Below are 57,671 nucleotides of genomic sequence, written 5' to 3'. Positions count from 1 at the left end.
ATTGGACGGCTCCCGGGTGCTGGCGGTACAGGACCCACGCGGCTATGGCAGCATGATCGACGTCCTGGGGGCTTCTGGCGTGGTGGAGAGCGTCATGGACTTCAGTGGCCGTTACAACATCCACCACGGTCTGTACGTGTATGGCGCCGGGGACCACGGCGGAGGAGCCACGGCACGGGACATCGAGGCTGCCCGGGTCATCGACGCCACGCCTTTTCTCCCTCGAGCGCAGTGCAGCTCTACCGTGTCGTTCTACCAGGAGGCCCTGGCGGAGTCCCCCAAGCTCCCGGTGGTCCGCGGCGAGCTGAACACTGTCTTCGAGGGATGCTACACCAGCCACAGCGACATCAAGCGCATGAACCGGGACGGCGAGAACGTCCTGCTGACGGCGGAGACGACAGCCGCCCTGGGCGCCCTCATGGCCGACGCCTCATATCCCCTGGACGACCTGGCCGAGGCCTGGCGCACGCTCTGTTTCCACCAATTCCACGACATCCTCTGCGGCTGCGCCATCGGCGTCACCTACCGGGAGGCCCGGGAGCGAATGGCGCCGATGATGGAGATGGCGCGACAGACGACGGCGAGCGCATTGGCAACGTTGGCCTCGGCTGTGGATACCGGAGCAGGGGATGGGCCGCGCATCGTCGTCTTCAACCCACTGGCCTGGGAACGAGACGACGTCGTGCGGGTGCCGCTCAGCGAGCTGGGCGACACCGCCCCAACCGCCGTCGAGGACGACCGGGGACAACACCTCCCCGTCCAGGTGTGCGGCGACGAGCTCGTCTTCATCGCCGAAGAGCTCCCCTCGCTGGGCGTGCGAGTCTACCGTCCTGTGAATGAGCCGGCGGGCGACGAGGGGACGATCGTACAGGTAGATCCGCAGGAGAACGTGCTGGATAACGGCGTCCTGCGGATCCGGGTTCACCCCGCATCCGGGGCATTGGACCAGCTGATCGACCATGAGACGGGTCGGGATCTGGCCGGGCCAAGAGCCGGCCAGGGACCGGAGGCCAAGGCGACCGCTGGGATGCTCAATCGATTGCAGATCCTGTGGGAGCAACCACATCCCATGTCAGCCTGGAACATTGGCGATATCACCCGGGTGGATCACCTCATCACGGGAGCCCAAGTGCAGGTCGTGGAGCAAGGCCCCGTATGCGGCGTGGTCGAGGTGCGCCGCCGGTTCCTGAACTCCTCGCTGCGGCAGCGTATTGTGCTGTACCGCAAGCTGCGTCGCATCGATTTCGAGACGGAGGTGGAGTGGCACGAGCGGGGGAGTGCCCACCAGGATGCGCCCATGTTGCGCACTACCTTTGCTCCCCTCCTGGGCTACACCCGAGCGACCTTCGAGATCCCCTTCGCCGGGCTGGAGCGCCCGGCCGACGGCCGTGAGGTGCCCGCGCTACGCTGGGCTGATCTCTCCGAGGACGCCTACGGGGTCTCGCTGTTGAACGACAGCAAGTACGGCCACCAGGCACACGGCAACACGCTGGGCCTGACGCTGGTGCGGGCTTCCTATGAGCCGGACAACAACCCGGACGAGGGGCTTCATCGCTTCACCTACTCGCTGTACCCACATCCTGGCGACTGGCGGGAGGCGGGGACCGATCAGCGAGCGGCCGAGTTGAACCAGCCGGTCCAGGTCGTGGTCACCGACGGCCACGTTGGCCCGCTGCAGCCCGGACGACCGTGGCTGCGCTGCGAGTCGGAGCACGCTCGGGTCTCGGCGGTGAAGCTGGCCGAGGATCAGCCGGAGGAAGGGCAGGCCGTCATCGTACGGGTGTATGAGGCTCACGGCCAGGAGACGGATGTGCGTCTGCAGCCCGGGTGGCCGATCGCCCGGGCGGAGGAGGTCGATCTGGTCGAGCGGCCTCTGGCAGACCTCGCCATCGAGGAAGGCAGCTTCTCGCTGCATCTGACGCCACACGAGATCAAGACCGTCAAACTGTACACGGTTTAACGCACGCTGAGCAGACGGCAACAACAGGGAACGATCAGCCGATCGCCTCCGCACGATAAGAAGTTGACACAGCCAAACGGAATCCCATGATAGGAGGAAGATCCATGCCACGAACAGTCAAGACGATGGGGCAGCAGTTCGGGCGTCGCTCCTGGGCGGAGCCATGGAAGATCAAGATGGTGGAGCCGATCCGGATGCTCAGCAGGGAGGAGCGGGAGCAAGCGCTGAAGGAGGCCGGCTACAATACGTTCCTGCTCCGCTCCGAGGATGTGTACATCGACCTGCTCACCGACAGCGGCACTGGTGCCATGAGCGACCGGCAGTGGGCGGGGATCATGTTGGGCGATGAGGCCTACGCCGGGAGCCGCAACTTCTACCACCTGGAGGAGGCCGTACAGACTTACTACGGCTATCGCTACGTGGTGCCCACCCACCAGGGGCGGGGAGCCGAGCATCTGCTCAGCCAGGCGGTGATCAAGCCCGGCCAGTACGTGCCCGGCAACATGTACTTCACCACCACCCGCTTGCACCAGGAGCTGGCAGGCGGCATCTTCGAGGACGTCATCATCGACGAGGCCCACGATCCTACGAATTTACATCCCTTCAAGGGGAACGTGGACCTGGACAAGCTGGAGGCGCTGATCAAGCGGGTGGGGGCGGAGAACATCGCCTATGTCAGTCTGGCGGGCACGGTGAACATGGCCGGAGGCCAGCCGGTGAGTATGGGCAATGTACGAGCGCTGCGAGAGCTATGCGATCGATATGGGATCCGCATCTATCTGGATGCCACTCGCATGGTGGAGAATGCCTTCTTCATCCAGGAGCGGGAGGAGGGATACGCGGATAAGTCCATTGCGGAGATCTTGAAGGAGTTCTGCAGCTACACCGACGGCGCCTGGATGAGCGCGAAAAAGGATAACTTGGTGAACATCGGCGGCTGGCTGGCCGTCAACGACCCGGAGCTTTTCGACACACTCCGCAACATGGTGGTGATCTACGAGGGATTGCACACCTACGGCGGGATGTCCGGGCGCGACATGGAGGCGCTGGCCATCGGCATCCAGGAGGCCGTGCAGGACGACTATGTGCGCGCCCGGGTGGGACAGGTACGCTACCTGGGAGATCTGTTGGATAACTGGGGCATCCCCTTCGTGAAGCCGGTGGGGGGACACGGCATCTTTCTGGACGCTAAGGGTTTCTACCCCCACATCCCCCAGGATCAATTCCCGGCACAGACCCTGGCAGCCGAGCTTTATCGCGAGTCCGGCGTGCGTGGTATGGAGCGGGGCATCGTCAGCGCCGGGCGGGATCCGGAGACGGGGGACCATCGATACCCGGCGCTGGAGCTAACCCGGCTGGCGATCCCCCGCCGGGTATACACCCAGGCGCACATGGATGTGGTCGCCGAGGCCGTCAAGGCCGTATACGACGCCCGGGAGCAGACGAAGGGGCTGCGGATGGTTTACGAGCCGAAGTACCTGCGCTTCTTCCAGGCACGCTTCGAGCCTATCGAGTGACGAACGGCGGGGGCACGAGGGCGGTTACACATCGTGCCCCCGCTCCTCTTCCGGGACCTCCGCATCGATGGCTTCCACCACATCCGGCTCGATCCCACGTTTCGAGCCGAACACGTGCCGATGCGCCCGACGGTAGTCCTCACGCTTGGTCTGAGCGTAGATACGGGTCGTGGCAGGGGAGGAGTGTCCCAGCGCATACTGGGTCAGCGCCAGATCGCCGGTCTCGCTCAGAAACTCCGTAGCAAAGAAGTGCCGAAGCGTGTGCGGCGTCAGATGAAACATCTCCACGATGCCCGAGCGAGAGGCCAGCTCGAAGAAGATGTTCTGCACGCTCCGGGTGGTGAGGGGGAGGATCCGGGAACCAGCCCGTCGATCGTGGCGAGCGAAGACGGGGAGGTCGGACAGCGGCCTGGCCTGAGCCGTATCCTGGCGGGCCCTCAGATACGTCTGGATGGCATGCCAGGCCCGGTCGGAGAACAGCACCTCGCGCTCCTTCTTGCCCTTCGCGTACTTGACCACCGCTCCCTGCACGTGATGCAGCAGGTGCCCTCGTTCCAGCCGCACCAGTTCGCCCACCCGCATACCAGAGCTCAACAGCGCCTCGATGATGGCGATATTCCGCAATCGGATCAGCTCCCGGCGACGACGCTCGCCCGGCGGCGTGTCTGGGGGAAGTTCCAACGGCCTGTACGCCTCCTTCAGCAAAGCCTCGACGATCTCTCGGGTGGGGAGCTTCTCTGGGGGGAGGATGTCCCGCTGCTGCCGCCTGACCGCCCGGGCGAGCACCTTCCGCAGCGTGTCATACTCGTTCATGCTCATCGGAAGGAGCTGGGCCTCAATGATCAAATACTCGAAGAAGCCAATGACAGCGGCGAAATAGGTGCCCTTCGTGGCCTCCGATATCTTCTGCGGCTCCCCGCCGGCCTCCTCCAGCAGGTAATCGTACAGCCAGGTGACGAACCCGGTGGCGATCGGCAGGGTAAGGTCCCGCACCGCCGTCTCCGCCGGCGGCATCGAGCGGGACTCCAGATAGCGACAGAAGTGCCGCAAGCCGGTGGCGTACGTGCGAGCCGTGCCAAAAGATCGAGCGGCCTTGAGATGCTCCAGATACTGCTCGATCGCCTCCTCAACTGTCATCACACCCTCCACGTAAGTTTACATAAACACAAAACGGAGCAGAGAGAGCGCCGCAAATAGGGGGCTCCCTGACGTCAATGGGACATATCCCTCGGTCCCCCAAGTCCAGCTCCTTCTTCCAGCCGGATAACAGGCAACCACACAGGGTAGGGGGATGTGAGCTCGTCGAGCGCCGGACGGTGCCCTGACCTGAAGCGCCCAGGCGGGTACCATTCATCACGCAGCGCCGCAGTGGGGCAGAAGTACTCATCCAGGCCTCTCGTCCTCCTCACAGATTTTACTTCGCATAAGTTTTCTTAGACGAAGTCTAATATACCACAGAGAGAAGACGAGGGCAAGGCATGGCGGGCCCTCAGGTTCCGATCCAGCTTCAGGCGCCGATGCCAGGCGCTGGCGTGCAGGTCCGGCGCCTGCGCCCGAACGCTACAATTCCACACAATCCCCCCCATTACACTGGCGCCCGGCCTGACATCCCTCGCCAGTACCTCTTAGCTCGAACACTACTCCCCTACCCCACTCCCCTACCGAACCCACAAAGATTAACAATATATTATGCAGCACATACCCATATAACAACACGACAATATGCACGCCCCACACCAAAAAACAAATACCATTTACTGGATGGCACGTTTGCTATTCTACCCTACTTCCGGAGATCCATCAAACGGGCAATCTTTCAGAACGTGCCTGGAAATCTACGGGGTGATCCCACCACAACGATTACAACTCGCCTTCAGAGCCGATAGAATGGAATGTGAGGGTCGTTCCCCCGCTGCCAAGGAAAGCTCAGGGGACGCCTCATCGAAATGAACGTGCAGTTCATAGCGCAGACGCGCCAGCTCATAGCGCATCCCCAGACGCTGAGCGGCCCGGGCACCCTGCCGCCAATAGCGCCGGGCCTGACGACGCCTGCCTAGTCGCCAGGCGTGCTTCCCCAAAAGCCAGCAGGCACGCGGGCGGCCAATCGGGAACACGTGAGCAAACCGCCGCATCGCCCGCAAGGCCTCTCGAGTCAGCGCCTCAAGAGGCCTTGCCAGCGCCACACCGTTCACCGCCGACTCCGAAGCGGACAGCATCAGGCACGCCTCACCGAAGTTGGCCAAGCCCTCCAACATCGAAAACGCGGAGGGAGCTCGATGCAACAGCGGGATCATCTGATCGACCACCTGGGGGATCCGATCCGAAAGCCCCAATCGACAGTAGGCCAGCGCCAACCCGCCGTAACAGCTCGCGTTGTTGATCTCATCCAGCGTGTCGACCAGCAGGGTCTGTGCGCGAAGCAGCCAGCGAAGAGCGCGCTCATCCTCCCCCAGCAACAGTCGACTCTCAGCATATCCGGTGCCGCACCACGCCTGCACCTGAGGATCTCGTCGATCCGCCGCCAGCCGATGGAGATCCAGCCACATGGATGACGCCCGCTCCAGATCGCCCCGATAGTGAGCGACCAGCGCCGGCGTGACCATGGCCTCCTCCATGCGCCGCTGATCCCCAATGGATTTGGCGATCTCAACGGCTGCGTTGGCCGCCTCCAACGCAGCCCCCCACTCCCCGACGCCACAGTGATAAAGGGAGAGCACCTCCAACGCCCAGGCGCGAGCTCGCTCCTCCGTCACACGCTCGATCATCTCCCGGGTCAGACGAGCGTACACTCGCGCCAAGCGGCGTTGAGGTGCAAAGGCCAGTCCCAGACACATGCTGGCGTAGAGGCGCGCTAAGTCCGGCGATACACCCGCTCGCTCGGCCAGGTTCAACCCACGAAGCGCCGTGTAGATCGCCGGGAGGGATTCAGAGCGGAAGAAGAAACACTGCCCCAGCCGCTCATATGCGCGCGCCGCGTCCAGCAGCCTCCAGGGATCGGCCGCCGGGCGCGGCATCCGCACGCGATGCCACGCCTGCCGTGCGGCCTCCACACCTATCCGAATCACCAAAGGAGCGGCCGCCTTCGGCATGGGCCGGTCGAGTGCACGCAACACGTCGTGCAGATAACGTTCCCCATCCACCATGCGGCCGCACTTGAAGTACGCCTCCCCCAGCTGACGCTGAAAGGAGATCCGCGTCCTGTCGTCCAGGCGGCCGCCTCCACCCCCCTCTAGCAAGCGCCGTAATAGGTCAGCCACCTCATGAAACCGACTGCGGCGCCGATAGTAGCCCGTCAACCCCTCCGTCAGGACGGGCAAAATCCGGGCATCCTCGAGCGCCAGCGCATGTTGCCAGGCCGCCCGAATATCCTCCAGTCCCGCCTCGAGGGCCGCCATCGCCTCCGGATCCCCCGCTTCAAGCCCCTCCAAATGCCGCTCGACCAGATCTGCATAATAGGCCAAATAGCGAGCGAGTACCTGCCGCAACCGCTCGGGGTGAGCCTCCAGTTTCTCATATACGTACTGCCGGAGCTGCTCGTGTAACCTGTAGTGCTGCGAGGCCACGATCATGACGAGGGATTTATCAACCAGGGAGGCCAGAACCTCCTCCGTGGCCCCTGCCACCTGACTCGCAGCGCCGACATCAAAAGCCCCCTGAAACACGGACACCCCCTGAAGGGCTTCCCGCTCCTTGGCGCTCAGCAATCGCCAGGAGTGGTCAAAGGTCGCCCTCAAGCTGCGATGGCGAGGCGGCACATCCGGCCAATTCACCTGGAGGAAATCCAGGTTCTCTCGGATCCGGGCGACGATCTCCCCACACGACAGCGTCCGGACCCAGGCAGCGGCCAGCAGGAGCGCCAGGGGCATCCCATCCACCAGACGGCAAAGGCGTACAACCTCCCGGGGCTCCTCCCGAAGCGGATCCACATCCGGGCTCAATCGCCTGGCTTGCTGGGCAAAAAGTTGCACCGCCGGATACTGCTCCCAATCCGCCGCCCCCTCCTCGGGATATGCCAGCCCTCCCAACGGGACCACCTGCTCAGCCTGCAGATGCAAGGGCGCGCGCGAGGTGATGAGAAGACAAACGTCTGGGGCAGTCTGCAGAAGCTCCTCCAGAAACCCGACCTTCGGCAGCAGATGTTCGAAATTATCCAGGACAAGCAGTAGGTCTCTCTCACGCAGATAAGCGAGCACCTGTTGCTCCGGCGACCGCTCCCCGAAGAACGGAATGCCCAACACATCTGCGATCGCGGAAGGGAGCGCCCCCGCCGAGCTCAAGGAGGCCAAAGAGACGAAGTAGACCCCATCGCGAAAGGCGCAGAGAAGACGCCGGGCGGCATGCACGGCCAGATAGGTCTTCCCGCATCCTCCAGGGCCTACGATGGTAACCAGCCTGTCTCCCCGGCGCTGAAACCGATCGACGATGGCCTGGACCTCCACCTCACGCCCCACGAAGGGCGTGAAAGGGGTCGGTAGTCGACACATGGTCGCGGGGAAGCCCAACGAGGAGGGATCGGTCTCTCCCGCCCGGATCCGACGCACAAGCTCCTGCGTCTCCGCTGTAGGCTCGGTCTCCAGTTCACGCGCCAGAACCTTGCAGCAGGTACGATACTGCTTCAGCGCCTGGCTGCGGTGTCCCTGGACGGCTAACAAGCGTATGAGGCGCGCATGCGCCTCTTCCAGCCAGGGCGCCAGATCCAATAACTTACGGGCCACCTCCTCGGCAGCCGCGTAATCCCCCTGCCGCTCGTAGATCTGAAGCAGCCTCATAAAGGCCGTTTGGGCCTTGATCTCCAGACGCTCACGCCGCATCACCAGCCACTCCTCGAACGGCAACGCATCTCGCACGCGGACGCCCTGTAAGAGCGGCCCTTTATACAGGCCCACAATCCGCTCCAGCCGATCCTGACAGGCCTGGCAACCCTCGATGCGCCGATGAGAATGCCGTTCGCAGGCATCCAACAGCGCCTCCAGGCGGGTCACATCCAGGACATAACGGCTCTGCGGGTTAAACTGAACACTGTGCGGCGTGATTCGAAGATACCCCCCTTCCCGACCGGATTCTCCCAGGACCTTCCGGAGATTGGATAACGCCTGACTGAGGTTGCGGCGCGCCCGCCAATCGGAGGCATCGGGCCAGAGCAAGGCCGCCAGCGCCTCGCGCGAATGCGGCCGATCCGCCTCCAGCACCAGATAAGCCAACAGGGCTCGAACGCGCTGGGACTCAAAACCCTGGAGCGACTCGCCATCCCGCAGAACCTGAAACGTCCCAAGCAGGAAGATCTCCAATCCCATTTCCCTTCCCCCAGAGCCCCTCCCTTACTTAGGCCTATTTTACCATATTCCATTCATCGAAAACCCACCCCTGAACCGGATCTAGGGCTCCCTCCTGACACTTTCCTGACACCATTGTGCTATTGAAGTCACTGTGCCATTGCCCGGACACTGTATCCTGGGGCATATAATGCCGCCGCGTCCATGCGAGGATCCAGTGCACCGCCCATGCGTTGGGAGGTTCCTCATGAGCCCGTTGGATCGATATCCATACTATTCCTTCCTTCTACGCCTGTGGGCCGAGTCAGGTGACGACTCCCCCATCTGGCGAGCCTCCCTGGAAGATACCCGAACTGGAAAACGCCAGGGGTTCCCTTCCGTGGAGGCACTGATCGCCTATCTACGAGAGCAGACCTCCTCGCCTCTCGATCCCCCCACCAGGAACGCTGAAGGACCCTAACGTCGAAGCAGAACATTTGCACTACACGAAAAGGAGGCGCCTGCATGCAGCTCAGGAAAGGTAGTCGCACGAAGATGCTTCTCACCCTCTTGATCCTGTCCTCACTCGTCTGGTCCTGGCCCGCACTGCCCTCCCCCATCGCACAGGCCGCGACCACGATCACCGTGAACACCACCGACGATGAGTTGAACAGCGATGGAGATTGCTCCTTACGGGAGGCCATTCGGGCCGCCAACACGGACACCGCCGTTGACGCCTGCCCCGCGGGGAGCGGCGCCGATATCATCACCCTGCCGGCGGGCATTTACAAATTGACCATCGCCGGGGTCGACGAGGATGCGGCCGCAATGGGCGACCTGGACATCACAGCCAGCCTGGCCATCAACGGCGCGGGGATCGGAAAGACCATCATCGACGGGAACAAAAGCGATCGCGTCTTCGACATCGTAGGGGTTTCATCCGGGGCCTTCCTCGTCACGATCTCCGGTATGACGATCCGCAACGGCCATGCCATCAACCCACCCCATGGCGGCGGCATTCAGGTCTCTGGCCGGGCTCAGATCCTCGTGAAGAACGTCCTGCTGACCGATAACCGGAGCGACGGCAATGGCGGCGGCATTCAGGTCACCGACAACGCCTCCGCCACACTGGAAAACGTCCAGCTTCTGAACAACTACGCTGGGATGAACGGGGGGGGGCTGGCGAACAACGGCAATGCGGTCATCGTGCGAAACAGCCTCTTCCGGGGGAACTCAGCCCTACGCGAGGGCGGCGCGCTCCTCAACAACGTATACTCAACCACCACCATCGCGACCAGCACGTTCAGTGAGAACTTCGCGGAGGCGGTAGCCTATGACGAAGGCGGAGGTGGAATTCGGAACAGCGGTGGGACGCTCACGCTGGCCAACAGCACCATCAGCGGAAACCGCACGAATGGGCGCGGTGGCGGGATCTATAACAGCAACGCGATCGGCGTCCAGGGCGCCGTATCCCTGGCCAACGTGACCATTGCGAACAACACGGCAGATCTCGACGGAGACGGGCTGGGGCGTGGCGGCGGGGTCTACAACGAGCTCTCCGCCTCTGAAGAGACTTCGCCGGTGGTGCGGCTGACCAACACCCTCATCGCCGGGAACCAGGACCCCAACGGGGATCGGGATTGTTGGGGCAAGCTCACCTCCCTGGGCCATAACCTGATCCAAACGGTGACCAGCCAGTGCACCATCGGCGGCACATCGACCGGGAATATCACCGGCAAAGACCCACGCCTGCTCCCGCTAGCGGATAACGGCGGTGCCACCCCCACGCACGCTCTCCCAAGTAACAGTCCCGCCGTAGATGCCGGTTTGAACACCACTTGCCTTGCCACCGACCAACGCGGCGTGGCTCGCCCCTTGGACGGCGATGGCAACGGCTCCGCGGTCTGCGATATCGGCGCCTACGAGTACGATCCGGCGGGCCAGCAGACGAAAATCCATCGCTACTTCCTGCCGGTGATGGTGAAGAAAGGATAGAGGGAGATAGTGCCCGTGGGCGGGACGAGGACCTTCGCCGAACTCCTGACGATCGCCGGCTGCGTGCTTCCCTTCTGCATCGGGGGGCTGGGGCTCATCGCGCTGGCGGTGTTCATGATGTACACCATCCATCGCCAATGGCGTCCCCCGGATGCCACTACCCTGGCCGAAGGGTGGGAGCAGCTGCAGGAGCAGTTAGACGAAATGGTCGCTCAGCTCCGCCCCTGGTCTTCGGAGGGTCTGACCGATCTCGCCGCCGGCTGGAGAGCTCGTTGGTGGAGGATCGGCAGGGATCTGAACGCGCGGGGCACCATCCCCAGCCGAAGCGATCCCGATGGGCCATCGTGGGTCGCCTTCGGTTTGAAAGTGCGCGGCGCCCGCCGACCCGATGGGCATCTTCTGGCTCGCACGACCGAACAGTCCTTCGCCTACCGCATCACGCCAGATAGCGTCATGATCCAGGTGGACGGAGAGCCATGGGGAAGCATCCGCCTTGACGGCATACTCCTCGACGCAGAGGAACAGCCCATCGGCAGCGCACCCCGGCCGAAGAGGTCCCCTATCCGCTTCAGCATCGGCCCCATCACCCGCTTGCGTGATACTCGAGAACGCTCCTACCCGGTCACGATCCGGGGGGAGACCATCGGTCATCTGGCCTGCCCTCCAGCCCGGCTGAAGGGCGTCATTCACTTGCGAAGGAGAGCTCTTACCCCCGCCATCACGTTGGAGGGGTCCCCCTCCAGAGAGGCGGAGATCTGGCTGCTATCCCTGGCGATCCTCCAGATCGCCGGGTACAACCTGATGGAAACCGCGTGGATAGACTGAGAAAGGCCGTCGTGGATTCGGAGGATACGAGATGAGAGGCGCTGATCGACGTCTGCCCGTATACCTTTCGCTGGCCGTGGTTCTGGCTGTGCTGGCCATCTTTACGCGCTCGGATCAGGGGATCCTCTCCGAGCCCATCGTGCCCTACATGGTCGACTCGCTCGCGCATGTCCCGGCCCCCGACGCGTGGCGCCCGGACGATGGCCCCAACTGCCTCGCCTGCCGCGCCCGCCCCACGCCCGCGGGTGGGCCTCCCTCCTGGCGGCTCGTCCCACCAGGGGGACCGCCTATACCGCCGGGGGTGGACGAGACGGGGAAGCCACGCCTGCGTCTGCACTTCTTCGTGGCCCAACGCGCCTATCCGCAGGATACCCTGCCCAAGGGGGCGTATCCCAAGGCCATCCGCCAGACGATCGAGATGTCGCGTATGCTGCGGAAAGCCGCAGCCCTGCCGCGCTGGGAGAACATCGGCCCCGCAAGCATGCGAGACTCTCAGATGGGCAGTCACAAGGTGAAGGTCAGCGGCCGCGTCACCGCCCTCGCCATCGATCCGCGCAACAGCGACGTGGTCTATCTGGGCACGGCGCTGGGAGGCGTGTGGAAGACCACGGACGGCGGCGACAGCTGGGTTCCGCTCACCGATGACCAGCCCACGTTGGCCGTCGGCACCATCACGCTGGATCCCTCCAATCCGGACACGATCTACGTGGGCACCGGAGAGCCCACCCCCGGCCTGGACAACTACTACGGCATGGGGATCCTCAAATCCACGGACGGCGGGCGCACCTGGCAGCATCTGGCCGCCGACGCCTTCACCGGGTTGGGCATCCGGGCCCTGATCGTCCATCCACGCCAGCCCAACCTGCTCTACGCGGCCACCTCCTTCACGGGCGTCGCGGGCCCGGCGCGTCCTTTGCGCGGCATCTACCGATCCACGGACGGCGGGCGCACCTGGCAGACCCTCCTGGCCTGCCAGGATTGCTACGGGGCCTCCGCCCTCCTCATGCATCCCACCAACCCCAATATCCTGTACGCGGCCTTCTGGAATATCGGCATCTTCCGCAGCACCGACGGCGGGGCGAGCTGGGTGCGGCTGACCAACGGCCTGCCGGGGCGCAACTTCGGGATGATCGCCCTGGATATCAGCCGCTCCAACCCCAACGTCCTCTACGCGGGCTATCAATACGAGGAGCCCAACCGATACCAGGGCGGCATCGTCTTCAAGACCACGGACGGCGGCGATTCGTGGACCTGGCTGCGCAACGCGCCCAACTACTGCATGGGCCAGTGCTGGTACGACAACGTGGTATCCATCCACCCCACAAACCCTAACATCGTGTACCTGGGCGGGGCCGCCAACTACATCTGGCAGCCGGTCACGCGCATCAAGGAGGTCGTCGTTCGGTCCACGGACGGCGGGGCCACCTGGCAGGACCTGAGCCCTAACGACGCGCCCGAGCACACCCTCCATCCCGACGTCCACGCCATCGTGTTCGATCCCAAAAATCCGAACGTGGTATGGGTGGGCACCGACGGCGGCGTGTGGAGATCCGCCGACGGCGGGCGCACATGGGTGAATCGAAACAACGGCCTGGCCACCCTCCAGTTCACGGGCATCGGCGTCCACCCCACGAATCCCAACATCATCTTCGGCGGCATGCAGGATAACAACAAGGCGAGGACCACAGGGGCGCTGGTATGGGATGCGCTGGACGTGGGCGACGGAGGCCGGGTGGCCATCGATCCCTTCAATCCCAACATCTACTACGGCACCCGGTTCGGCATCTCCTTCCAGCGCAACGAGAAGAACGGGAGCGCCCCCGTGGATGACTGGCCCATTAAGACGGAGGGCATCGGCCAGCAGGACCGGGCGCTCTTCTACGCGCCGTTCGCTCTGGATCCGTCCACGCCCGGCGTAATCTACTTCGGAACGCATCGCCTCTACCGGACCACCGATCGCGGCGATACGTGGACGCCCATTAGCGGGGATCTCTCCAAAGGAGGAACTCGGCCCGGCAGCATCTCCGCCATCGCCGTGGCCCCCTCAGATCCCCGCACCATCTACGTGGGCACATCGGACGGCAACGTGCAGGTGACCACTAACACGGGAGGGAGCTGGACGAACGTGACCAAGCCTCCCCTACCCAATCGTTGGGTCTCCGCCATCGCCGTAGACTCCCGAAATCCCCGCGTGGCGTACGTGGTGTATAACGGCTTCAACGTCCACACTCCCGGGCAGCCCGGGCACGTGTTCAAGACCACGGACGGAGGCGCCACCTGGCGGGACATCAGCGGCAATCTGCCGGACGTGCCCGCCCTCTCCATCGCCCTGGATCCGGACGCACCCGGCACGATCTACATCGGCACGGATACCGGCGTCTTCCGCACCCGTGATGACGGGCGCACCTGGGAGCCCTTCAATAACGGCCTGCCCGCCGTGGCAGTCGTGGATCTGGTCCTGAACGCGAAGGCGAACGTGCTCGTGGCCGCAACCCACGGGCGCAGCGTATATCGCGTGCAGCTTTCCGGGGGCACCTCTGCCCCCACCCCCACGCCGACCCGGCCCGGCACAACGCCGTCCACCCTCCTCCATCTCCCGCTGGTGGGGAAGAACATGGGGCAGTTCACCCCCACCCCAACCAGCACGCCTACATTTACACCTACATCTGCTCCCACGGCCACACCAACCCCCACCGGCTATCCCACACCCACTCCCACGGCCACAGCTGTGCTCCTGCCCACCAGTACACCGACCCCCACGGCCACAGCCACGCCGACGCCGACCCCGACGCCCGTCGGCCCCACACCTACACCGACGCAGCCCCCTTCACCGCGCGTCTACTACGACAACTTCGCCAATCCGGCCAGCGGCTGGGCCTCCGGGGCGGCAGGGGTGTGCCAGTATGCCTACGTGAGCGGCATGTATGGCGTAGCCGTCCTGCAGCTAGGACAGGTATGCCTCTCCGCAGCTCCGGCGCAACCCCGGGTGGATGGCGTCTTCCAGGTGAAAGCCGCCAAGTCCTCCGCCGGTGATGGCAGCGTCTACGGCCTGGTCTTTGGCCTGGACTCCCCCAACAGCATCCAGCAGTTCTACGTCTTCTGGGTGGATGCTGCATACCAGACCTACCTGCTGCAACGATACGATAACGGCACGTGGACCAACGTCACCGACGCGGGAGCCTCACCCGCCATCCAAACGGGCGACCAGGTCAATGTCCTCAAGGTACGTCGCCAGGGAGACCAGATCACACTTTATGTCAACGATGTGGATTTGGTCACCGTGAAGGACAATGCCTTCCCCAGCAACGGGTACGTAGGCGTGGCCACCTGGGCGTACTACAACACCGGATCGGCCACCTCCTACTTCGACGACTTCAAGATCACCATCCCCACGGTGATCATGGAGGACGACTTCAGCAGTTCCGGCAGCGGATGGCCCACCAGCGGCACAGAGGTCTGCCAGGCGACGTATGAGGGTGGGGAGTACGTGACCGCTACCCAGCCCGACTGGGCATGCGTCTTCCGGGCTCCTATCGGCCCGTATCCCAACGGGAGCTTCCAGGTGACCGCCCGACATCGGCCGAGCAACTACCCCATCGCGTACGGGTTGATCTTCGGCGAGGATGGATCGTTCAACTCCCTGTACGCGTTCCTGATCATCCCCGATACGATGGAGTATGCCCTGGCGATCTACCAGGGCAACTGGCAGGCGCTCACATGGGATGACGCGGAGGGGGATGCGTGGCTTCCCTCCTCAGCCATCCGGCCGGGCAGTTCGCCCAACACGCTCAAGGCCGTGCGTGATGGGACGAAGATTCACCTCTTCGTGAACGATGAATACCTGCAGACCCTGAGCGACGTCTCCCTGCTCGGCCAAGGATACTTTGGGCTGATCAACTGGCCCTCCAGCTACGCGCCGGGCATCGTCCACTTCGACGATTTCCGGGCCATCGCCTGGGACGAGCCCATCACGGCCGCGCAGAGCCACGCCAGCCGGGAATATGGCCTTCCGGCCGAGGACTCGATCGCTCCCCTGGAGCGACACGAGGGGACCTCGCCCAAGCCCGTCCCGCACGCATGGCCCACGCCCGCCGGCGTCCGGGGGCCGCAGTCTGACGCATCCCCTAACTAGATCCGGCAGACGGTAGACGGCAAGAGCAAGGGAAAGGCATCTCTTTTGATGACAGTCACCGTGCCCCTAACGGGACGCCGTGAACCACGAGAATCGGTCGGAGAACCTGTTTTCAAGGCAGGGAGGCAAGATGACACGAAAAGGACGGATTCACTTTATCGGCGCTGTCTCGGTCACCCTCTGCATGGTGATCCTGATCTTCGGTGCGCGCGTGGCGGTCGGTAGCACTCTCCTCTCTCCGACTCAGCCTGTTGCAACGAACGCACCCCGATTTACCTTCCAGGACGGCCTGGTGGTGGGTGTGGACTCTGAGGCCGTCGGCAACGTCAGTATGGCCGGGGCCGTTCATGCCATTCCCGGATCCAACGCCGGTCTCACGGCCACCGGCAGCCAATTCTGGACCCAGGATAGCCCCGGCATCCCCGAGAACGCGGAAAAAGGGGACTTCTTCGGCAACGCCCTGGCCGCGGGCGATTTCAATGGCGATGGCTATCCTGATTTGGCCATCGGCGCCTATGGAGAGACCCCAGCCGGGGGCAAGAAGGGCGGCGCGGTCATCGTCCTGTACGGATCAGCCACCGGCGTGGGGCAACGCAGTGAGCTTTGGGACCAGAACTCGCCGGGCGTGCTCGATAGCGTCGAAGACTACGACAGTTTCGGTGAAGCCCTGGCCGCGGGCGATTTCAATGGCGATGGCTACACGGACCTGGCCATCAGCAATCCATCGGAGGGCTTCCAGGCCGACAACGCCGACGCACTGGGGGTGGTGCACATCCTCTACGGGTCGGCCCAGGGTCTGACCGCCACAGGCAACCAGATGTGGCATCAGGATAGTCCCGGCATGTTGGGGGAGGCCAGTGATGGGGACTTCTTCGGCGACGCTCTGGCCTCTGGCGACTTCAATGGTGATGGGTATGCCGACCTGGCGATCGGTATTCGTGGTGAGGAAGTGACGGGCGAGCCCAACGCCGGCGCAGTGCAGGTGATATATGGCTCTGCACAGGGGCTTACGGCCACAGGTAATCAACTGTTCAATCAAAGCGATAACGGCATCTCAGGCCAGCCGAAGGAGGATGTCGATTTCGGCGAGGCGTTGGCCGTGGGTGATTTCGATGGCGATGGATACGACGACCTGGCCATCGGAGCGCATAACGAAGATGCCGGGAAGGTGAGCGAAGCCGGCGTTGTGCACGTCCTCTACGGCTCAAGCAAGGGCCTCGCCACACCCGACCAGCGGTGGACGCAGGACACGGGCAATTTGCCGGACCGCGCGGAAGAGGATGAAGAATTCGGCTATGCCCTGGCCGCGGGCGATTTCGACGGCGATGGATACGACGACCTGGCCGTAGGCGTCCGCGACGAAGAAATGAATAGTGTGAACGATACGGGAGCTGTGATCATCATCTACGGCACCGACCAAGGGCTGACAGATTCCGGTTCCCAGCTATGGTATCAGGGCTCCCCCGGCCTGAACAACGACGGGGCCAAGGCGAACGACAGCTTCGGGCAATCCCTGGCCGCGGGCGATTTCAATTGGGATGGCTACGATGATCTCGCAGTTGGCGTCCCTTATGAAGATCTGGGCAACACCCAGAACGCGGGAGCCGTGCAGGTCATCTACGGCTCAACTCAGGGCCTGACCGCACAAAACAATCAGTGGTGGACGCAAGACAGCCATGGCATCGAAGACCAAGCCGAAGAATGGGATAGCTTTGGCTCCGTTCTGGCGGTCTTGCCCAGGCTCGCCTGTGCGGACGCCTACGAGCCCAACGACAACTTCAGCCAGGCCCGCAGCATCACGCCCGGAACCACCCTGCGAGCAGCCATTTGCTCCGATCAGGACATCGATTACTTCAAATTCAACGCGAGTGCGGGCCAGCGCATCATCATCGACCTGACGAACATCCCCGCCAACACGGATTACGATCTGTGGCTGAGCGATCCTGGTCAGAACCAGGTGGCCACCTCTACCAACTCGGGCAATGCTGACGAGCGTATTGAACACGTGGCGACCGGGAGCGGCTTCTATTACGTCACGGTCACTTCCTACGCAGGTTTCAGCGCCAACCAGACCTACTCCCTTACGATCGCGCTGAGCGGCGGAGCCGCCCCCCCGACGCCTTCGCGGCACATCTATCTGCCCATCATACGGCGGCAATAACGGTTCTGTCGCTTTCTTGCAGCGACCCTAGGAGAATCCGTCTATGCAAAGATACATCCCGTGGGCGCTTTTGTGCCTGATCATGAGCACGATTGTCACGCCGATGCAAGCGTTCGCCGCGGGCGGGGAGACGTTCACCAACCGCGAGTTCATCCGCAACGGCACCTTTGACGCCCGGCTGGACGATTGGGGATGGAACGAGGTGACCACCACGGAGAGCGTAGGGGTGGGCACCGACCCGGTCCTCGTCCTCAAGACCTTTTTGAGCCGAGGGCCGGCGAGCGCTTGGCAGGAGATCTACCTGCCCACCCGCACCACCGCGGCTACCGTCTCCTTCGACTATCGTATGGTGCCCGGCACTTATGGCGCCTATGGCGGCCGGCTCGTCGCCGGCTTCATCAAGCACGACGGCACCCAGGCCACCGAGATCACCTCCTGGCAGGTGACCCCCGTAGTGACCGGCGACACAGGCTGGCAGCGTTTCCAACACACTCTGAGCGACGGCGAGGTGGCCGCGATTCAGGCCGCGCACCAGGCCAAACAGCGCGTCTATCTCCTCATCCAACTGGTCCTCAACCAACACGACGCGTTCCAGGCCTATGTGGACAATGTATCCCTCAAACTCAGCGGTGAGATGGTGTATCCACAGCTGAGCGGGCGCGTCGCCTACCGGGGGGTGGATCACAGCGGGCGCTACACCATCGGCTGGATGAACCCCGACGGCAGCAACCGCCACGTCCTCTGGACATATCCCGTCGCCGGCAAGGGAAAGATCTTCGGCCTGGCCTGGAGACCAGGCGGCTCGGAGATCGCGTTCACCAGCGATCACGAGGCGGGTTACTCCCGCTTCCACGTGGATGTATATCGCGTTCGTGTGAGCGATGGACGTGTGCGCCGTGTGACCAACCCACCCTCCCACGCGGACATGCAAAGCGGCGGCTATGGCCGAGGCACGGTGAGCGGCGTCGTCCACAACAACAGCAACCGGCAGATCACCGCCGCCTCAATCTACGTGCAGGGAGCGGCTACACCCATCGCGCTCGGCCCCCTCGGCCCCAACAGCACGGCCTCCTTCGTCGTCCCCAATGTGGCAGACCTGGGGTCGGGCACGTTGCAGTACATCGTCCTCATCTGGATGGACAGCAAATGCAGCCAGGGGCTGTATACCTTCGCCGGGGGGATGGTGGACGTGCGCGCAGGCAAGACGACGAGCGTGGGCACGCTGAACTTCGTCCCCGATGATTGCCAGGCCATCGAGCCCAGCAATCCCTCCTGGAGGCCGGATGGAGCGCTCATCGGCTTCTCGGTCAACGGCGTGGCCCAGACGGTGACCCTGGGCGGGCTGCTGGGGGATCCCTTCACCACCAACGCCCGAGGGGTGAGCGATTTCTCCTGGTCTCCCCAGGGGGACGGCACCCTGCTCTACGCCTCATACGCGGGGATCTACCAAACCACGGAGGGCGGCGGCCAGGGCACCCTGCTGGTGAACGCGGTGAGCACCGGGATCTCCACCCAGGAACTGGCCTGGCTGCCGGATGGCTCCGGCTTCGTTTACACGGACGGGCTTAACTTCTACCTGTATCGATTCTCCACCGGGCAGGTACAGCCGCTGACCCAGCTGAACCTATATCGATACACGGAACAGCTCCTCGCCGATCCCGTGCATTCACCCACGGTCTCTCCCGATGGGAAGTATCTCATGTTCGATCGCCGCACGGTCAACGGGCGCGATCTGTGGATTCTCAACCTGGAGAACCCGGTGGAGCTGTGGCCCGTCACCACCGACGGCCGCGCGGCATACCCGGATTGGGGAACGGACGCATCTGGATCCAATGGAGCTCGGAAGATCTATATCCCGCATGTCATGAGATAGCTCCACCTCTGAAGATAAGGAGAGGGATCATGGCACCTCCACGTCAGCACCCCATATCACGGAATCCGATTTTGAAATCCGGGCACTCGCTGATCCCTTTGCTTCTCCTCTTCCCGCTCTGGATCATGCTCTCCGGACGCTCGGCAGGATCGACCCTTTCGGATCCCCTGCGAGCGCCCGCCCCGGCCCCGGCGTTCCAGACTCAGGACTGCCCCTACGATCCCTTTGAGCCCAACGACACCTTCAGCACGGCTTACTCGATCTCCCCAGGATTATGGGAGGCGGTCATCTGCCCTCAGGGAGACGAGGATTATTTTCAGTTCTCCGTTACCGCCGGGGATACGATTCGACTGGATCTAACCAATTTGCCGGATGACTTCGATCTCTTTCTCTGGGACCCCTCAGGATATCTGACCGCCCGTTCCCAGAACACCGGCACCACCTCCGAGCACATCGAGCATGTAGCCTCCCAAACCGGGGGATACCGGGCGAACGTCTTCGGTTATGGTGGTGTGTGGAGCGTGAATCCCTATACGCTACAGGTGGCGGTGCTCACACCGACGCCGACGCCGACCCCGACAGCGACGAACACGCCCACATCAACGCCAACTCCCACGCCGACGAGCACGCCCACGCCCACACCAACTCCCACGCTCACGCCTACGTCGATATGTCCGCCCGACGCCTATGAACCCAATGACGATGGGTTTAACGCGGCGCCCATCTCGCCGGGGCAGATTCAGGCATACATCTGTCCTCAGGGAGACGAGGATTACTACAGCTTCTATGTGACCGGCGGGAACGTCGTGATCCTGGATCTAACCAACCTGCCTGAGAATTATGATCTCCTCCTCTGGGAGCCTGGGAAGGCCACCCCGGTAGCCGCATCGAGGCAGCCTGCCACCACACCCGAGCATGTGGAGCACTATGTTCCCAGCTGGAACAACTACATCGCTGGCGTTTTCGCCCCTCAAAACGCGTGGAGCGCCACTCCCTACGCCCTCCGCCTGGCCATCGTGACGCCGACGCCCACACCAACGGGGATGCCAGGCCACATCAAGATCTACCTGCCGGTGCTCCTGCACATGTAGCGGGGAGGGACATTATGGCACAGCGGGCGTTATCCCATATCATGATGATCATCCCGCTCTCGATGCTGGTGTTCATCATGATCGCCCTGAACGGGGGTCATCAGGTACCGGCTTTCGGGTACCGTGGCGCCGCCAACATTGCCCTGCCCTCGGAGTGTCCCGATCCCTACGAGCCCAACGATTGGTTCACCCAGGCGACCGACGTGGAATTCGACGCGGAGTACGCCGCCTACGTCTGCAACTCCGACGACCTCGACTATTACCGCTTCTATCTCGACGCCGGCCAGCAGGTGGTGATCGATCTATACAACATGGAGCTGAACAGCGATCTGGATCTGTACGACCCAGGGGAGACGCTCATCGCCAGCTCCACGAATCCGGGTGACACACCGGAGCAAATCATCTACACGGCTCAGGAGAGCGGCACCCACTACGCCCTCGTCCATGGCACCGAAGGAGAGCTCGTCAACCCTTACACCCTTCGCGTTACAGCCGCGAGCCAGGCCACGGATACCCCTACCCCTACCCCCACACCCACACCCACATCCGGCCCCGGCGAGACGTGCACCCAGATCCTGACGAATGGCTCCTTTGAGGTCGGGCTGCTCGCGTGGCAGTGGACCAGCACCGCCGATATCCCGGATCCCATCACCGCAGAATGGGCCAGCGATGGGGTATACAGTGCGCTGCTCAGCCACGGAGATAGCCAGACCAGCCACCTGAGGCAGACCTTTACCCTGCCGCTCAACACCACCCGCCTGACGCTGACGTATGACCTCCTGATAGACGGCCCCAGTGATGCCGGAGACACATTGGATGTCGTCCTCGAGAACGGCTCTACCGGCCAGTTCACCCAGATCACGCGACATATCGGCGATCCGGGACAGGGTAGCTTTTCAACGGATCTGACCCCGTACCTGAGCGGCTTTGATACCCTCCGCTTCACAGCCACGACCAACGCCCAGAACCTCACCCGGTTCTTCCTGGATAACGTGCGCCTGACCGCATGCGGGACGAATCTGGCCACGGCCACGCCTACGCCCACCCCGACGCCAACGGCTACGCCGCGCTATCCCGGGTGTCCCGATCCCTGGGAGCCCAACGACACCTTTGACGAGGCCTTCTGGTCCATCGTGGACGCTCCCACGGTCAGCTATATTTGTGCCGTCGCCGATCAGGACTACTGGCTGCTCCCATCCATCAGCATCAGCCAGACCATGAAAGTCCAACTTTACGATCTGCCTCAGGACTATGATCTCTTCCTGTACCGCCCGGATCGGACCCGGGCCACCTCCTCGGTCCTGAGCGGCACCCCGGATGAGCTCGCCCGGTTCACCGCCGACCGCAGCGGCACCTGGTACGTTCAGGTCACGGGAAAGGGCCGGTACTTCGACACGAGCAGGCCGTATACCATCCTGGCCCAGGTGTTCAACTGTCAGATGGATCGGCTGGAGCCCAACGATCCCTACTATAAGGCGTGGGAATTGAGGAACACCCGCGATCACACCGAGGAGCACGATAACCTCAGCATCTGTCCCCCCGGTGACCGGGACTGGTTCGTTTTGCAGGCGGATCAAGGGGATCGGCTGATCGCCGAGGTGACATACACCTCTTCCCAGGGCCAAATGTTCCTCTGCCTGGTGGATATGAGCACCGGGAACCGCCTGAACTGCGCCACAGTTCCCATCAACAACACCCTGCGGATCGACACCTTCCCTACCAAGAGCGACTATTTCTACCTGGAGGTCGGCCCCCAGGTCGACGGGGACATCATTCACCGCTATCGTCTCAGCGCACGCGTCAACTCGGCCACGCCCACGCCCACCTCAACGCCAACCTCGACCCCGACGCCAACCTCGACCCCGACGCCCACGTGGACGCCGACTCCAACGCCCACACCAACGCTGACGCCGACGCCGGTGGTATGCCCGCCCTCCGCATATGTCCCCCGGCCCACCGTCCTGGACCTTCAGCTCATCGACATGGAGGTGACGCAGAGCATCCAGAACCTGGACAACGATGTACCCCTGATCGCGGGTAAGCGAACCTATGTGCGGTTGTATACGAAGGGCGATCGCAAGGTTACCGTCTCCACGCGTGGGTGGCTACGGGCGAAGCGAGATGGGGTCTCTCTGGGAACAGCCCCTGTCCCTTGTGCCAACAGCCCTGTCATCCGGTTTTATCCTGGAAGTGAGAAATATGCCCGCAACAATACAATCACCGGCGGCCTCTACTGCCCGATTCCGCCGTCCTGGGTGGCCAGGTCGGGAACCCTGGAGATCACCGCACAGGTGGACGCACCCTGCACCAGCGATCCGGCCTCGCACAACAACACCAGGACCGTCACGATGACAGTCGAACCATCGCCGCCCCTGGATATTAAGATCGTGCAGGTGCGCGACGGCTGCACCACCAACTGTCAGGAGACGAACGGGCTTTCCTACAATGACTATAAGCATATTCACCTGGTGGCCCAACGCATGTACCCGCTCAGCAGGATCACCCTGCACCCCCACCGAACCTGGATCCAATTCGGCAGAACCGTGGGCGTCATGCAGGCCCAACTGATCCGTCTGCGCAGCCTGGTGAAGGGGCCGAACACCGTCGCCCTGGCCGTAGTTCGGGATTCCACGAACACCCGGAAGTTCAACGGGTTCTGTAGTGACAAGTGGCGCGTCGGCTGGGTCAAAGTGCATCCAAAGGACCCGGAGAGAACAGGGGGCACTTTTGCTCATGAGATCGCCCATTGTCTGGGGATGCATCATGTGAGCGATGGCCTCACCGCGGGGCCTTATGAGCCTTATCCCTATCCCGGGACCCAACTGAGCCGGGGCGGCGAGCGGGATTACTATGGGCTAGACACGGGCTTCTCCCCGCCTCTCATCAAGAACCCGACCGTCTTCGCCGACATTATGACCTATCAGCTCAACCGATGGATATCGGATTACACCTTTCGCAAGCTGAAGAAACGCCTCCAAGGCGGCACCCCCTCCCCCGCCCCGTTGCAGCCTGCGTCCCAAGAGGGTGAATACCTGGAGGTGGTGGGCGCGATAGATCAGAGGACTGAGCAGATCACCCTGCTGCCCATGATGCGTTTACCGGCATCCGAGGTGAGCGCCATGGCCTGGGGGGAATCGGAGGGCGAGTACGCCGTTCGATTGCTGGCCGCCGACGGCACCGTATTGGCCGAGCAGCCGTTCACCCCACTACCGGGGGTCGACACCGAAGATGCCCCTCTACCCTTCGCCGTGTGGGTGCCTTATGACGCGCGCACAACCCGCATCGTCATCGCCCATCAGGGCGCTGAGCTGACCTCCACGACCGCCAGCCCCAATCCCCCGACGGTAACCCTCGATCCGGTGCCAGATATCGTGCCCGACACCCTCACCCTCTCCTGGGAAACGGCCGACCCGGACGGTGATGCGCTCACGGCCACGGTGTACTTCAGCGCCGACGCCGGCGAGACATGGGAGCCGCTTGCCATCGATATCAAGGAGACGCAGGTGGAGTTGGACACCTCGCTGTGGCCCGAGACGCAGCAGGGGATGTTGCGCGTCCGAATCACCGATGGCGTGAACACGGCGGAGGATATGACCGGCCCGTTCACCGTGCCAGCCAAGCCCCCCAGGGTGTCCATCCTGGCCCCTCAGGATGGGGCCGGGATGTTCCTGGGCTCCTCGGTCCTCCTCAGCGCGATCGGATACGACGCTGAGGACGGGGCGCTGCCCGATGAGGCGTACAGCTGGCACTCCGATCGTGACGGGGATCTGGGCATCGGCCAGGAGATCCTGGCGTCGCAACTGAGCCTAGGGCGACACCGGATCACCGTCGCCGTTACCGATGACGACGGCAATCACGCCTCCGACGCCATCGATATCTATGTCAACCGTCAGACCTTCTTCCCGACCATGCTCAGGGAACTGCCCCTGGGGGCACCCTGATGTGAGAGCCACCAGAGAAAGATGTCTCCCCTGGTGAGAGATGTGGAGAAATCAGAGTTCGAACGGAGGAAAGAAAGATGCGAGAGATGCGTATGTACCTTCTGACCGTGTTCCTGGCCTTGTCGCTTGCATTCGGGTTGGCAGCCTGCGGCGGTGAGGAGGAGCCGGCCACGCCGACGCCTGCTCCGGCCGGGGAGGCGGCCGTGCAGACGCCCGCGCCTGAGGAAGAGGAGATCGTCCCCACTCCCACCCCCGTCGCAGAGGAACAGACTGCTCTGAAGATCCTGGAGGCTACCTTCGCCCACGGCCTGACGGAGGAATTCGCCCCCGTCAATCCCGGCAACACGTTTACACCGGAAGAGACGATCTACCTCTCCATCAAGCTGAAGGGCACTCCCAAAGGAGGGCAGGTGACCGCCCGTTTCCTCTATCAGGATCAGGAGATCGCATCGGCTACCGTGGATCTGGCCGAGGAGCGCAAGAAGCAGGGCCTGGTCTTCGTGATCGGGGGCAACACCAACGTGGGCTTCACCCTCACCCATGAGAAGCCATTCCCCATCAGCGATCTTTACCGAGCGGAGATTCTCCTGAACGGATCTCCGGCCGGATCCTACGAGTTCATCATCATCCCGCCGCCTGAGGCCATCCCCTCCCAGGTGCGCCAGGCTGTCCTGGCCCGGGGGGCGACGGAGGACTTCCAGCCGATCGAGCCCACGGACACTTTCACACCTACAGAGGAAGTGTTCGTGGTCGGCCGGGTGGACCTGGGACTCCACTCGACGCTGGAAGCCCACTGGTATGTGTCCGGCCAACTGGATGAGGCAGGCACTCGCACCATCACAGCTCAGGAGAACGTCGAGGACACGGGCTTCTACTTCTCCTACCTGCCCGAGCAGGGATGGCCCGAAGGGGAACACAAGGTGGTGCTCCTCATCGACGATCGGGAGGTGGCGACCTATACCTTCACCGTGCGCGCGGAGGTGGAGCCCCCCACGCCCACGCCTGCCCCCGAAGGAGCCTCGGGGTGGAGCGAGTTCGGCGATCCTTATGACCCCAACAGCCTGTTCACGATACGCTATCCGGCGCACCTCAGCGTCGTCGAGGAGAACGCGGACGAGAACCAGTACGGCTACATCTTCAGCAACCCGGAGGATACGGAGGCCCTGGCTATCTCGTTCATCCCCGTAGACAGCCAGCCGCTGGATGACGCCACCTGGAGCGAGATGGTGGACGCGATCATCCCCGAGGTCGTCGCAACGATCGGCGACGATGCTGAGATCATCTCCCAAGCTGCCCCGGAGGGCGGGCGCGTGGCCGTCGCATACGCGATCTCCGAGGCCGAGCAGCGCGGCGGGATGATCAGCCTCCAGGAAGATCGGGGCATCATCCTGCTCCGCTTCTGGCTCGTGCCCAAGGACCGTTGGGAGCAACGCCTGCAGCAGTGGCAGGAACTGGAAATCACCTGGTTCCCGCCCAGAGTGCATAAAAAGTTCAACATGTGGACCCCTTATGAAGAGCCCTTGGGTTTCTTCTCCTTCTCTCGTCCCCCCCAGCTGGACCAGGAGGAGGAGCTAACCGACCCGCCAACCGGATACGCGTTTAAGAGCGACCAGACCGGCGAGGGGCTCCTGTTCGTCTATTCCGACGTCACCGACGCCGACCTGGCGGAGATCTTCCAGCAGTTCGTTCAGGAGCTGCGAAAGCGAGCCTTCGGCGAGAGCCCGGCCGCCGAGACGGACACGAGCGAGGATGCCCAGGGACTCCCCGTCACCATCACCGAGTTTACCTCCGAAGACGGCACACGTAAGGGCCTGGAGGTACTCTGGGAGCCGCAGCAAGGGATCCGTGCCTACTTCCTCTGGATGGCTCCAGCCGACCTGTGGAATGAGGGCTATCACGAGGGGACCGTGTTACGAGTGCTCCGAAGCCTCCGGTGGTCACCGGAGAGGATCCGCGAGTACTACGACCGGCGCTATCTCTCCTCAACCTCGCAGCCGGAATCGACCGTGGAGCAGGAGATCACATCGCTTACGCTCCCGGAAGGCACGCGCCCCCTTGATCTGGCATGGGACCCGGCGGGGCGCTGGGTGGCGATGGTCCTCTGGGATAGCTCGTCCGGCACGTCACGCCTGGCCCTCTACGATGGGCGAACCTTTGAGCAGCTCGCCGTTCAACCTATCCAGGCCAGTAAGATCGCCTTTAGCCCCGATGGGACGTTGCTGGCCACAGCTTACACCGCCGATCTCCAGGATCATCTAACCGTGTGGGAGACGGCGGCGCTGCTGAAGGGGGACGCCGCCCCCACGGCGACCTTTCGCGATAGCTTCGGCGGCATCATGGGCCTGGCCTTCAGCCCCGATGGCCGGCTGATCGCGCTGGCCGTCTCGGCGGCCCAGGGGAGCCTGGTGCCGGTGATCGAGGCGAAGACCGGATCGGTGGTGCAGAAGCTCCGATTCCCGTATGAAGGCGTCCACGCGCCCATCGTCGAGGGTGTCGCCTTCGGGCCGGATGGCGCGTATCTGGTCGCTATCGCCTATGGGGGCACGGTACAGATCTGGCGCACAGAGGACTGGGAACCGGTCGCCACGGTGAAAACCGGGATCTCCGGCGACCCGAACACGCTCCTCTTCCTCGACCCCGGGGGGTTCCTGACCAACGGCTCGACCGACGAGGGCTATGCGCTGCACATCTGGCGTGTGGATGGAACCCTCGCGGCCAGCATCCCCGCTCCGGAAAGTATCCATACGCTGGCGCTTTCTTCTGGTGGGCAGCTCGTGGTCGCCCTTGGCTCCTCGGAGGCATATGTGGTCATCAGCGGGGAGCAAGGGCTTGAGCTTCTCCCCGTGGGCGGCCCATTCCAGGGACTCGTCTTCAGCCCGGATGACCAGTGGATCGCCGTCACGACGCAGGAGAATCAGGCCATCGTGTGTCCGGCGGGCTATCTCGTGTTCTCGCTTTGCGGGTGATCGTATGCGACGCGCCGCTCGCGGTTGGACTAGCCGGATGAGGGAGACCCTCACGGGATGCCACGGGGGTCCTGAAAGGAGCTGATCATGTCCTTCCATCGCGCACAATGGCTGGTTGCCTTCCTCCTCCCCCTCGTCCTCTTCGCCCTTGGCGGTACGGTTGTTCTAAGCGACTCACCAGATGGGGAGGCAACGGCCCACCTGCCCGCCGACTGCACCGATCCTTACGAGCCCAACAACTGGTTTGACCAGGCCACACCGGTGGAGTTCGGTGTGGAATACAACGCCGTCGTATGCAATTCCGATGATAACGACTTCTTCCGTTTTCCCCTGACCACGGGCCAGCAGATCACGATCAGCCTTTACGGCATGGAATGGGATAGCAACCTTGATCTCTACGGGCCCGATCAGACCGTGCTCATCACCTCGACCAACCCGGGGACCACAACGGAACAGATCGTCCACACGGCGGATCAGGCGGGCACGTATTACGCGGTGGTCTGGGGAACGGAGGACGAGCAACCCAACCCATACACCCTACGCGTGGACTCGGTCGCTACCCCGGCTCCCTGCCCTGATCCCTACGAGCCGAACGATGTCCCGGAGGAGGCATGGTCCATCGAGCCTGACGCGCCCGTCGATAGCTACATCTGCCATGAGGAGGACGTGGATTACTATGCGCTACCCGACGTGTCGCCCGGGCAGATCCTCCAGATCGAGGTGGACGGCGTGTCGGAGATGGCGGCATCATCCCCCTCGGATCTGCCGATCGATCTCGTTCTCGTCCTCTTCGACCCCAACGGCGAGGAGGTGGCGTTCTCCGACGCGCCCGGGACCCGCGCGGAGGCCATCATCTACCCGGCCGAGGTCGGGGGGACCTACCGAGTGGGCGTTCGGGCGAACCCCGGGACGGCCGTCCTGCCGGCCTCCTACCGCCTTCGCTGGACCTTCGTACTGCGCTGGGAGGTGAACACTACGGACGATCGCGACGATGGCGCCTGCACGCTTCAGCACTGTTCCCTACGCGAAGCCATTCAGGCGGCCAATCGCTATTTCGTCAAGCACATCACGTTCCGAATTCCCACTTCGGACCCGGGCTACTACCCGGCCGGCGGCTACTGGACCATCCAGGTCACCTCGACCCTGCCCGCTCTGACCGCGCCCGGCCTCCTCATAGATGGCTTCAGTCAGGCGGGATTCATCGGCAGCGACCCCAACCCGGCCGGCCCCGAGATCCAGATCGACGGATCCCGCCTGGGCGCGGGCGGCGATGGCCTGATCGTCGAGGGGACCAAAGTCGTGATCCAGGGGTTGAGCATCACCGGCTTTGAGCATTACGGCATCTGGATCCAGGGGGCCAGCAATCAGGTGCTCACCAATACCGTGGGGTTGGACCCCCTCGGCAATCCGGCCGGTAACGGCATCGGCGTGGTCCTGAGCGAGAACGCCAGCCACAACCTGATCCGGGGGAACGTGATCGGCGGGAACGGGCAGCACGGCCTGCTCATCGCCGGGTCGGGTAGCATGGTGAACCGGATAGAGCGGAACATCATCGGCCTGGACCCCACCGGCAGAGAGGTGCGGCGCTCCAATCACGGTTGGGGGATCGTCATCCAGGACGGCGCCAACGCGAATCAAATCGGTCCCGGCAACGTAGTCAGCGGCAACGATAGCGGCGGCATATGGATCACCGGCGCCGGCACGGACCAGAATTCCGTGCGGGGGAACGTCATCGGTACCGACAAAGAGGGCAACCTGGCGTTGGGCAACGGCGGCATCGGTGTGCTCGTCTCTCAGAAGGCTCGGAGCAACTTCATCGGCGGCCCCAACGATGGCGAGGGCAACGTGATCAGCGGCAACCTGAGTCATGGCGTCGAGCTCAGAGGACCGGGCGTTGAGAGGACCTATATCCTGGGGAACATCATTGGCCTGAACCGCCTCGGCACCACCGCGTTGCCCAACCACGGAGACGGCGTGTATCTCGATAACGTCCGTCGCACCACCGTCGGCTCCCCTGGCGCGCTCTCTGCCAACGTCATCAGCGGCAACATGGGGGATGGGATACGCATCGAATCGGGACGAGACAACGTCGTGCGCGGCAACCGCATCGGCGTGAACCCGCGCGGCAATGTGGACTTGGGTAACGGCGGCGATGGGATCGAGATATCCCGCGGCAGAGAACATCGCATCGGCGGGTTCCATACGGAGGGCAACGTCATCAGCGGAAACGGTCGCCATGGGATCCTCATCTGGGAGTCCTCCACGGCCATCACCGTCACTGGCAATTACATCGGCACCGACGCCACCGGGAAGATGGCCATCCCCAATGATGGCTCCGGCGTGATCATCGCCACGGGCGCCCATGATAATATCATCGGCAGCACTGATCTGTTCGAGAACAATATCATCAGCGGCAACCAGGACAACGGGGTACACATTTACGGAACGGGGACGGTGCGCAATCGGGTGCTGGGCAATTACATCGGTACCGATTTCACGGGACGAGTTGCCATACCCAATCACCTCAACGGCGTGATCATTGCCGGCGGCGCTCAGGAGAATGAGATCGGGGGAAGAGATACCGACGCGGGGAATGTGATCGCGGGGAACAATCGACTTGGCGTGGCCATTACCGACGTCGGCACGGATCGGAATAAGGTGTGGGGGAATCGCATAGGCATCGGAGCTTTCTCCGCCCCCCTTCCCAACGGGTCACACGGTATATACATCGCCGGCGGCGCCCAGATGAATCAGATCGGAGGGGCCTCGTCGGGCATGGCGAACACGATCACCGGCAACAAGGGGGATGGCATCCGGATTGAAGGACACAATACGATACGCAATACCATCTCCCACAACAGCATCTTCAAAAACGAGGGTCGGGGTATTCGCCTCCTGTCAGGCGGAAATCAAGGCTTAAGCCCTCCCTCCGTCACCCGGGTGACGTCCGCCGGCGGCCAGTATACCTTAGAGGGCAGCACCTGTGGCAAATGCACCGTGGAGGTCTTCGTTGATGATGCCGATGAGGGCGAGGAGTTCCTGACGAGCGTTCAGGCCGACGCGTCCGGCAAGTACAGCGTCTCCGTGGCACGGAGACGGAGATACTTCACGCTCACGACGACGGACGGCATGGGCAACACCTCCGAGTTCAGCCGAGACCTCTTGCCGGACCTGGAGATACAGGCGTTGGAAGTCACACAGGCTATCCAGGATCTGAACAACAGCGTCCCCTTGGTGCAGAACAGACCGACTTACGTGCGCGCGCACGTCAGGGCGAATTCGCCCTTGGGCGGGTCTGTAAGCGGGGTATTTGCGGTTCTGAAAGTGTATGCCGTGGCCAGCAATGGGACGAAGGTTCTCATCGCCCGGCTGGAGCCAAGGCATCCTCACAGGCTGATCACCGTCCGGACCAATCCTCAGCGAGGGAGGCTTGACCACAGCTTCTACTTTGAGCTACCTTCCAGGTGGAGCAGGGGACGGATGCACTTCGTCTTCGATCTGAACCCGGGAGAGCTGGTCCCGGAACGCGACCTGACCAATAATCGGCGTGAAGCGACGGTCACCTTTCAGGAGACGCGACCACTGGATATCGTGATGGTTCGCGTACGGTATGAGTCGCAGGCGGCGGGGCAGAAAAAACCGACCGTCTACCTACCTCCCCTTCAGGCGGCGTTCGAGACGCCCCGCTACACGGAGAAGACCTTCCCCCTTTCCCAGATTCGCCTCTGGTGGCCGGTGGGCTACGCTGTCCTCCCCTTCAAGCATGACCTGACGAGGCGGGCGGGATGGGAGGCGCTACTGGACAAGCTGAACTGGCTGCGGATCCGCTCTGTCAATACGCGTCGTAACTGGTACGGGCTGGTGGACAAGAACATCCCTAAACTGGCCGTCGCGGGAATAGGCTCAACCAGGGTGCCGGTGGCAGCCGGGGTAGCGTTTAACGGCCGCGCCATGGCACACGAGCTGGGCCACAACTTTGGGCGAGCACATGCCCCCAGCGCGCGAGACAAGAAAGGAAAAGTCATTGACCCACATTGCAAGGATCCAAGCGGTGAGGACACCAACTATCCGAACTACAAGAATCCGCAAGGTGTCCCCTATCCGCTCTCTTCCATTGGCGAATTCGGATTCGACGTCTTCAGCTTTACCCCGCGCGTGTATGACCCGGCGTCCACCTATGATCTTATGTCATACTGTTGGCCAGGTTGGGTCAGCCCATACACGTATCAGGCGATCTTCAAAAAGCTGGTAATCCGCCCAGGGTCCAGCGCTGCGCGGGGGACCAACCAGGAGCAACCTTATCTGCTCATCAATGGCTTCGTAGATGTGGAGGCCGATACAGGAGAGTTAGGATTCGCCTATGTGGAAGGACGCCCGGTAGGCACGGCCGATGCCCCGGGGGAGGGTGCCTACCGCCTGGAGCTGCGGGATGCGACGGGCAACGTCCTGTTCACGCGCTACTTTGAGCCACAGCAGTACATCGCCGACTCCGACACCTCAGAGCCCCGGCGCTATTGGATAGAGGTGCTGCCATTCCCAATCGGCACGCGATCGATCGTCCTTCTGCACGGTGAGAAGGTCCTGGACACCCGCCAGGTCAGCCCCAATCCGCCCACGGTCACGATGGACTATCCCAACGGCGGCGAGGCGCTCGACGGATCGATAACAATACGCTGGCATGGCAACGATCCCGACGGCGACCCGCTCGTCTACACTTTGCAATATAGCATCGACGGCGGAGGGACGTGGCACACCATGGCCGTGAACCTGACCGAGACGAGCTATACGGTCGATACATCAGAGATCGGCGGCTCCGACCAGGCCAAGGTGCGCGTGCTGGCGAGCGACGGGGTGAACACCGCCGCCGATGAGAGCGATGGGGTTTTCTCCGTGCCGAGGAAGCCGCCCCTGGCGGGCATCCTCGTCCCCACGGCCGGGACCTTCTTCCCCGTGGGTTCGCCGATCTATCTGAAGGGTTATGGGACGGACATTGAGGATGGACCGATCGAGGCGGATGCACAGCTGCGCTGGCACTCCGACATCAGCGGCGACCTGGGCTCCGGTTCGAGCCTGGAGGTCTCCGATCTGCCTCCAGGCTATCACACGATCACCCTGACCGCCATCGATAGCGATGGCTTGACCGGCAGCGCCTCTGTGACCATCACCGTCGGCGAGTGGCCTCCTGTGCAGATCTTCATGCCCGCCATAAGCCAGGAATAAGGGGGGAACGATGGATTCCACGTCTCCAAACTGGGCGATCATCTGCCTGGCCTCCATCTGCCTGGTTGGCCTGGGAATGGCAGGACTTGTCGCCTTGGTCCTATGGCTGATTCGCCGGTGGCGCCGGGCCGTGACGCACCTTCGCCCCTGGCCGCCGGAGAGCCTGGAGGATCTGTCCGCCAAGTGGGAAGCCCGTTGGGTGAAGCTCCCTCGACGGGTGCGCGGCCAGGGCATGATCCATAGCGTGCATGATCCCAAAGGGCCCGCATGGATCGCCTTTACGTTCAACATACGTGGGGGGCGTGAGACGACGCGCGGGACCCTGGAGGCTCGCACGACGGAGCATACCTTCTCCTTCGATATCACGCCGGAGCGCACGACGATCCACATCGATGGGGAGTTGTGGGGGACGATCCTGCCGGATGGGACGCTGCTTGACTCGACGGGCGAGGCCGTGGGAAGCGCCCCCCGGGTGGGAGGGCCGCCCATCCTGTTCGTCGCGGGAGCCCAGGCAGCCCTTAGGGAGAAGCTGGGGCGGCCTCACACGGTGACCCTACACGGCCGGGAGATCGGCCGCCTGGCCAGCTTTCAGGAGCGGCGGAAATGGGGGCATAGCCCGGCCGTGTTCCCGGCCGGATCGCTCTCAGAGGAGGAGTCGACCTGGTTACTGGCGCTGACCATTCTCCTGATCGCGGGGCACAACCTCCCGGAGGACGCGTGGATGGAGGAGGCGCAATAACGGGGCTCTCTCAGGATAAGAGGAGGTGCGGAGGGGCTTCCCCTCCGCAGGAAAACTCTTGTTCTCGCCTTTTCCCTGCCTGGTTGGGGCTTTGGCCGGTGGCCTCCGGCCCCACGGAGCAGGTGAGGGGCTGAAAATAGATTTCTTCGGAGGGGCTGCAGCCCCTCCGAGCCACCCCAGAGATTGATACCAATGGGGCGACGCATGCGTCGCCCCTACTCGATATACTTCGTGGTGTGTTTCTCAGACACATTCTTAGAACAGCTTGGTGATCTCATCAACGGCGAACCGGGGCAAGGGGAGGCGCGCGTCGCTGTCCCTTAGCCAGACCCCTTCCCTCTTGGCCAGCACGCGGCCGATCACAGCAACGGGAAACCCCTCTCGTTCCAGGACGGCCTGGAGGGCGGAGACCTCATCCGCCGGGAGGACCACCAACAGGCTGCCGGAGGCGATGGTGCCCAGCGGATCCAGGCCAAACTCCTCGCAGAGCCGCTGCCCCTCCGGCAGGATCGGGATCGCATCCCTGGACACCTCCAGGCCCACATCAGCCGCCCGGGCGATCTCCCAAAGCCCGGTGATCAGCCCTCCCTCGGTGGGATCATGCATCGCGTGCACGTCGGCGACCTCGCGGGCCCGCAGCGCCGGGGCCACCACGCTGATCCCAGGGTCGTACAGGAACCCAGCGACGCGATCCAGCCAGGCGTCCTCATAGCCGCGATCCCGCAGCACCTGGCGTTTCTCGCGGGCGATCAGGGAAGCGCCTTCAATGGGGACCCCCTTCACCAGCACGATCGCGTCGCCTGGCCGGGCTCCGGCCGTCGTCACCATCCGCTCCGGATCCACCTCCCCCAGCATCACGCCCGCGATGATGGGGCGATCCAGCCCATACGTGATCTCCGTGTGTCCGCCCGCCAGCGTGACGCCCAACTCCGCGCACGCGGCATGGATCTGTCCAAAGAGGGTATCCGCCATCTGCGGGGTCGCCTGTCCCTCTGGCAACAGCATCGTCGCCAGAAACCACTTCGGTCGCCCCCCCATGGCGGCGATATCGTTCGCGTTGACGTTCACGGCATACCAGCCGATCTCATCCGTTGCAAAGGTGATCGGGTCCGTCTTTGCCAGCAAATAGCGATCGCCGAAGTCGATGACGGCCGCATCCTCGCCCGCCCGGGGCCCGACCACGAGCCGGGGGTCTCGGCCTCCGTACCGGCGCAGCAGCCTCTCCAGCAGATCTGCCGGCAGCTTTCCCGCGGGCAACGTAGTTGACTCCTGCATGACCACCTCCCGGCTGCTCGGATTGGTGGCCGCAGTATAGATGATCCCCCTCGCTCGCGTCAAAAACACGCAAGATCAGGCCTCCGGCCCTATGAGTAGGGCGAATTGGATCACTCCATTTGGCGGCGTTTGGCACTTGCGCATCACTTGGTATGGGATAGAATAGAGAAAATCCGACCCGAGGAGGTGGAGCATGGGACGGCAGCTGAACCCGCTGGCGATTGCGGTGATTGCCGTCATGACCGCGGTGACGACCGTGTTCACCCTGGCCGTGCGCGTCCCCGTCCCCGCCACCAATGGCTACGTCAACCTGTCCGATGTGGCCATCTACTTCACCGCCTTCGCCTTCGGCCCTTGGGTTGGGCTCATTGCCGGAGGCGTGGGAACGGCGCTGGCCGATCTGATAGGCGGGTACGCCCAATTCGCCCTGTTGACCTTCTTCGCCCACGGGCTGGAGGGGTTCGTGGCCGGATGGCTGGGGCGAGATCGTCAATTCACGGGGATGGTGGTGGCCTGGCTGGCGGGTGCGGTGGTCATGTGCGGACTGTATCTACTGGGCGAAGGTCTGGTGCTGACCGGATGGGGGCCCGCCCTGTGGGAGCTGCCGTTCAATGCCTTCCAGAACCTGGTTGGGGCCGTGGTGGGCATCCCTTTGGTGCTGGCCGTGCGAAGGGCCTACCCGCCGCTTATCCACATGCTGAGCCGGCAAGCCTGGCGGGAGGAGTGATCGCTGGACATCCTGACCGTTGAGGATCTACACTTTGCGTATCCCCCGTTGCGGGACGAGGACCCCCCGGAGCGCGTGCTCCGGGGGGTCAGTTTGCGCGCGGGCCAGGGGGAATTCATCGCCCTCCTGGGACGCACGGGCGCCGGCAAAACCACGCTGTGCCTGTCCTTCAACGGGCTGGTCCCTCAGGCGACCGGCGGGGTCATCCGAGGTCGCGTCCTGGTCAGGGGAAGGGACACGCGGCGCTTTCCCCCCGCCTCCTTTGCCCGTGATGTGGGCATGGTCTTCCAGGATCCGGAGAGCCAGCTGTTCCAGCTCACCGTGGAGGACGAGATCGCCTTCGGACTGGAGAACCTGGGCGTTCCTTCGGACGAGATCGACCGCCGCATCGATTGGGCACTCTCGCTGGTCGGCATGGAGGGATTTCGCCGTCGATCCCCACGGCAGCTCTCCGGGGGACAGATGCAGCGCATTGCGATCGCAGCCGCCCTGGCCCCCCGCCCCGCCATGTTGGTGCTGGACGAGCCTACCGCCCACCTGGACCCCCGAGGGAAAGCGGAGGTCTTCCAAACCCTCGACCGCCTCCGTCATACCCTGCACACCACGACGATCATGGCCACTCAGGATATCGAATGGATCGCCCGGGGGGCCAGCCGGCTGGCCGTGCTTCGGGAGGGGCAGATAACCTCGTGGGACGTGAACGAGTGGCCTTCGCATGGGGTTCGCACGCTATGCGAATGGGGCGTAGGCGCCCCTCAGATCGCCCGACTGGTGAGCGCTCTCCGCCCGGCCTCTCCCAATGCACATCGCCTGCCGCTCACCGTGCCGGAGGCGGCCCGAATCCTCTCCCCCGCACGGTGGCGCTCACGGGGTTCCCATCCTTCGTCCAGCTCCCCTGCCGCGCCGTCCCCTCGCCCCATCGTGACCATCGAGCGGTTGAGCTTTGCGTATCCCAACGGCGTGAGGGCATTAGTGGACGTCTCCCTGCGCTTTCACGCTGGCGAGTACATTGCCCTGGTCGGGCCCAACGGGGCGGGAAAGTCCACGCTGGCTCGCCTGATCATGGGACTGCTCCGCCCTACGGAGGGACGCGTGCAGGTGCGGGGACACGACACCCAGGTTACCCCCGTTCCCAGGCTTGCCCACATCGTCGGATATGCCTTCCAGAATCCCGATCATCAGATCTTCGCCTCCACCGTACGGGAGGAGATCGCCTTCGGCCCGCAGAATATGGGATGGCCCGCTCAGGATGTCCAGAAAGCCGTGGACGAGATGTTGGGGCGCTTTCACCTGGAGTCGCTGGCCGACGTCCCCCCCGCCGTGCTGGGATATGGCCTGCGGCGCAAGGTGGCCATCGCGGCGATTGCGGCCGCCCGCCCGGACGTGCTTATCCTGGACGAACCCACGGGGGGATTGGACTGGGCCACAGCGAACGAGCTGCTGGATTTTCTCGATGAACTCAACGACCGGGGGACCACCGTTGTGCTGATCACCCACGAGATGACCATCGTGGCGGAGCGGGCTCAACGCAGCATCGTCCTGGTGGACGGGCAGATGATCTTCGACGGCACCCCCAGGGAGCTGTTCTCCCGGCCGGATGTACTGGAGGCGGCCAGCTTATACTCGCCCCCCGTCACCCGGCTGGCCTATGCGCTGAACGCCCCGCCTGAGGTATCGCCCGTGCTCACCGTGGACGAATTCCTTCGAGCGTGGGCGGGAGGGCCTCACCATGAGCGGTGACTACGATCTGTACATATCGGGGGATAGTTTTCTTCATCGGCTGGATCCCCGGGTCAAGCTCCTGCTGGTGGCCGAGGCCATCATCTTGCTCTTCCTGTTCACCCACCTACTCACAGCCATCGCCGCCCTGGTTCTGGCACACGCTTTGATCCTGAGCGCCGGGGTGCCCATGCGGCGTGTGCGGAGCGTCTGGCGACTCATGTTGCCGCTCACCTTGTTGATCCCGGCGTTGTGGTGGATCTTCCAGCCCGGGCCGGGGCCGGCCCTCATGGCGCTCGGCCCCCTTCGATTGACCTGGGGGGCGCTGCTGCAGGGGATCACGGTCGCCCTCCGCCTGGACGCGCTGGCCTTCGTCATGTTCCTGTGGTTGTTCACCACTGACCAGGCCACCATGGTGCGAGGGATGGCCGCGCTGGGCCTCCCGTACACCTGGAGCCTCACGCTATCCCTGGCGCTGCGGTACCTCCCCACCATCGCCGAGCTTTATCGTCAGGTCGTTGACGCACAACGAGCGCGCGGCCTGGACCTGGACACCGGGTCTCTCTGGCGTCGCCTCCGAGCGCACCAGCCCATCCTGGTGGCCGTCATCATCAGCGCCCTCCGTACCAGCCAGAGCCTGGCCTGGAGCCTGGAGGCCAGGGGACTGGGGGCGCCGGGGATACAACGGACGCAATTCCGCCGGCTGCGCTTCAACTGGCTTGATTGCCTGGTCACGGCCCTCCTCCTCATGCTGTTGGCGGGAAGCCTGTTCATTCGCTGGCGAGGTTGAGCCGGCTGTGGGGGGTGTGGGTTTCCTGTTTTTCCCTCTCGTCGTCTCCGGGGGATAGCGTGCTCACTACACGAATAGGCATCACGACATCGATGAAAACGGCATATATGGATATTCAACGAGGATGATCCACCATATATAGCGTTTCATCAGCAAGAAATGGCCCCCGGGCAGGGGCGGCTCATGCGCCTGCGACCAGCCTGGCCTCGGTCTGGATCCTTCAGAAGAGGTCCCCTCCATACCTCCCCTAAGCCCCCCCTACTTCGCCAGGCCTTTGTGAATAACTCACTGACTACACGAATATCCCGTCAATCCCCCCGCAACAAAGAGAGCCTGCTCGGGAGAGAGCAGGCCCCCTCGATTCGACTTCCGGCCCGGCAGGCGGATCTCTTCTCACCCGCCGCGATACATCTCCAACAACCGCTCCATGCGGCCCACGCTGTCCGCCAGCCCACCGATCCGGTTGCGTGCCAGCCACAGCCGCTTGTATTCGGCGATGATCGCCTCCAACTCCTCCGCCAGCGACGCCCGCGTCTCCGCCGGGATCTGAGCGATCTCCCCGCCCTCTGTCTGAAGCCGGGCGATCCCCAGCCGACAGGCATGGCGCAGCAACGCCGCCGCATTGCGGAACTCGTCGACGATGAGATCGGCGTCGGGGCGCCCCATGCGAGCCTCCGGCAGCCGGGAGATCACCTGGTCCACGTACTCCTGCGCCCGCTCCAACCCCTCGACGGTCAGCTCCGCCAGCCTCCCCTCATAGAAGGGACGACTCGGGCTCAGCAAGAGCAGGGCCATCGCAGAAGAGTTGAACGGCGTCACGCCGGGCACCTTGTATGCGTTCCCCAGATCATAGGCCAACTTCCCCATCACGCCCGCGGCATCCCGGAACGCATGCAGATCCAGGGCCCGTGGCAGATCGATATCCCGATTGGCCTGGGCGGCCCAGCTGACGGCCGCCCCGTATGCGTAGCCCAGGAAGGAGATGGGCAGATGTTGCCAGTGACCGTTGTCCCCCCAGTCGGTGTTCAGGTAGCCGATGGCTCCATGGGCCAGCCCATTCTCCGCCGCGTTTCGCAAGTTGCCGATCGCGTTCTCCGTACGTCCAGCGATGGAGTTCCAGCTGGACGTACCAGGACAGACATAGTACGGGACGCCCGCCCGGGCGAATTTCTCGCCGTTCTCGGCGAAGGGATGGGTGGCCCCATACCCCCACTCCAGGGCGACGATATCGCCCGGCAGCTCAGGGATAAGCTCGGGATGATGCAGGATGATATCCCCCCAGAACTGCATCGTCCGCCCCTTCCGCTGCACCAGGCTATGGATCTTGAGCAGGAACTCCAGGTAGACACGGCCGACGCCCCGCTCCTCACAGGCCTCCTTGCTCCGCCCCTGCCCCAGATCGAAGGTCTCATCGCAGCCCACATTGAACTGTCGGCTGGAGAAATGCGGCAACAGCTCGTCGTATAGCTCAGAGATCAACTCGATGGAACCGGGATCCAGCGGGCAAAGGCTAAACGGTTCGTCGTTCCACTCCCCCCAGGGGGACTTCCAGCCGTCCGGACACTCCGCCAGCGGCCGATATCGATCATGTTTCAGCCAATGGTGCATATGACCGAAGGAGTTCTGGTTGGGCACGAGCTCTATGAAGCGCTCACGGCAATAGGCGTCCAGCGCCAGGATCTCCTCGCCGGTCATGGGAGAAGCGTTCTCCCACACCTCCCGATGGTTGCGATAGGCAAAGGTGTGCTCCATGTAGAGCTGGAATTGGTTGACCTTCCACTCGGCCAGCATATCCACCAGGGCGTACAACGTCTCCATGGTCGGGACCCTATCCCGGCTGATGTCCAGCATGACGCCCCGATTCGGGAAATCCGGCCAATCCTCGATACGCAGGCAGGGCAGCTCCCCAGATCCAGCGATCTGGCGGGCGATCTGCCGCAGCGTCATAGCCGCATAGAAGGCCCCCGCCAGATCGTGCGCCACGATCCGGATCTGATCGGCCCCAACGGTCAGATGATATCCCTCCCGCTGCGGCACCTGAGCGGGATCCACATGCACGGTGGCCCCCAGCCGGCTGAGATCATCTCCCCGCGCCGCCGTCAACTCCCACCGCCGCCCTATCGCCGAAAGCGCATCCTGGACGATCTGCCCCACACGCCACAGGGCATCGGACACATCTCCCGCCAGCCAAATGAAACGATCGGGCTGCAGATGATGGCTGCCCGGCAGCTCCTGCAAGCGCTGAGGGGAAGGCAATAGCACCAAATTACGGGACATCATCGACCTCCTAAACGGAATCTCTTGAGAAAACGAACGGAATCAACATCGACATCTCCGTCACCGATGCGGGCCGCATTATAGCAAAGAGGATCATCGCCTGTCAACGCAAAAGCCACCACGATTCGGGATGCCTCGCGTATCCGCCTGAAGTCGGAACCGAAATAGGGCCAGGGACTGATGGCGATTTCTTTTGATTGTGTTACATTAGTCGTGAAAGGCTAGACACGCTCCCCTGAGGTAGCAAAATTCTCTGGGCAATCAACACGAGAAGAGGTGCGATCGCGTGTCAAGGCAACATCGTTACTCCAGTCCTCTCATGCCAGGAGCCGGACCATGCGACAAGGGCTACGTTGGCGCCTGACCATCTACTATGCTCTGCTCATGCTCATCAGCGTGTTGCTCATCCAGATCGGCCTGTTGCTCGGCTCATGGTGGATCAGCACACGGGGGCCCAGGCTCCCCCAACTGATGGCCCGGATCGCCCGCCAACTGAGCATCCCGGCCGGGGCCCTGCTGGCATCCGGCCCGGATACCGCCCTTCTGGATCGCTGGCTCTCCTCTGTCGTGCCGCTCCAGGAGAACGGCAGTGGCATCCCGGGCCTACCCATCCTGGCGCTCAGCGATCCTGATCCGCCCGATCACCTGCCGCAAAGGTTCGATCTGATCGCCATCGTGGACGAGAAGGGGCGGCTCGTGGCCAGCAACGTGCCCGCCTCTCTGCGGACCGGCTGGCCCGATCCCTTTTACGACCCCGCCGCAGCCGAGGTCAGCACAACGCTCCTGCAACAGGCGCTGACAGGCAACGGACAGGCCATCCGGCTGGACCACGGCGAGGTGGTGGCGACCGAGCCGATACGGGACCCCAGCGGAACGATCCGGGGCGCCCTCTACCTGCGGGTCGTCGCCACGGCGCCCGGGGGACGGCTGTGGTCGTCGATCATGAAGCTGGAGGGGGGCGTGGGCGCCTTCCTGGCGGTCGGCCGGGTCTTCGCCGCCACGGTCTTCGGGTTCCTCACCGCCTACTGGCTCACGCGGCGACTGGACCAACTGGCCGAGGTCACGGCCGCCTGGGGCCGTGGCGATTTCTCGGTGCAGGCGCGCGCCGAGCCCGACGACGAGATCGGGCGATTGGCCCGGCAGCTCAACCGGATGGCGGAACAGCTCCAGGGCGTGCTGGAGGTGCGAGAGCATCTGGCCTCGCTGGAGGAGCGAAACCGCCTGGCCCGAGAGCTCCACGACAGCGTCAAGCAACAAGTCTTCGCCACAGCCATGCAGATCGCAGCGGCGAGGGCGCTTCTGGGTCAAGACCCACCAAGCGTCGCCAAGCACCTGCGTCAGGCCGAGGACCTGGCGCAACAGGCCCAGCAGGAGCTCAACGCCCTGCTAAGGCAGCTACGGCCGGTCGCATTGGTCGGCAAGGGCCTGGCCACCGCATTGCACCAACACCTGAGCGCCTGGAGCGAGCGCACCGGGATCACGGCCAAGCTGCGGGTGAGCGGCGAGCGCAAAGTGCCGCTGGAGACGGAGCAGGCCCTCTATCGGGTGGCCCAGGAGGCCCTGGCCAACGTAGCCCGCCACAGCGGCAGCGACCATCTGGAAGTGGATCTGAACTACAATCGACACCACGTGACCCTGGAGATCACCGACCATGGCTGTGGCTTCGACGTGGAGACAGCCATGGGCAAGGGGCTGGGCTTGATCAGCATGAGAGAACGGGTGGTCGCTCTGGCCGGCGACTTCCAAGTCCTCAGCCGCCCCGGCGAGGGCACCACCATTCGCGCCAGTTTACCCGTGGAGGCAAGCACATGAACGAACCCATTACCGTCCTACTGGCCGACGATCACGCCATCGTACGGGAGGGCGTGCGAGCCTTCCTGGACGCGCAGCCGGACATCCAGGTGATCGGAGAAGCGGGCACAGGCGAGGAGGCCGTCCAACTGGCCACGGAGCTGGTCCCAGATGTCGTGCTGATGGATCTGCTCATGCCGGGCATGGACGGCGTCGAGGCCACACGGCGGATCTGCCGGGCCAGCCCCCACACGCAAGTCGTCATCCTGACCTCATATCACGAGGATGAGCACATCTTTCCGGCCATCAAAGCCGGCGCGCTCTCCTACCTGCTCAAGGAGGTGCAGGCCGACGAGCTGGCCGAGGCAGTGCGGCGAGCGGCCCGCGGCGAGGCCATCCTGCACCCCAGCGTGGCCGCCCGAGTCGTCCAGGAGCTGCACGGCTCACGACGGCAGGAGCTCAATCCCTTCACCGATCTGAGCGAGCGAGAGCTGGAGGTCCTGCGCCTGATCGCCGACGGCCTGGACAACGCGTCCATCGCCGAACGACTGGTCATCAGTGAGAAGACGGTGAAGACCCACGTCAGCAATATCCTGAGCAAGCTGCACCTGGCCGATCGCACACAGGCCGCGGTCTACGCCTGGCGTAGCGGCGTGGTGCGACGCAACGGCTGAGTAAGGCGATAGCAACGAAGATACAAGATGTAGGGCACACGTCTCACGTCGACCACAATATAACGGGTAAGCCTCTAAGAGTGTGTCTGAGAAATGCCGTTGCTTCTGCTAAATTTTCAGACACGCTCTAGGCCGGCAATGGCCCCAGAACAGGCACGGTAGCCTATCCAACGGACAAAGCTCACATTCGCTCTGAGAACGCCCGTCCCCGCTGGGGATCACGGGACTGAAAGGAAGGAGGTTTTGCAACATGACTCGAAGAACACCTTTGCTCGTTACCGTGCTCGCAGCAGTGACGCTGCTACTGATCGGTTCCGCCACCCTGGTCTGGGCCATGCCGGCACAAGGAGAGGACTCCCCAACATCGGCTACCGTGGACACTCCCCAGGACAACAACGTGGTTACGGGGCACGCGCGGACCGACGAGGATCCGCCCCGGCCGGTGCAAAACGCCCGCATCGTCGCGAGGCGACCGGCCACGGGCGCTGAGGTGAGCACGACGACCGACGCGGAGGGCGCATACACGCTGGAGTTGCCAGTCGGCGTCGCCACATGGAACATCCGGGCCGAAAAGACGGACACCACCATCCCACCTGAGGCCGAAGCCCCTTCGATCTCTCGCCCGGTGGTCTTCGGCCCCCGACCCAGCACCAAGACGGGGATCGACTTCACCTTCCATGTGCCTTCCACGGAGGAAGGCGCCCACATCGTCGGACGGGTGCTGGTATCGGCTACCGTTCCCTTCGTGCCCACATTCCCGGTCACTGTGACGGACGTCAGCATCCAGATCCCACCGAAGGTCACGTCCGGCCAGATCAACCCCACCACCGGCAGGTTCGATCTCACCGTGTCGGAAGGGCGCCATCAAGTGGCCATCTTCCCTCAGGACTTCCTGAACTACCTGCCGCCGGTGATCCCGCCCTTCAAGGTGGAGACGGGCGAGACCCATGATCTGGGCGATCTCTACCTCATCCCGCTGCACGGCTCGGCCACCATCCGCGGCCAGGTGCTGACCACGGAGGATCAGCCCGTGGCCGGCGTTCAGGTCGTCGCCATGAAGCTGGGCAACATCCTCACCGGGGGCGGTCTGCAAGTGCCGGAGATCAAACGGGCTCAGACGTCGCCGACCGGGGATTTCGCGCTGCCGGTGACCGGCGGCACCTGGTGGGTGGCCGTCTCTCTGGGCCAGGGCGATCCCTACATGCCCTATCGGCTGCAATGGCAGACGATAGTAAACGTCGAGGATGGGGGCACGGTGGACGACGTCATCCTTCGGGTGGCGGCGGCCGACGCCTGGATCCGGGGCACGCTGATCAACGCCGCCACGGGCCAGCCGGCCGACGACGCCTGCGGCGTGGTGGCCGCATACAAGCAGGGCCAGGCCGGCACTTACAGCTTCCGGCGCTTCACCGGCAGCACCTTCGATCTGCCGGTCACCGCCGGCACCTATCGGCTCAGCGTGATCCCCAGCCCCGATCTGGAAGATCTGGACGGTTCAATCCCCTACCCGCCTTCCTGCGAGCCGGGCAAGTACCTGGTGACGACCGTGCCGCAGGTGGAGGTCAACGGGCCGGGCGTGACGTCCATCCAGGTCCAGCTGGCCGTGAGGACCGGCGCAACGATCCGGGGCCAGCTCTGGAACCTGACGGAGAAGCAGTCGGTCACCGGCGTCGGCGGGGTGATGATCGGCTGGCAACCTGCGGCCTCGGGCACGGGGCAGGGCAACTGGGCGGCCGCCCGCATCGATCCGGCCACCGGCGTGGGAGAGTTACAGGTCACCCAGGGCGACTGGCTGGTGTCCTACCATGTCCAGGCCGGCTCCGGCTACCGGGCCTTCCCCGGGGTGATCAGCGTCACAGTGCCATCCGATGTGACGACCGTTGACGTACACCTGCCCGTAGTGCAGCCGAAGCAGGCGGTCTCAGGCCAGGTCCTGGACCCCGATGGCAACGGCGTGCGAGGGGTGATCGTGACCGCCACCGGCATCGGCTGGCAGGGGCTCCGAGGCGCCCTGATCGGGCCGAATCAGACCCCTGTGGGCCTGAGCAGGGACATGGCGGCGGTCACCAACAAGGACGGCACGTTCACCCTGAACCTGAGTTACGGCGTCTACAGGCTGAGCGTCCTGGGCCCGCCGGAACTGCTCAAGGGACAAGGAGATCAGCCGTGGATCAGCCCCCAGCCGGAGATCATCAAGCTGCTGCCCAACCAACCTGCGCCCACACCAGTACTCCGGTTCCGCACGGGCGATGCCACCATCCACGGACATCTGAGCTTAGCCACCGGTAGCGCCCAGAGCGGCAAGGGCACGGAGGTCGAGCTGCCGGCCATGGTCTGGGCCGCCACGGCCGGGGGGCCCTCTCGCATCACCGGCCACACCAAGGTCCTGGTGCCCATGTCCGGCACGGGAGAGGGGGACTACAGCCTGCCCGCTATCCAGGGCCAGCGGTGGGTCGTGCAGGCCGTGTACGAGGTGGGCAGCAGCCTGTGGATGACACGAGCGGTGGTGGACGTGGACAGCACCGACGTGCGACTGGATCTCACCCTGACGCCTCGCGACCTGCTCCCCGCTGGGGTGGCGCAGATCCTGGACCCCGATGAGCCCTTCTACGTGGAGCTGGCGGACGGCGCCTCCCTCTATATCCCGGCCGGCGCTCTGACCGTCACCGGGCAGGCCACCAGCGCCAAGGGGGCCACGGCGGCCCGCCCCGATGCGGCCCCCCGCATAGATCTGCCCACGCTGATCAGCCTGCAGAGCTCGCTGGTCAAAACGTTGAGCATATCAGGCCCAGCTCCGTGCTGCAAGAATGTTGGAATCCCCCTGAGCCCGGCCTATGAGATCGGAGCCCAGCTCTTGCAGAGCGCGCCGCAGGCAGGCGCGCAGGGCGTGGGGGCCATGCCCCAGCTCGTTCCGCTAGCGGCGCCGGCCGACATCGAGCTCAACGTCCCCATGGTGCTGCGTATCCCCTACGACGCGAGCGCGCTGGCGGCTGAGGGTATCTCCGAAGAGGATATCCGGGTCTGGTACATGCCGACCGCCACGGCAGACACCAGGGAGCCGGTGGAGGATTACGTGATCGACGCCGAACACGACGAGGTGGTGATCTTCGCCGAGGGCTTCGGCACCTATACGCTGGCAGCCGAGCGGACAACCTGGTCGGTCTACCTCCCGTTCACCCTCCGCTGAGCACACAGGGGCACGGCGGCTGCCGTGCCCCTACAACAACACGCTCCCTTGCAGGTCAATCCGATGCCAAGAAGGGGCTGGAACAAGGATACCTTTCGGAGGCGCAAAAAGGTCGCCGCCCGTGAACCACCCGGGCGGCGACCAGAAAGGAGCCCGAATCCAACAAAAAGGCCTACGATGACTCGATCGGCGCGTTCGCCAGCGATTGGATCCGGGTATCCCGCAGCCGGTCCCGGATCACCTGGGCGATCTTCTGCATCATGAGATAGCCAAAGCGACAATCCGTCTCGAATACCTTCCGCAGCTCCTGGCAATCAAAGGCGATGACACGACAGCGCGTCGTCGCCTTGGCGCTGGCCGTGGCGGTATGCGGCGGCACCAGCCCGGACCAAGCGAACACCTCGCCCGGGCCTACGGTGCTGACGACCACCTCGTCCTCCTCACCGGGCACCTCGATCACGATGGCCACGGCGCCCTCCAGCACGATGTAGAAACAGCAGAGCTCCTCGCCCTCGTGGAAGAAATAGTGTCCGGGCTCAACCGTCAACTCATCCGCCGCCTTGGCCAGGGTCACGATCTGATCCATGTCAAAGCCGGCGAAGTAAGGATAGCGCCGAATCAACTCAGGTGAGATCATACGGGACCTCCTTCGCTCCTCTAGAAAGACGTCTGCATCCCCGGAAGAACGCCCTCATGCCCATGGATCTCGGATAACACCGCCGCCACCACCTGAGGCACAGCCGCAGCGACGGCCGGAGTTAACCCCTCGCCGAAATCGGTCACATTCTCCGCCTCCACGGCGTAGATGACGATCTCATCGGGCAGGGGCAACCCCATCCGACGCCCCATTTCCAGCGCGGTGACGAGGCTCGTATCATGGGCGGAGGCGCTGTGCCGCGTCGGGCTGATCGTCCGCAGGTCCTCCAGGCTCAGTCGGCGGATGGTTCCGGGGATCCCACCACGGCTCAGGAACGCATCGATCAGGATCACCCGATCATAGCCTACCATGGTCTCCATCAAAGTCAAGCCGCCGACGCTGGCCTCACGCACGTCTACCGGCGCATCCGCCGGAAGCGCTTCCCTCACAGCCTCGGCCACCCGCACGCCCACGCCATCATCCGTCAGGATGGGGTTACCCACTCCGAGAATCAGCGTCCTCTTCATCTCCATGCTCACGCCCATCGGGCACGCCGCTCAGACCCGCTCCACGTATTGGCTCAACCGCTCCACCACACGCCCCTGCGCATCATAGATGGTGACCTCCAGGGGCATCTGCCCCGGCAGCGAGTGCGTGGCACAGGCCATACACGGATCGTAGGCCCGGAATGCCATCTCGATCCGATTCAACAACCCATCCGTGATCACGGTCCCCTTCTTGATCAGGGACTGGGCCGCCTTCTTCACCGACATGGCGATGGGAGCGTAGTTGTTGGTCGTCCCCACGATCAGGTTCACCCGGGTGAGGATGCCGTTCTCATCCGTCCAGTAGTGATGGGTCAGCGTGCCTCGGGGCGCCTCCACACACCCCACGCCCTCGTCCGGGGTGCTGGTCACCTCCACCCGCACGTTGGGATCCGTGATCTCCGGGTCCTGAATCAGCTCCAGCATACGCTCCGCCGCGTAGAGGAGCTCGATCAGGCGGGCCCAATGGGTCGCCAGGCGATAGTGAACGGGCTGATATCGGCCGTTGACCTTCTTGCTCCCCAGCGTCTCGTACATCTTCTCATAGGCTTCCCGCGCCCGGGGGGTCGCCATGCCGTCCGCTGCATTCAGCCGGGACAAGGGCGTCGCACAGTAGACGCCGCTGTCCTTGCCGTCCACGAACCCCTTCCACCCCACCGCCTTCAGGTAGGGGAACTTCAGGTACGTCCAGGGTTCCACGTGCTCCGCCACGTGCTGGGTGTAGTCCTTGGGGTGGTACTTCACGAACTCCTTGCCGTCCGGATCCACCACCCGGATCATCCCATCGTAGAAGTTCACGTGGTTATGCTCGTCTACCGTCCCCATGTAGTACGTGCGATGGGTATAGGCATCCGACAGGATCATATCCACGTATTCCTGGTTCCCCAGCACGATGTCCTCGAACAGCTTCAGGCTGAACAGGGCGAAGTCCACATTGGCCTTGGCGATCTCCTCGATCTCCTGCCGCTCCTCCTCGGTGATGGCCCGGCTCCATCCCCCGGGCATCCCGGCCACAGGATGCACGCCTCGCCCTCCCAGCATCTCGATGACGTGATGATTCCGCTGGCGACAGTCGATCACCTGTTTGCCGATCTCCACGCCCACCTTGTGGATCACGCCCAGGATGTTCCGCTCCGCCGCCGGAGCATCCGGCCCCAACACGAAGTCCGGGCCACCCAACGCGTAGAAATGCGTCGTGTGATCGGTCACGTAGAAGGCCGAATAGAACATCTCTCGCAGCTTCTTCACCGCCGAGGAGGGTTCCACGTGGAAGAGAGCGTCCAACGCCTTGGTCGACGCCATGTGATGCGCCTCCGGGCAGACCCCACAGATCCGGTTCGTGATGCGCGGCATCTCCTCGGCGGGGCGCCCCACGCAAAAACGCTCGAACCCCCTCAACTCGGGGATCATGAAGTAGGCGTTGGCCACATCCCCCTCGTCATTGAGGAAGATCTCGATCTTGCCATGCCCCTCCAGCCGGGTGATGGGATCTATCGTGATGCGCTTCATGCCGTCCCTCCTTCCCCATCGCCGCTACCGTTCACCCGCGCACGCCGCAGCAGCGAGTGCGCCATGCTGAACCGATAGAAGGTGCCGGCCGGGTCCGCCAGGCTCTCCATGACGGCCTCGATCTCCCGATCCAGATCCGCCTCCTCCCCGCCGGGCTCTCCCACGTCGATCACCGACGCGATGGCCGACAGGAACTTCGCGCCCTGGTCCTCCACGCCATCCAGCGGCCCATAGCATCCACGGCACCCCATGCCCACCTGCGGACAGCGGGCGCCACAGCCGCTGCGCGTGGCCGGCCCCAGACAGATGATCCCCTGCTCCAACAGGCAGATCCCCGGCTCCGGTCGCTTCTCATAGGGGCGATAGATCCGCTTGATGGCCTTCTCGTGCTTCTCCAGCGGGCATTCCTCACATACCGCCACCGTGCCGGCCCCGATGATCGATCCGGGCGGCGGCAGCTCGGCCCCCTGGATGATCGCATCCAGCACGGCGATGATCTGATGCGGCTCTGGCGGGCAACCCGGGATATAGTAATCCACCGACACCACCTGATCCAGCGACTTCACCGTCTCGTAGAACTCCGGGATGTGCAGCTCCCCCTCCGGCACCTGCGTCACCGGCTGGGGCAGCACGCCGTCCGGGTTCTCCGTGGATGGGCTCTCCAGATAGGCCGTCCGGAAGATCGCCTCCTTGGAAGTCAGGTTGGCGAGCGCCGGGATGCACCCCTCATAGGCACAGGACCCGAACGCCACCAGGATCTTGGACTTCTGACGCAGCAGATGGGCCATCTCCTCGTTCTCCGAGGTTCGGATCGCCCCGTTGAAGAGGCAGAGGTCGATATACCCGTCCGGGTAGCCCTCCACATCCTTATACTTGAAGTCCGCCGCGCAGGGCCAGAAGACGATGTCGAAGTTGGCATCGACGTCCAGGATCTTCTCCCCGATGTTCAGCACGGCGATCTCACAGCCACCACAGGAGGCGGCCCAATACATCGCGAATTTGCCCTTGTCGGCCATGGTCACACCTCCTCCGCCGCGGGCTCGCCAGCCTCAACCGGGCCGTGGCCATCGCCCCCTAAAACGGTCTCCTGCCAGCGCAGCGGCCCCAAAGCTCGTAACTGCTCCACCATGCGGTCCACAGCTTCCGCCAACACGTTCCCCTCAGAGGCCGACGCCCACACGATCTGAACACGCTCCGGCTCGATCCCAAACTGCGCCAGCAACCGCTGCAGCAGCTTGTACCGGCGGAGCGCCTTGATGTTCCCCTCCACGTAGTGGCATTCCCCGGGATGGCACCCGGCGATCAGCACCCCATCCGCGCCCTCACGCAACGCCTTGAGCACGAACTGCGGATCCACCCGGGCGCTGCACATCACCCGGATGGGCCGCATGTTGGGAGCATAGTGCAGACGGGACGTGCCCGCCAGGTCCGCCGCCCGGTAGGAGCACCAGTTACACAGAAAGCCCACGATGACAGGCTCGTACGTATCGCTCATGGTCACCTCTCCTCAATCACGCGAGCCATTAAGGGGGATGTCGATCTCACGCCGACACCGCCTCCTTCTCCGATTCCCGTCCGGCCAGCGATCGCACATCCCACAGGATGCCCTCGATCTGGGACATCAGCTGTTCCCGGGTGAAGTGCGCGCCAGCGATAGCCTCGCTGGGGCACGCGGCCACACACGCGCCACACCCCTGGCACAACGCCGTGATCACCTCCGAGACCTGTCGGTCCTCGTGGAACACGATGGCGCTGTACGGACACAGCTCGTTGCAGATCCGGCATCCGGAGCACCGATCCTCGTCGATATGCGCACGGATGGGCTCCATCTCCACCACTCGCTGGCTGATCAGGCTCGCCACCCGGGCCGCAGCCGCAGCCCCCTGCGCCACCGTATCCGGGATATCCTTGGGCCCCTGGCACGCGCCGGCGATGAGCACACCCTCCGTCATCGTCGCCACCGGGTCCAGTTTGGGATGTCGCTCCACGAAGAAGCCGTTGAAGTCGCATCCCAACCCAAACAGCTGCGCCACCTCCTTGGAATCGTGGCGCGCCTCCAACCCGGCGCTCAGGATCACCATGTCCACCGGGATGCGCCGCTGCTTCCCGATCAGCGTATCCTCCACCTGGACGATGATCTTGCCCTCCTCGCCGGGCATGCGCGCCGCATCGGTGACCTCCGCCACCCGGCCCCGGATGAAGTGGGTGCCCTCCTCCAGAAGCCGGTGATAGAACTCCTCATATCCCTTGCCGGGAGTGCGAATATCGATGTAAAAGTTGTACACCTCCGCATCCGGCAGGCGCTCATGCACCAGGTGGGCGAACTTCAGCGAGTACATGCAGCAGACCTTGGAGCAGTACTCGTTGTAATTCTTATCTCGGGAGCCGACACAATGGATGATGGCGACGCTCTTGGGCCTGGTCTCCCCATCCCGCAGCACGATCTGACCACCCGTGGGGCCCGCCGCGTTCACCATCCGCTCGAACTCCAGGCTGGTGAACACGTTGGCCAGCCGGCCATAGCCATATTGCGGGATCCGCCGTGGATCAAAGAGATCGTACCCCGTCGCCAGGATGATGTTCCCCACCTCCAGCTCCAGGATCTCGTCCTCTTGCTCATAGTCGATAGCACCCGTGGGGCAGAAGCGCTCGCACACGCGGCACTTACCGATCTGGAACCAGAGGCAGTTCTCCTTGTCGATGACCGGGTACTTGGGCACCGCCTGCGGGAACGGACGGTAGATGGCCTTGCGATAGCCCAGCCCCGCCTCGAAGACCTCGTCGACCACCCGCTTGGGGCATCGGTTCTCACATTCTCCGCAGCCGGTGCAAAGGTCCTCCTTCACATAGCGGGCCTTCTTCCGAACCGTCACGGTGAAGTTGCCCAGGTAGCCATCGACCTTCTCCACCTCGCTGTAGCTTAACAGCGTGATGTTCGGGTGCTGCCCGGCCTCCACCATCTTGGGCGTCAGGATACAGGCCGAGCAATCCAACGTGGGGAAGGTCTTGTCCAGCTGCGCCATATGCCCGCCGATGGACGGCTCTCGTTCCACCAGGTACACGGGGTACCCCGCGTTGGCCAGCTCCAGCGCCGCCGTGATCCCGGCGATCCCCCCTCCCACGATCAGGGTGCCGGGCTTGATCTCCACCTCCAGCGGCTCCAACGGCTGATTATAGACGACCCGCTCGATGGCTCCTTTGACCAGGGCCTTGGCCTTGTGGGTTGCCGCCTCACGGTCGCTGGTCGCCCATGAATCCTGCTCACGGATGTTGGCCATCTCGAAGAGGAAGGGGTTCAACCCCGCTCGCTCGCAGGCGCCCCGGAAGGTCTTCTCGTGCATGTGGGGCGAACAGGCGGCCACCACCACCCGGGTCAATCCCTGCTCCTTGATATCCTGCTCGATGAGATCCTGCCCCAGGCTGGAGCACATGAACTTGTAATCCCGGGCCACGACTACGTGGGGCTGCTCGCCGGCCCACCGGGCCACCTCTTCCACATCCACCGTCCCGGCGATATTGGTTCCACAGTGACAGATGTAGACGCCAACGCGCGCTTCGCTCATCGCTCACTCCTCCTCCGGCATGCTCGGCATGGGGAGCTCCTTCTTTCCCCGTCGTCGACGCCTGGGGGCCTCCGGCTCCGGAGCCTCTACGCCGATCTTGGAGAGCGCCGGTCGGGCATCCACGAACTCCTTGCCGATTCCCAACTCCTTGGCCGAGATGCCGAAAGCCAAGCCCATCAATTGGGTGAAATAGAGCACGGGGATGTGATAGTCCGTCTTAAAGTACTTGTTGACCTCGCCCTGGAAGGCGTCCAGGTTCAGCTGGCACATGGGGCACAGCGTCACGATCACATCCGCATCGTAATCGGCGGCGTTCTTGAGCAACCGCCGGATCAGCTCGTAAGCCGTCGGCTGGCTGATCTGGGTCATATGCCCGCCGCAGCAGTGGGTCTTCAGAGGGAAGTCCACGACCTTGGCGCCCAACGTGCGCATCAGCTTATCCAGCGAGGTGGGATACTCGGGATCATCGAATACGCCCTGATAGCCAGGCCGCACGATCAGGCAGCCATAGTAGGGCGCCACCTGCAAGCCGTGCAGCGGCTTGGTCACCTTGGCCGCCACCGCGTCATACCCGATGTCATTGACGATGACATCCAACAGGTGACGCACTCGCACGGTCCCGGGATCATAGTGAAGCCCACCGGCGGCCAAGGCCGTATTGATCTTTCTCGCCAGCTCGGGCGAGTCGGCCATGTAACGGTCCGTCTTGCTCAGGTTAAGAAAGCAGGCGCTGCACGGCGCCACCACCTGATCGCCATTCGCCTGCTGGGCCGCCAACGCCAGATTGCGCGCCACCAGGGAGTAGGCGGGGAGCAAATCCACGCTGAAATACTCCGTGGCGCCACAACAATTCCAATCCTGGATCTCGGCCAACTCTATGCCCAGCGGGGCTGCAACCGCCATCGCCGACCGGTGATACGCGATCGCGTTACGCTCCAGGGAGCACCCCGGATAGTAGCTGTACTTCATGCCGCACCTCCCAGCTCCCTGGCCTTCGCCAGAATCGCTTGCAATTGATCGAGTCCCTTGATCCGTTTGGGGGTCAAGTCCATGCGCCCCTTCCGCAGCAACTCCAACCCCATAGGAGCCATCTTGACGACATTCAGAGGATGGTGTCGCAACGTATACCGGGTCGCCAATCCCAGCTCGAAGCTACGGCCATAGTTCTCCACAAGATCGATAAAGGTCTCGGAAAACTCCGGCACTTCGGCGGCGCTGGATTCCCGGTACAACCCCTCCCGAATCGCCATCTGCTTGAGGGTATACATGACGTCGGTGATATGGACTTCCTGGGGACAGCGGGCTACACAGTAATAGCAGGAGACGCAATACCACGGGGTGTTGCTGCGCAGGACTTCATCCTTCAAGCCGGCAGCGATCATCGCAAACAACTGACGCGGCGTATGATCCATATCCGGGCCGGAAGGACAGGACCCCCCACATGTGCCACATTGCAGACATAACTCCAGGTGCGGATCACCCGGAGTGGCGGCAATCACCTCCTCCAGGAAGGTGGCCACCCGCGCAGGAGTCGCAGATCCAGCCATAGGGACCTCCTAGAAGAAACTAGAGAGCACGAGAGCGCCATCCAGACATCGCCCTCCTTCTTTGGGCTCGAAGCCCACAAGCGAATCACTATTGGTTCGGGTGCCACCCAGCAGCACCCCATGATCCCAGAAAGGGAAAGTAAAACCTCGAGGTTTTACGAGAAGGTAGTGGCCTTCGCTCTGAGCCAGGAGCCGAGATGCAGTGCTCAGAGGAGCGAATGCCAGGGGACCCACATCAGCCCCATTGAGAGGCACCCACGTCAGCACCCCTCAATCGGAGAATATTTTCACAAGCACTCTACCATACGGGAAAAGAAAAGTCAATGACCCAGAACACCCTCTTTCGCCAGGATAAGGTTTTTCCTGACCGGCCAAGCTTGATTGTGCTATAATGAGTATGTCCGCTAAGGTAAGAGGATTAGGGAATACGGTATGCAAGAGCGTTCCGAGAGGGATTCTTCCGGAGGAGCTTCGCCCCTGCGGCCCTCATGGCAGGGGCAACGGGATTTCTCAGACGTGCTCTGAGAGAGGGAAACGATGCGACGCCGTCCGGGGAACACGGTAAGACGTAGTAGCGCAACGGAACAGGATCGAATCCTAAACAACCTGCCGGGCCTGTACCCCACGGAGGATTGGGAGGTAATCTACTGGTCTGTAGACGAACAAGGCAGCCTGGCACAGCACCAGGTGATCGTACAGCTACCGGAGGGCCTGGCTGACCTCTGTGCGCCGGTGCCCGTCGGCTACAATGGATGCGTGCAGATGGTCCGCCGTTGGGGAGTGGCCGTCTATCCATCGCTCCTGGAGGATTTGGAGTTCGATCTGGATGCATTGGTGCGCAGCGCGCCAGAGCGCTACGCGGACACCCCCCAAGGACGCCTCCGGGCCGCGTTGGACGTGACCCACTTTGATTTGCCAGGGTTCTTCATCATCGCCAGTGATGAGCACCCGCTGCTGATGTATGCGCCCGACGGGACGTTGAAGGGAAGCTACACACGTTGGCGCACCTACCTGGGCGCGCTGGCCTTCCTGGCCACGGATGGACAGGTCAACAAAGGCTTCCTCCGCCTGGCCCGAGAGGCACAAGACACATATAGGGAAGCCATCGGATATCTCCAAGAGGCACTGGCCCATCAGCGACGCGGGGAATCCATTCCATGAAAAAGGCCACGGGCGCCTTTGCCCGTGGCCTCCAACACAAATGGGCTATCTGCCCGCGGTTCATTTGTCCGAATTGCTGCCCTGCTTCGCCTCAGCGATGATACGCTCCGCGATATGGCTGGGGACGGGCTCGTAGTGTGAGAACTCCATTGTATAGATGCCACGCCCCTGCGTCAGGGACCGCAGATCCGTCCCATAGCGCTGCATCTCGGCCAGCGGTACCTGCGCCCGAATGATGCTCTTCCCACGCACCTGCTCCATCCCCTGCACACGGGCTCGCTTAGTGTTCAGATCTCCCAGCACGTCCCCCATGTACTGCTCCGGCACGGTGATGGTGACGTTCATGATGGGCTCGAGCAAGATCGGGCCGGCCTGCTGCACCGCCAGTTTGAACACCTCTCGCCCGGCGATCTGGAACGCGATATCCTTGGAATCCACCGGATGTTCCTTGCCGTCATACACGGCGGCCTTGATGTCCACCACCGGATAGCCGGCGATCACACCCTGCTCCATGACCTGGCGGATCCCCTTCTCAATCGACGGGATGAAGGAGCTGGAGATCGCGCCACCGAAGACCTCATTGACGTACTCGAAGCCGGCCCCTCGCTCCAGCGGCTCGACCCGCAGGTGCACCTCGGCGAACTGCCCGGCACCACCGGTCTGCTTCTTGTGCCGGTACTGCGCCGAAGCCACCCGGGAGATGGTCTCCCGATACGGGACCTTGGGGATGCTGGTCTCCACACCCACACCGAACTTGGACTCCAGACGCCGCACGGCGACATCGATGTGCGCCTCACCCAGGCCGGCCAGAATGGTCTCCCGGGTAGCCGACTCCTGCCGCCACTGCAACGTCGGATCCTCCTCGCACAGCCGTGTGAGCGCAGGCCCCATCTTGGCCGAGTCCGCCTTGGTCTTGGGCGAGACGGCCACCTCATACAGCGGATGGGGGAAGGTCATACCCTCCAAAATCAAGGGCGTTCCCTGATCGCACAGCGTATCCCCGGTCAGCGTGTGGGACAGCTTGGCCACCGCGCCCAAATCACCGGCGATGACCTCGTCGACGTTGATCTGCTCCTTGCCCCGCACCGTGAAGAGCTGACCGATACGCTCCTCCTGCTGAGTGCGGGAATTATACACCCGGCTGTCCGACTTCAGCGTGCCCGACATCACCCGGAAATACGTCAGTTTGCCCACATAGGGGTCGGCCACCGTCTTAAAGGCCAGCGCGGCCAACGGGCCAGCCGGATCCGGGGTCAGCTCCACCTCTTCCTCGCTCCCCAGGATCTTGGCCGTCTCCTTCGGAGCCTCCAGAGGCGACGGGAGGAAGTCGACGATCGCCTTCAGCAGGGCATGCACGCCTACGTTCTTCGTGGCGGAACCGCAGAGCACCGGGATCACGCTGCCATCTCGCACGCCGATGCTGAGGCCGCGCCGGATCTCATCGGGCGTCAGTTCCTCCCCTTCCAGGTACTTCATGATCAGATCATCATCGCTCTCGGCTGCCGCCTCGATCAGCTGAACCCGAGCCTCCTCGACCGCGTCGGCCATCTCGGCCGGCACATCCGAGGGCTCGCCGCTATCCCCGATATAGGCCTTCTGCTCCACCAGGTCCACGATCCCCTGGAAGTTGGCCTCCGCCCCAATGGGGAGCTGCAACGGCACGAAATTTCCGGGGAACGCATCACGCAATTGGGCGATCGCCCCCTCAAAGGACGCGTTCTCCCGATCCATCTTGTTGATAAAGGCGAACCGAGGCAGCTTGCGCCCATCCGCATGAGCCCACACGGCCTCGGTCCCCACCTCCACGCCCGACACCGCGTCCAGCACGACGATCGCGGCGTCCGCCACACGCACGGCGCTGATCACCTCGCCAATGAAGTCCATATAGCCCGGGGTATCCAGGATGTTCAGCTTATACCCCTGCCACTCACACGGGATGATGGAGGCGTTCACGGAAAAGCCCCGCCGCTGCTCCTCCGGGTCCCAATCGGACACAGTAGAGCCATTCTCCACCCGGCCCATGCGAGAGATGCCACCACTATCGTAGAGCAACGCCTCTGACAACGAGGTCTTGCCCGAGCTGCCGTGGCCTAACAGGGCAACGTTACGCAACTGCTCAACCTTATACTTTGCCATCGATCCTCCTTAGCGCTCTCCCGCCACGATTCGATACCAAGGCATCACGGGCCCACAGAGAGGCTCTTCGACGCCCGCCGCGCAGCGATTCTTGCGTTCGTCCAGGGGTTCCGCCTCACCCAAAGCGGCAACTCCCCATCCCAAAGCCAGCCGCCTAAGTCCCAGGCTTGCCCACAAGCCGAAGACTGGCGGCTGAACATGCCTATTCTAAACGAAAACCCCCAAACTGTCAACGCGTCGACCGTGCGATGATTCCCCGGAGGGAGATCCCCTCCATACCTCCTCGCCCCTGCCCATAGGCAGAGAGACCCCCTCAGAGTGTGTCTGAGAAATGCCGTTACCCCTGCTATGGGGAGGCCCGGAGGGGCTCCGCCCCTCCCTGGACTTTGGCGTTTTGAACCGGCTCCTTGCGTATGCAGGGAGCTTTCTGACGTCCAGAGAGGGCTCTGAAGAGGCTTCCA

32 protein-coding genes (1 of these 32 running past the window's edge) are annotated in these 57,671 nt (G+C 63.4%); 19 read left to right on the top strand and 13 right to left on the bottom strand.

Features of this window, described 5'->3' with window-relative positions; genetic code table 11:
• Together GXP39_01000 and GXP39_00995 are read left to right on the top strand one after the other, a co-directional pair.
• A protein-coding gene (locus GXP39_01000) for an alpha-mannosidase (protein ID NOZ26616.1) crosses the window boundary here: on the top strand, positions 1-1,960 show its 3' portion. The gene continues 1,172 nt to the left of window position 1, outside the view; only the last 1,960 of its 3,132 coding nucleotides appear in the window; its start codon lies beyond the left edge, outside the window; its stop codon occupies positions 1,958-1,960.
• Positions 1,961-2,064: 104 nt separating this feature from the next.
• Positions 2,065-3,477, top strand: coding sequence for a tyrosine phenol-lyase (locus GXP39_00995; GenBank protein NOZ26615.1), 1,413 nt, complete (start codon positions 2,065-2,067; stop codon positions 3,475-3,477).
• 24 nt (positions 3,478-3,501) lie between these two features.
• Here the strand turns inward: GXP39_00995 and GXP39_00990 are convergent, their stop codons facing one another.
• Together GXP39_00990 and GXP39_00985 are read right to left on the bottom strand one after the other, a co-directional pair.
• Positions 3,502-4,614 (bottom strand): tyrosine-type recombinase/integrase, encoded by a 1,113-nt coding sequence (locus GXP39_00990; protein ID NOZ26614.1) that lies wholly within the window; start codon positions 4,612-4,614, stop codon positions 3,502-3,504.
• A 698-nt stretch (positions 4,615-5,312) separates the two neighbouring features.
• Positions 5,313-8,771 carry an NACHT domain-containing protein gene (locus GXP39_00985; GenBank protein NOZ26613.1) on the bottom strand — a complete coding sequence of 1,153 codons (3,459 nt, stop codon included), beginning with the start codon at positions 8,769-8,771 and terminating at the stop codon, positions 5,313-5,315.
• Between the two features lie 483 nt (positions 8,772-9,254).
• Between GXP39_00985 and GXP39_00980 the strand changes: the two genes are divergently transcribed.
• The 10 genes from GXP39_00980 to GXP39_00935 all read left to right on the top strand — a co-directional run bounded on the left by GXP39_00980 (position 9,255) and on the right by GXP39_00935 (position 33,672).
• Positions 9,255-10,724 carry a CSLREA domain-containing protein gene (locus GXP39_00980; protein ID NOZ26612.1) on the top strand — a complete coding sequence of 490 codons (1,470 nt, stop codon included), beginning with the start codon at positions 9,255-9,257 and terminating at the stop codon, positions 10,722-10,724.
• Between the two features lie 15 nt (positions 10,725-10,739).
• The gene (locus GXP39_00975; GenBank protein NOZ26611.1) at positions 10,740-11,549 is read left to right on the top strand and encodes a hypothetical protein; all 810 of its coding nucleotides are present in this window, start codon (positions 10,740-10,742) and stop codon (positions 11,547-11,549) included.
• 31 nt (positions 11,550-11,580) lie between these two features.
• Positions 11,581-15,681: a hypothetical protein gene (locus GXP39_00970; protein NOZ26610.1), complete on the top strand. Its 4,101-nt coding sequence runs from the start codon at positions 11,581-11,583 to the stop codon at positions 15,679-15,681.
• A gap of 130 nt (positions 15,682-15,811) precedes the next feature.
• On the top strand, positions 15,812-17,842 hold the full coding sequence (locus tag GXP39_00965) for a hypothetical protein (GenBank protein NOZ26609.1): 2,031 nt from the start codon (positions 15,812-15,814) through the stop codon (positions 17,840-17,842).
• Positions 17,843-17,885: 43 nt separating this feature from the next.
• A complete protein-coding gene (locus tag GXP39_00960) occupies positions 17,886-19,715 on the top strand; it encodes a hypothetical protein (GenBank protein ID NOZ26608.1) in 1,830 nt (609 codons plus the stop codon).
• Between the two features lie 29 nt (positions 19,716-19,744).
• The gene (locus tag GXP39_00955; protein ID NOZ26607.1) at positions 19,745-20,806 is read left to right on the top strand and encodes a hypothetical protein; all 1,062 of its coding nucleotides are present in this window, start codon (positions 19,745-19,747) and stop codon (positions 20,804-20,806) included.
• A 14-nt stretch (positions 20,807-20,820) separates the two neighbouring features.
• Positions 20,821-24,747, top strand: a complete 3,927-nt coding sequence (locus GXP39_00950) for a hypothetical protein (GenBank protein NOZ26606.1) — start codon at positions 20,821-20,823, stop codon at positions 24,745-24,747.
• 77 nt (positions 24,748-24,824) lie between these two features.
• Positions 24,825-27,713: a hypothetical protein gene (locus GXP39_00945; protein NOZ26605.1), complete on the top strand. Its 2,889-nt coding sequence runs from the start codon at positions 24,825-24,827 to the stop codon at positions 27,711-27,713.
• 87 nt (positions 27,714-27,800) lie between these two features.
• Entirely contained in the window at positions 27,801-32,933 is a 5,133-nt protein-coding gene (locus GXP39_00940) for a CSLREA domain-containing protein (protein ID NOZ26604.1), read from the top strand.
• Positions 32,934-32,943: 10 nt separating this feature from the next.
• Positions 32,944-33,672: a hypothetical protein gene (locus GXP39_00935; GenBank protein ID NOZ26603.1), complete on the top strand. Its 729-nt coding sequence runs from the start codon at positions 32,944-32,946 to the stop codon at positions 33,670-33,672.
• Between the two features lie 255 nt (positions 33,673-33,927).
• On the opposite strand, the gene GXP39_00930 is transcribed toward GXP39_00935, so the two are convergent.
• Positions 33,928-34,947: a hydrogenase expression/formation protein gene (locus tag GXP39_00930; GenBank protein NOZ26602.1), complete on the bottom strand. Its 1,020-nt coding sequence runs from the start codon at positions 34,945-34,947 to the stop codon at positions 33,928-33,930.
• 193 nt (positions 34,948-35,140) lie between these two features.
• On the opposite strand from GXP39_00930, the gene GXP39_00925 reads away from it, so the two are divergent.
• The 3 genes from GXP39_00925 (at position 35,141) to GXP39_00915 (ending at position 38,183) form a co-directional block, all read left to right on the top strand.
• Positions 35,141-35,674, top strand: a complete 534-nt coding sequence (locus tag GXP39_00925; protein ID NOZ26601.1) for an ECF transporter S component — start codon at positions 35,141-35,143, stop codon at positions 35,672-35,674.
• Positions 35,675-35,767: 93 nt separating this feature from the next.
• The gene (locus tag GXP39_00920) at positions 35,768-37,414 is read left to right on the top strand and encodes an ATP-binding cassette domain-containing protein (GenBank protein NOZ26600.1); all 1,647 of its coding nucleotides are present in this window, start codon (positions 35,768-35,770) and stop codon (positions 37,412-37,414) included.
• Positions 37,404-38,183, top strand: a complete 780-nt coding sequence (locus GXP39_00915; GenBank protein NOZ26599.1) for an energy-coupling factor transporter transmembrane protein EcfT — start codon at positions 37,404-37,406, stop codon at positions 38,181-38,183. The genes GXP39_00920 and GXP39_00915 overlap by 11 nt, the downstream gene beginning before the upstream one ends.
• 393 nt (positions 38,184-38,576) lie before the next feature.
• Here the strand turns inward: GXP39_00915 and GXP39_00910 are convergent, their stop codons facing one another.
• Positions 38,577-40,460: a family 20 glycosylhydrolase gene (locus GXP39_00910; protein NOZ26598.1), complete on the bottom strand. Its 1,884-nt coding sequence runs from the start codon at positions 40,458-40,460 to the stop codon at positions 38,577-38,579.
• A 336-nt stretch (positions 40,461-40,796) separates the two neighbouring features.
• On the opposite strand from GXP39_00910, the gene GXP39_00905 reads away from it, so the two are divergent.
• From GXP39_00905 to GXP39_00895, 3 genes are all read left to right on the top strand, one after another.
• Positions 40,797-42,272 (top strand): sensor histidine kinase, encoded by a 1,476-nt coding sequence (locus GXP39_00905; protein NOZ26597.1) that lies wholly within the window; start codon positions 40,797-40,799, stop codon positions 42,270-42,272.
• Positions 42,269-42,925, top strand: coding sequence for a response regulator transcription factor (locus GXP39_00900; GenBank protein NOZ26596.1), 657 nt, complete (start codon positions 42,269-42,271; stop codon positions 42,923-42,925). The genes GXP39_00905 and GXP39_00900 overlap by 4 nt, the downstream gene beginning before the upstream one ends.
• 250 nt (positions 42,926-43,175) lie before the next feature.
• Complete coding sequence (locus GXP39_00895) at positions 43,176-46,112, top strand: hypothetical protein (protein ID NOZ26595.1); 2,937 nt, start codon at positions 43,176-43,178, stop codon at positions 46,110-46,112.
• Between the two features lie 172 nt (positions 46,113-46,284).
• Here GXP39_00895 and GXP39_00890 read toward each other — a convergent pair whose 3' ends face one another.
• From GXP39_00890 to GXP39_00855, 8 genes are read right to left on the bottom strand one after another with little or no spacing between them, the layout of a single operon-like run.
• On the bottom strand, positions 46,285-46,749 hold the full coding sequence (locus GXP39_00890) for a Crp/Fnr family transcriptional regulator (protein ID NOZ26594.1): 465 nt from the start codon (positions 46,747-46,749) through the stop codon (positions 46,285-46,287).
• A 20-nt stretch (positions 46,750-46,769) separates the two neighbouring features.
• Positions 46,770-47,276 carry a hydrogenase maturation protease gene (locus GXP39_00885; protein ID NOZ26593.1) on the bottom strand — a complete coding sequence of 169 codons (507 nt, stop codon included), beginning with the start codon at positions 47,274-47,276 and terminating at the stop codon, positions 46,770-46,772.
• Positions 47,277-47,306: 30 nt separating this feature from the next.
• Positions 47,307-48,803, bottom strand: coding sequence for a Ni/Fe hydrogenase subunit alpha (locus GXP39_00880; protein ID NOZ26592.1), 1,497 nt, complete (start codon positions 48,801-48,803; stop codon positions 47,307-47,309).
• Positions 48,800-49,819 carry an oxidoreductase gene (locus tag GXP39_00875; protein NOZ26591.1) on the bottom strand — a complete coding sequence of 340 codons (1,020 nt, stop codon included), beginning with the start codon at positions 49,817-49,819 and terminating at the stop codon, positions 48,800-48,802. Before GXP39_00875 ends, GXP39_00880 begins: the two co-directional genes overlap by 4 nt.
• 2 nt (positions 49,820-49,821) lie before the next feature.
• Positions 49,822-50,298 (bottom strand): hydrogenase iron-sulfur subunit, encoded by a 477-nt coding sequence (locus GXP39_00870; protein ID NOZ26590.1) that lies wholly within the window; start codon positions 50,296-50,298, stop codon positions 49,822-49,824.
• 46 nt (positions 50,299-50,344) lie between these two features.
• Entirely contained in the window at positions 50,345-52,366 is a 2,022-nt protein-coding gene (locus GXP39_00865) for a CoB--CoM heterodisulfide reductase iron-sulfur subunit A family protein (protein ID NOZ26589.1), read from the bottom strand.
• A 3-nt stretch (positions 52,367-52,369) separates the two neighbouring features.
• On the bottom strand, positions 52,370-53,335 hold the full coding sequence (locus GXP39_00860; protein ID NOZ26588.1) for a disulfide reductase: 966 nt from the start codon (positions 53,333-53,335) through the stop codon (positions 52,370-52,372).
• On the bottom strand, positions 53,332-53,913 hold the full coding sequence (locus tag GXP39_00855; GenBank protein NOZ26587.1) for a 4Fe-4S dicluster domain-containing protein: 582 nt from the start codon (positions 53,911-53,913) through the stop codon (positions 53,332-53,334). The genes GXP39_00860 and GXP39_00855 overlap by 4 nt, the downstream gene beginning before the upstream one ends.
• A gap of 537 nt (positions 53,914-54,450) precedes the next feature.
• Between GXP39_00855 and GXP39_00850 the strand changes: the two genes are divergently transcribed.
• Complete coding sequence (locus GXP39_00850) at positions 54,451-55,074, top strand: hypothetical protein (GenBank protein ID NOZ26586.1); 624 nt, start codon at positions 54,451-54,453, stop codon at positions 55,072-55,074.
• Positions 55,075-55,134: 60 nt separating this feature from the next.
• Here GXP39_00850 and fusA read toward each other — a convergent pair whose 3' ends face one another.
• The gene (gene fusA / locus GXP39_00845; GenBank protein NOZ26585.1) at positions 55,135-57,210 is read right to left on the bottom strand and encodes an elongation factor G; all 2,076 of its coding nucleotides are present in this window, start codon (positions 57,208-57,210) and stop codon (positions 55,135-55,137) included.
• Positions 57,211-57,671: the final 461 nt, after the last annotated feature.

This window comes from Chloroflexota bacterium, from assembly GCA_013152435.1.
Classification (GTDB): domain Bacteria; phylum Chloroflexota; class Anaerolineae; order DUEN01; family DUEN01; genus DUEN01.
The sequence above is the reverse complement of the archived record's forward strand: the minus strand, read 5'-3'. Positions and strand labels throughout refer to the sequence as shown.

Bases quoted from the DNA above. Each gene is read 5' to 3' on its own strand.
- GXP39_00955 (NOZ26607.1), top strand. From the start codon at position 19,745: ATGGCACCTCCACGTCAGCACCCCATATCACGGAATCCGATTTTGAAA.
- GXP39_00875 (NOZ26591.1), bottom strand. From the start codon at position 49,819: ATGGCCGACAAGGGCAAATTCGCGATGTATTGGGCCGCCTCCTGTGGT.
- GXP39_00970 (NOZ26610.1), top strand. From the start codon at position 11,581: ATGAGAGGCGCTGATCGACGTCTGCCCGTATACCTTTCGCTGGCCGTG.
- GXP39_00960 (NOZ26608.1), top strand. From the start codon at position 17,886: ATGCAAAGATACATCCCGTGGGCGCTTTTGTGCCTGATCATGAGCACG.
- GXP39_00925 (NOZ26601.1), top strand. From the start codon at position 35,141: ATGGGACGGCAGCTGAACCCGCTGGCGATTGCGGTGATTGCCGTCATG.
- GXP39_00910 (NOZ26598.1), bottom strand. From the start codon at position 40,460: ATGTCCCGTAATTTGGTGCTATTGCCTTCCCCTCAGCGCTTGCAGGAG.
- GXP39_00990 (NOZ26614.1), bottom strand. From the start codon at position 4,614: ATGACAGTTGAGGAGGCGATCGAGCAGTATCTGGAGCATCTCAAGGCC.
- GXP39_00930 (NOZ26602.1), bottom strand. From the start codon at position 34,947: ATGCAGGAGTCAACTACGTTGCCCGCGGGAAAGCTGCCGGCAGATCTG.
- GXP39_00905 (NOZ26597.1), top strand. From the start codon at position 40,797: ATGCGACAAGGGCTACGTTGGCGCCTGACCATCTACTATGCTCTGCTC.
- GXP39_00865 (NOZ26589.1), bottom strand. From the start codon at position 52,366: ATGAGCGAAGCGCGCGTTGGCGTCTACATCTGTCACTGTGGAACCAAT.
- GXP39_00880 (NOZ26592.1), bottom strand. From the start codon at position 48,803: ATGAAGCGCATCACGATAGATCCCATCACCCGGCTGGAGGGGCATGGC.
- GXP39_00965 (NOZ26609.1), top strand. From the start codon at position 15,812: ATGACACGAAAAGGACGGATTCACTTTATCGGCGCTGTCTCGGTCACC.
- GXP39_00900 (NOZ26596.1), top strand. From the start codon at position 42,269: ATGAACGAACCCATTACCGTCCTACTGGCCGACGATCACGCCATCGTA.
- GXP39_00995 (NOZ26615.1), top strand. From the start codon at position 2,065: ATGCCACGAACAGTCAAGACGATGGGGCAGCAGTTCGGGCGTCGCTCC.
- GXP39_00935 (NOZ26603.1), top strand. From the start codon at position 32,944: ATGGATTCCACGTCTCCAAACTGGGCGATCATCTGCCTGGCCTCCATC.
- GXP39_00985 (NOZ26613.1), bottom strand. From the start codon at position 8,771: ATGGGATTGGAGATCTTCCTGCTTGGGACGTTTCAGGTTCTGCGGGAT.
- GXP39_00980 (NOZ26612.1), top strand. From the start codon at position 9,255: ATGCAGCTCAGGAAAGGTAGTCGCACGAAGATGCTTCTCACCCTCTTG.
- GXP39_00915 (NOZ26599.1), top strand. From the start codon at position 37,404: ATGAGCGGTGACTACGATCTGTACATATCGGGGGATAGTTTTCTTCAT.
- GXP39_00890 (NOZ26594.1), bottom strand. From the start codon at position 46,749: ATGATCTCACCTGAGTTGATTCGGCGCTATCCTTACTTCGCCGGCTTT.
- GXP39_00855 (NOZ26587.1), bottom strand. From the start codon at position 53,913: ATGGCTGGATCTGCGACTCCTGCGCGGGTGGCCACCTTCCTGGAGGAG.
- GXP39_00870 (NOZ26590.1), bottom strand. From the start codon at position 50,298: ATGAGCGATACGTACGAGCCTGTCATCGTGGGCTTTCTGTGTAACTGG.
- GXP39_00945 (NOZ26605.1), top strand. From the start codon at position 24,825: ATGCGAGAGATGCGTATGTACCTTCTGACCGTGTTCCTGGCCTTGTCG.
- GXP39_00885 (NOZ26593.1), bottom strand. From the start codon at position 47,276: ATGAAGAGGACGCTGATTCTCGGAGTGGGTAACCCCATCCTGACGGAT.
- GXP39_00895 (NOZ26595.1), top strand. From the start codon at position 43,176: ATGACTCGAAGAACACCTTTGCTCGTTACCGTGCTCGCAGCAGTGACG.
- GXP39_00850 (NOZ26586.1), top strand. From the start codon at position 54,451: ATGCGACGCCGTCCGGGGAACACGGTAAGACGTAGTAGCGCAACGGAA.
- GXP39_00950 (NOZ26606.1), top strand. From the start codon at position 20,821: ATGGCACAGCGGGCGTTATCCCATATCATGATGATCATCCCGCTCTCG.
- GXP39_00860 (NOZ26588.1), bottom strand. From the start codon at position 53,335: ATGAAGTACAGCTACTATCCGGGGTGCTCCCTGGAGCGTAACGCGATC.
- fusA (NOZ26585.1), bottom strand. From the start codon at position 57,210: ATGGCAAAGTATAAGGTTGAGCAGTTGCGTAACGTTGCCCTGTTAGGC.
- GXP39_00940 (NOZ26604.1), top strand. From the start codon at position 27,801: ATGTCCTTCCATCGCGCACAATGGCTGGTTGCCTTCCTCCTCCCCCTC.